The 56,066-nt window shown below is 57.7% G+C and carries 60 protein-coding genes, 4 tRNA genes and 1 pseudogene (1 of these 65 running past the window's edge); 9 read left to right on the top strand and 56 right to left on the bottom strand.

All coding sequences use genetic code 11. The annotated features are described in order from the left end of the window. Positions 1 to 354: the 3' portion of an OmpW/AlkL family protein gene (locus tag AC1Q6D_RS22950; RefSeq protein WP_103403398.1), read on the top strand. The gene continues 345 nt to the left of window position 1, outside the view; only the last 354 of its 699 coding nucleotides appear in the window; its start codon lies beyond the left edge, outside the window; its stop codon occupies positions 352 to 354. Between the two features lie 140 nt (positions 355 to 494). Here the strand turns inward: AC1Q6D_RS22950 and AC1Q6D_RS22945 are convergent, their stop codons facing one another. After that, a complete protein-coding gene (locus AC1Q6D_RS22945; RefSeq protein ID WP_103403397.1) occupies positions 495 to 1,424 on the bottom strand; it encodes an NAD-dependent epimerase/dehydratase family protein in 930 nt (309 codons plus the stop codon). Further along, complete coding sequence (locus tag AC1Q6D_RS22940) at positions 1,417 to 2,301, bottom strand: sugar nucleotide-binding protein (protein WP_103403396.1); 885 nt, start codon at positions 2,299 to 2,301, stop codon at positions 1,417 to 1,419. The genes AC1Q6D_RS22945 and AC1Q6D_RS22940 overlap by 8 nt, the downstream gene beginning before the upstream one ends. A 204-nt stretch (positions 2,302 to 2,505) precedes the next feature. Here AC1Q6D_RS22940 and AC1Q6D_RS22935 point away from each other — a divergent pair, with 204 nt between their 5' ends. The 6 genes and pseudogenes from AC1Q6D_RS22935 (at position 2,506) to AC1Q6D_RS22910 (ending at position 11,616) form a co-directional block, all read left to right on the top strand. Next, positions 2,506 to 6,810, top strand: a complete 4,305-nt coding sequence (locus AC1Q6D_RS22935; RefSeq protein WP_103403395.1) for an Lhr family helicase — start codon at positions 2,506 to 2,508, stop codon at positions 6,808 to 6,810. 183 nt (positions 6,811 to 6,993) lie between these two features. After that, complete coding sequence (locus AC1Q6D_RS22930) at positions 6,994 to 8,196, top strand: MFS transporter (protein WP_103403394.1); 1,203 nt, start codon at positions 6,994 to 6,996, stop codon at positions 8,194 to 8,196. A gap of 147 nt (positions 8,197 to 8,343) precedes the next feature. Then, a pseudogene (locus AC1Q6D_RS22925) lies at positions 8,344 to 8,535 on the top strand (DUF72 domain-containing protein); the annotation flags it as partial. Between the two features lie 20 nt (positions 8,536 to 8,555). Beyond that, on the top strand, positions 8,556 to 9,353 hold the full coding sequence (locus AC1Q6D_RS22920; RefSeq protein ID WP_103403392.1) for an endonuclease/exonuclease/phosphatase family protein: 798 nt from the start codon (positions 8,556 to 8,558) through the stop codon (positions 9,351 to 9,353). Continuing rightward, positions 9,350 to 10,633 carry a cardiolipin synthase ClsB gene (gene clsB / locus AC1Q6D_RS22915; RefSeq protein WP_103403391.1) on the top strand — a complete coding sequence of 428 codons (1,284 nt, stop codon included), beginning with the start codon at positions 9,350 to 9,352 and terminating at the stop codon, positions 10,631 to 10,633. The genes AC1Q6D_RS22920 and clsB overlap by 4 nt, the downstream gene beginning before the upstream one ends. Beyond that, positions 10,630 to 11,616 carry a lysylphosphatidylglycerol synthase domain-containing protein gene (locus AC1Q6D_RS22910; RefSeq protein WP_103403390.1) on the top strand — a complete coding sequence of 329 codons (987 nt, stop codon included), beginning with the start codon at positions 10,630 to 10,632 and terminating at the stop codon, positions 11,614 to 11,616. Before clsB ends, AC1Q6D_RS22910 begins: the two co-directional genes overlap by 4 nt. 28 nt (positions 11,617 to 11,644) lie before the next feature. Here AC1Q6D_RS22910 and AC1Q6D_RS22905 read toward each other — a convergent pair whose 3' ends face one another. The 3 genes from AC1Q6D_RS22905 to AC1Q6D_RS22895 form a co-directional block, all read right to left on the bottom strand. Next, a complete protein-coding gene (locus tag AC1Q6D_RS22905; RefSeq protein ID WP_103403389.1) occupies positions 11,645 to 12,403 on the bottom strand; it encodes an alpha/beta hydrolase family protein in 759 nt (252 codons plus the stop codon). Beyond that, the gene (locus tag AC1Q6D_RS22900) at positions 12,393 to 13,502 is read right to left on the bottom strand and encodes a DUF3182 family protein (RefSeq protein ID WP_103403388.1); all 1,110 of its coding nucleotides are present in this window, start codon (positions 13,500 to 13,502) and stop codon (positions 12,393 to 12,395) included. The genes AC1Q6D_RS22905 and AC1Q6D_RS22900 overlap by 11 nt, the downstream gene beginning before the upstream one ends. A 196-nt stretch (positions 13,503 to 13,698) precedes the next feature. Next, entirely contained in the window at positions 13,699 to 14,691 is a 993-nt protein-coding gene (locus AC1Q6D_RS22895; protein WP_103403387.1) for a GlxA family transcriptional regulator, read from the bottom strand. Positions 14,692 to 14,793: 102 nt separating this feature from the next. Between AC1Q6D_RS22895 and AC1Q6D_RS22890 the strand changes: the two genes are divergently transcribed. Then, positions 14,794 to 15,351, top strand: a complete 558-nt coding sequence (locus AC1Q6D_RS22890) for a cysteine hydrolase family protein (protein WP_103403386.1) — start codon at positions 14,794 to 14,796, stop codon at positions 15,349 to 15,351. 109 nt (positions 15,352 to 15,460) lie between these two features. Here the strand turns inward: AC1Q6D_RS22890 and AC1Q6D_RS22885 are convergent, their stop codons facing one another. Together AC1Q6D_RS22885 and AC1Q6D_RS22880 are read right to left on the bottom strand one after the other, a co-directional pair. Continuing rightward, positions 15,461 to 15,976, bottom strand: coding sequence for a single-stranded DNA-binding protein (locus AC1Q6D_RS22885; RefSeq protein ID WP_007970128.1), 516 nt, complete (start codon positions 15,974 to 15,976; stop codon positions 15,461 to 15,463). Between the two features lie 9 nt (positions 15,977 to 15,985). Next, entirely contained in the window at positions 15,986 to 17,383 is a 1,398-nt protein-coding gene (locus AC1Q6D_RS22880; protein WP_103403385.1) for an MFS transporter, read from the bottom strand. Between the two features lie 191 nt (positions 17,384 to 17,574). On the opposite strand from AC1Q6D_RS22880, the gene uvrA reads away from it, so the two are divergent. Further along, positions 17,575 to 20,409, top strand: a complete 2,835-nt coding sequence (uvrA, locus tag AC1Q6D_RS22875; protein WP_047533932.1) for an excinuclease ABC subunit UvrA — start codon at positions 17,575 to 17,577, stop codon at positions 20,407 to 20,409. Between the two features lie 65 nt (positions 20,410 to 20,474). Here uvrA and bfr read toward each other — a convergent pair whose 3' ends face one another. The 49 genes from bfr to birA all read right to left on the bottom strand — a co-directional run bounded on the left by bfr (position 20,475) and on the right by birA (position 55,902). Further along, positions 20,475 to 20,939: a bacterioferritin gene (gene bfr, locus AC1Q6D_RS22870; protein ID WP_025109504.1), complete on the bottom strand. Its 465-nt coding sequence runs from the start codon at positions 20,937 to 20,939 to the stop codon at positions 20,475 to 20,477. Between the two features lie 149 nt (positions 20,940 to 21,088). Next, entirely contained in the window at positions 21,089 to 22,543 is a 1,455-nt protein-coding gene (locus AC1Q6D_RS22865; RefSeq protein WP_103403384.1) for a catalase, read from the bottom strand. Positions 22,544 to 22,779: 236 nt separating this feature from the next. Next, positions 22,780 to 23,166 (bottom strand): 50S ribosomal protein L17, encoded by a 387-nt coding sequence (gene rplQ / locus AC1Q6D_RS22860; RefSeq protein ID WP_007924175.1) that lies wholly within the window; start codon positions 23,164 to 23,166, stop codon positions 22,780 to 22,782. Positions 23,167 to 23,208: 42 nt separating this feature from the next. Beyond that, the gene (locus tag AC1Q6D_RS22855) at positions 23,209 to 24,210 is read right to left on the bottom strand and encodes a DNA-directed RNA polymerase subunit alpha (RefSeq protein WP_007924176.1); all 1,002 of its coding nucleotides are present in this window, start codon (positions 24,208 to 24,210) and stop codon (positions 23,209 to 23,211) included. 22 nt (positions 24,211 to 24,232) lie between these two features. After that, the gene (gene rpsD / locus AC1Q6D_RS22850; protein ID WP_003176404.1) at positions 24,233 to 24,853 is read right to left on the bottom strand and encodes a 30S ribosomal protein S4; all 621 of its coding nucleotides are present in this window, start codon (positions 24,851 to 24,853) and stop codon (positions 24,233 to 24,235) included. A gap of 18 nt (positions 24,854 to 24,871) precedes the next feature. Beyond that, positions 24,872 to 25,261: a 30S ribosomal protein S11 gene (rpsK, locus tag AC1Q6D_RS22845; protein ID WP_002555466.1), complete on the bottom strand. Its 390-nt coding sequence runs from the start codon at positions 25,259 to 25,261 to the stop codon at positions 24,872 to 24,874. 30 nt (positions 25,262 to 25,291) lie between these two features. After that, a complete protein-coding gene (rpsM, locus tag AC1Q6D_RS22840; protein WP_008374135.1) occupies positions 25,292 to 25,648 on the bottom strand; it encodes a 30S ribosomal protein S13 in 357 nt (118 codons plus the stop codon). Between the two features lie 130 nt (positions 25,649 to 25,778). Further along, the gene (rpmJ, locus tag AC1Q6D_RS22835; protein WP_002555468.1) at positions 25,779 to 25,895 is read right to left on the bottom strand and encodes a 50S ribosomal protein L36; all 117 of its coding nucleotides are present in this window, start codon (positions 25,893 to 25,895) and stop codon (positions 25,779 to 25,781) included. A gap of 27 nt (positions 25,896 to 25,922) precedes the next feature. Continuing rightward, on the bottom strand, positions 25,923 to 27,251 hold the full coding sequence (gene secY / locus AC1Q6D_RS22830; RefSeq protein ID WP_003228718.1) for a preprotein translocase subunit SecY: 1,329 nt from the start codon (positions 27,249 to 27,251) through the stop codon (positions 25,923 to 25,925). Beyond that, entirely contained in the window at positions 27,252 to 27,689 is a 438-nt protein-coding gene (gene rplO / locus AC1Q6D_RS22825) for a 50S ribosomal protein L15 (protein WP_003228720.1), read from the bottom strand. A gap of 3 nt (positions 27,690 to 27,692) precedes the next feature. Then, positions 27,693 to 27,869, bottom strand: a complete 177-nt coding sequence (gene rpmD / locus AC1Q6D_RS22820; protein ID WP_003176408.1) for a 50S ribosomal protein L30 — start codon at positions 27,867 to 27,869, stop codon at positions 27,693 to 27,695. Positions 27,870 to 27,871: 2 nt separating this feature from the next. Continuing rightward, a complete protein-coding gene (rpsE, locus tag AC1Q6D_RS22815; protein ID WP_003186035.1) occupies positions 27,872 to 28,372 on the bottom strand; it encodes a 30S ribosomal protein S5 in 501 nt (166 codons plus the stop codon). 3 nt (positions 28,373 to 28,375) lie between these two features. Continuing rightward, entirely contained in the window at positions 28,376 to 28,726 is a 351-nt protein-coding gene (gene rplR, locus AC1Q6D_RS22810; protein WP_003186037.1) for a 50S ribosomal protein L18, read from the bottom strand. 10 nt (positions 28,727 to 28,736) lie between these two features. Further along, entirely contained in the window at positions 28,737 to 29,270 is a 534-nt protein-coding gene (rplF, locus tag AC1Q6D_RS22805) for a 50S ribosomal protein L6 (RefSeq protein WP_003176412.1), read from the bottom strand. 12 nt (positions 29,271 to 29,282) lie between these two features. Then, positions 29,283 to 29,675 (bottom strand): 30S ribosomal protein S8, encoded by a 393-nt coding sequence (gene rpsH / locus AC1Q6D_RS22800; RefSeq protein WP_008065722.1) that lies wholly within the window; start codon positions 29,673 to 29,675, stop codon positions 29,283 to 29,285. A gap of 209 nt (positions 29,676 to 29,884) precedes the next feature. Then, complete coding sequence (rpsN, locus tag AC1Q6D_RS22795) at positions 29,885 to 30,190, bottom strand: 30S ribosomal protein S14 (RefSeq protein ID WP_003176414.1); 306 nt, start codon at positions 30,188 to 30,190, stop codon at positions 29,885 to 29,887. A 13-nt stretch (positions 30,191 to 30,203) separates the two neighbouring features. Next, positions 30,204 to 30,743 carry a 50S ribosomal protein L5 gene (gene rplE / locus AC1Q6D_RS22790; protein ID WP_003210069.1) on the bottom strand — a complete coding sequence of 180 codons (540 nt, stop codon included), beginning with the start codon at positions 30,741 to 30,743 and terminating at the stop codon, positions 30,204 to 30,206. 20 nt (positions 30,744 to 30,763) lie between these two features. Continuing rightward, the gene (rplX, locus tag AC1Q6D_RS22785) at positions 30,764 to 31,078 is read right to left on the bottom strand and encodes a 50S ribosomal protein L24 (protein WP_003186046.1); all 315 of its coding nucleotides are present in this window, start codon (positions 31,076 to 31,078) and stop codon (positions 30,764 to 30,766) included. An 11-nt stretch (positions 31,079 to 31,089) separates the two neighbouring features. After that, on the bottom strand, positions 31,090 to 31,458 hold the full coding sequence (rplN, locus tag AC1Q6D_RS22780) for a 50S ribosomal protein L14 (RefSeq protein ID WP_002555479.1): 369 nt from the start codon (positions 31,456 to 31,458) through the stop codon (positions 31,090 to 31,092). Between the two features lie 23 nt (positions 31,459 to 31,481). Beyond that, entirely contained in the window at positions 31,482 to 31,748 is a 267-nt protein-coding gene (gene rpsQ, locus AC1Q6D_RS22775) for a 30S ribosomal protein S17 (RefSeq protein WP_003176419.1), read from the bottom strand. A 2-nt stretch (positions 31,749 to 31,750) separates the two neighbouring features. Continuing rightward, positions 31,751 to 31,942: a 50S ribosomal protein L29 gene (gene rpmC / locus AC1Q6D_RS22770; protein WP_002555481.1), complete on the bottom strand. Its 192-nt coding sequence runs from the start codon at positions 31,940 to 31,942 to the stop codon at positions 31,751 to 31,753. Further along, a complete protein-coding gene (rplP, locus tag AC1Q6D_RS22765; protein WP_025215754.1) occupies positions 31,942 to 32,355 on the bottom strand; it encodes a 50S ribosomal protein L16 in 414 nt (137 codons plus the stop codon). The genes rpmC and rplP overlap by 1 nt, the downstream gene beginning before the upstream one ends. Positions 32,356 to 32,367: 12 nt before the next feature. Next, positions 32,368 to 33,054: a 30S ribosomal protein S3 gene (gene rpsC / locus AC1Q6D_RS22760; protein ID WP_003176422.1), complete on the bottom strand. Its 687-nt coding sequence runs from the start codon at positions 33,052 to 33,054 to the stop codon at positions 32,368 to 32,370. Positions 33,055 to 33,067: 13 nt separating this feature from the next. Beyond that, the gene (gene rplV, locus AC1Q6D_RS22755; RefSeq protein WP_003103908.1) at positions 33,068 to 33,400 is read right to left on the bottom strand and encodes a 50S ribosomal protein L22; all 333 of its coding nucleotides are present in this window, start codon (positions 33,398 to 33,400) and stop codon (positions 33,068 to 33,070) included. A gap of 11 nt (positions 33,401 to 33,411) precedes the next feature. Then, on the bottom strand, positions 33,412 to 33,687 hold the full coding sequence (rpsS, locus tag AC1Q6D_RS22750; protein WP_002555486.1) for a 30S ribosomal protein S19: 276 nt from the start codon (positions 33,685 to 33,687) through the stop codon (positions 33,412 to 33,414). Between the two features lie 16 nt (positions 33,688 to 33,703). Next, positions 33,704 to 34,528: a 50S ribosomal protein L2 gene (gene rplB, locus AC1Q6D_RS22745; RefSeq protein ID WP_003186055.1), complete on the bottom strand. Its 825-nt coding sequence runs from the start codon at positions 34,526 to 34,528 to the stop codon at positions 33,704 to 33,706. Positions 34,529 to 34,542: 14 nt separating this feature from the next. Beyond that, on the bottom strand, positions 34,543 to 34,842 hold the full coding sequence (gene rplW / locus AC1Q6D_RS22740) for a 50S ribosomal protein L23 (RefSeq protein WP_002555488.1): 300 nt from the start codon (positions 34,840 to 34,842) through the stop codon (positions 34,543 to 34,545). Further along, a complete protein-coding gene (gene rplD / locus AC1Q6D_RS22735; RefSeq protein ID WP_007924200.1) occupies positions 34,839 to 35,441 on the bottom strand; it encodes a 50S ribosomal protein L4 in 603 nt (200 codons plus the stop codon). The genes rplW and rplD overlap by 4 nt, the downstream gene beginning before the upstream one ends. A gap of 12 nt (positions 35,442 to 35,453) precedes the next feature. Further along, the gene (rplC, locus tag AC1Q6D_RS22730) at positions 35,454 to 36,089 is read right to left on the bottom strand and encodes a 50S ribosomal protein L3 (RefSeq protein ID WP_003186059.1); all 636 of its coding nucleotides are present in this window, start codon (positions 36,087 to 36,089) and stop codon (positions 35,454 to 35,456) included. A gap of 80 nt (positions 36,090 to 36,169) precedes the next feature. Continuing rightward, positions 36,170 to 36,481, bottom strand: a complete 312-nt coding sequence (gene rpsJ / locus AC1Q6D_RS22725) for a 30S ribosomal protein S10 (RefSeq protein ID WP_003186070.1) — start codon at positions 36,479 to 36,481, stop codon at positions 36,170 to 36,172. Positions 36,482 to 36,638: 157 nt separating this feature from the next. After that, entirely contained in the window at positions 36,639 to 37,832 is a 1,194-nt protein-coding gene (tuf, locus tag AC1Q6D_RS22720) for an elongation factor Tu (RefSeq protein ID WP_103403382.1), read from the bottom strand. A gap of 30 nt (positions 37,833 to 37,862) precedes the next feature. Continuing rightward, positions 37,863 to 39,968, bottom strand: coding sequence for an elongation factor G (gene fusA / locus AC1Q6D_RS22715; RefSeq protein WP_046815908.1), 2,106 nt, complete (start codon positions 39,966 to 39,968; stop codon positions 37,863 to 37,865). A gap of 30 nt (positions 39,969 to 39,998) precedes the next feature. Beyond that, positions 39,999 to 40,469 (bottom strand): 30S ribosomal protein S7, encoded by a 471-nt coding sequence (rpsG, locus tag AC1Q6D_RS22710; RefSeq protein ID WP_002555493.1) that lies wholly within the window; start codon positions 40,467 to 40,469, stop codon positions 39,999 to 40,001. Between the two features lie 117 nt (positions 40,470 to 40,586). Continuing rightward, on the bottom strand, positions 40,587 to 40,958 hold the full coding sequence (gene rpsL / locus AC1Q6D_RS22705; protein ID WP_002555494.1) for a 30S ribosomal protein S12: 372 nt from the start codon (positions 40,956 to 40,958) through the stop codon (positions 40,587 to 40,589). Between the two features lie 216 nt (positions 40,959 to 41,174). After that, on the bottom strand, positions 41,175 to 45,374 hold the full coding sequence (gene rpoC / locus AC1Q6D_RS22700; protein ID WP_047534044.1) for a DNA-directed RNA polymerase subunit beta': 4,200 nt from the start codon (positions 45,372 to 45,374) through the stop codon (positions 41,175 to 41,177). A 64-nt stretch (positions 45,375 to 45,438) separates the two neighbouring features. Next, complete coding sequence (gene rpoB, locus AC1Q6D_RS22695) at positions 45,439 to 49,512, bottom strand: DNA-directed RNA polymerase subunit beta (protein WP_047534046.1); 4,074 nt, start codon at positions 49,510 to 49,512, stop codon at positions 45,439 to 45,441. 220 nt (positions 49,513 to 49,732) lie between these two features. Continuing rightward, positions 49,733 to 50,098: a 50S ribosomal protein L7/L12 gene (rplL, locus tag AC1Q6D_RS22690; RefSeq protein ID WP_007933723.1), complete on the bottom strand. Its 366-nt coding sequence runs from the start codon at positions 50,096 to 50,098 to the stop codon at positions 49,733 to 49,735. An 80-nt stretch (positions 50,099 to 50,178) separates the two neighbouring features. Next, entirely contained in the window at positions 50,179 to 50,679 is a 501-nt protein-coding gene (gene rplJ / locus AC1Q6D_RS22685; protein ID WP_007933724.1) for a 50S ribosomal protein L10, read from the bottom strand. 198 nt (positions 50,680 to 50,877) lie between these two features. Then, a complete protein-coding gene (rplA, locus tag AC1Q6D_RS22680) occupies positions 50,878 to 51,573 on the bottom strand; it encodes a 50S ribosomal protein L1 (RefSeq protein ID WP_003186095.1) in 696 nt (231 codons plus the stop codon). Next, positions 51,573 to 52,004, bottom strand: coding sequence for a 50S ribosomal protein L11 (gene rplK / locus AC1Q6D_RS22675; RefSeq protein ID WP_007933726.1), 432 nt, complete (start codon positions 52,002 to 52,004; stop codon positions 51,573 to 51,575). The genes rplA and rplK overlap by 1 nt, the downstream gene beginning before the upstream one ends. 117 nt (positions 52,005 to 52,121) lie before the next feature. Continuing rightward, positions 52,122 to 52,655 (bottom strand): transcription termination/antitermination protein NusG, encoded by a 534-nt coding sequence (nusG, locus tag AC1Q6D_RS22670; RefSeq protein ID WP_007933727.1) that lies wholly within the window; start codon positions 52,653 to 52,655, stop codon positions 52,122 to 52,124. Between the two features lie 9 nt (positions 52,656 to 52,664). Further along, on the bottom strand, positions 52,665 to 53,033 hold the full coding sequence (gene secE, locus AC1Q6D_RS22665; RefSeq protein ID WP_047534052.1) for a preprotein translocase subunit SecE: 369 nt from the start codon (positions 53,031 to 53,033) through the stop codon (positions 52,665 to 52,667). A 45-nt stretch (positions 53,034 to 53,078) separates the two neighbouring features. Beyond that, a tRNA-Trp gene (locus AC1Q6D_RS22660) sits at positions 53,079 to 53,154 on the bottom strand. 173 nt (positions 53,155 to 53,327) lie between these two features. Continuing rightward, positions 53,328 to 53,403, bottom strand: a tRNA-Thr gene (locus tag AC1Q6D_RS22655). A gap of 26 nt (positions 53,404 to 53,429) precedes the next feature. Beyond that, positions 53,430 to 53,503: transfer RNA gene (locus AC1Q6D_RS22650), tRNA-Gly, on the bottom strand. A 24-nt stretch (positions 53,504 to 53,527) separates the two neighbouring features. Continuing rightward, positions 53,528 to 53,612, bottom strand: a tRNA-Tyr gene (locus tag AC1Q6D_RS22645). 143 nt (positions 53,613 to 53,755) lie between these two features. Next, entirely contained in the window at positions 53,756 to 54,196 is a 441-nt protein-coding gene (locus AC1Q6D_RS22640; RefSeq protein WP_103403381.1) for a hypothetical protein, read from the bottom strand. Between the two features lie 7 nt (positions 54,197 to 54,203). Further along, on the bottom strand, positions 54,204 to 54,953 hold the full coding sequence (locus tag AC1Q6D_RS22635; protein ID WP_090466801.1) for a pantothenate kinase: 750 nt from the start codon (positions 54,951 to 54,953) through the stop codon (positions 54,204 to 54,206). Beyond that, on the bottom strand, positions 54,943 to 55,902 hold the full coding sequence (gene birA / locus AC1Q6D_RS22630) for a bifunctional biotin--[acetyl-CoA-carboxylase] ligase/biotin operon repressor BirA (protein ID WP_103403380.1): 960 nt from the start codon (positions 55,900 to 55,902) through the stop codon (positions 54,943 to 54,945). Before birA ends, AC1Q6D_RS22635 begins: the two co-directional genes overlap by 11 nt. Between the last annotated feature and the right edge of the window lie 164 nt (positions 55,903 to 56,066).

The following is a 56,066-nucleotide window of genomic DNA, read 5'->3' as shown; positions in this document are numbered from 1 at the left end:
CTGCCGCCGACCCTGAGCGTCGTGTACTACCCGCTGGACGCGAAGTCCGCATTCCAGCCTTACGTCGGCGCCGGTATCAACTACACCTGGATCTACGACGAACACGTCAGCAGCGATGCCCAGTCCAAAGGCTTCAGCAACTTCAAGGCGAGCAACTCCTGGGGCATGGCGTTCCAGGTCGGTGCCGATTACATGATCACCGACAACATCATGCTCAACGCCCAGATGCGCTACATCGACATCGATACCCGCGCGACCGTGGAAAACGACGCCGTGGCACCGGGCACCCGTGCCCGCGTCAACGTCGATGTGGACCCGTTCATCTACATGGTCGGTTTGGGTTACAAGTTCTAACGGATGTTCACGTGGTGGTGAACCTGGCTTTTGTGGTGAAGGGGCTTGCCCCCTCACCACAGGAATTACCTCGCCTTAGAAGCGAAATCCGGCCACAAAAAAGGCGCCTCCAGGGGCGCCTTTTTTGTGCTCGCTGAATCTCAGCGTCCCAACAATCGCGCCAGTCCGACACTCAACGGCGTCTGTTGCGGGCGGGTAAAGCGCTCCAGCAGACGCCGGTTGTTCGCCCGTGAATGACGGATGTCGCCGGAGCGTGCCGGGCCGTAGCTCACCGGTGGCAACTCACCGATCACTTCCTTGAGCGCCGTCAGCATCTGCTTGAGGCTCGTCGCCTCGTTCCAGCCAACGTTGACCGCGCCGACGTCCACCTGCGGTTTCTCGATGGCTTGCACCAGCAGACTGACCAGATCCTCGACGTAGACAAAATCGCGTGTCTGCTCGCCGTCGCCAAACACCGTGATCGGCAGGCCGTTCTGCGCACGCTCGCTGAAAATGCTGATCACCCCGGAATACGGCGAGGACGGGTCCTGACGCGGGCCGAAGATGTTGAAGAAGCGGAAAATCACCGGTTCCAGCCCATGCTGGCGCCCATAGAAATCGAAGTAATGTTCGCTGGACAATTTGTCCGATGCGTAAGGGGTCAATGGCGCCTTGGGCGTGTCTTCATCGATCGGCTCACCTTCGCCATTGTTGCCATACACCGCCGCGCTGGAGGCGAACAACACGCGTTTGGCGCCCGTCTGGCGCATGGCTTCGCAGACATTGAGCGAGCCGATGAAATTGCTCTGGTGCGTTTTCACCGGATCGTCCACCGAGGCTTGCACCGACGCCACCGCCGCCAGGTGTGCCACGGCGCTGCAACTGACCATCGCCCGCGCGACCAGTGCGGCATCGGCGACATCACCGACGATCAACTCGACCTTGGGATTGTCCAGCGGCAGGTTGCTGCGCTTGCCGGTCGACAGGTCATCGAGCACCCGCACCGAATGGCCCTTGGCGAGCAAGGCATCGGCGAGATGCGAACCAATGAAACCGGCACCGCCGGTGATTAAAACGGGGCCGTCAGCCATGGCGATAGAACCTGTCGAGTAAGCCCGGAAGGGCCGCACGCCAAGCGCGTGGCTTGATCCCGAACGTGTGCAGAATTTTTTTGCAGGCCAATACCGCGTGTTGCGGTTCTTCGGCGGCATCCGGGCGCGCGGCGTGAGCCTGGGCGGTCGGCGCTTCGATGGCCAGCGGATGCAGGGCGCGTGCCTCGGTGAGGATCGCCTGGCCCAGGGCCAGCGGCGTGGTCGCTTCATGCCCGGCGTAGTGGTATGTGCCCCACAGCGGCGCTGCGCAGTCCAGCTGCTTGAGTACGGAGATAATCACTCGGGCAGCGTCATCCACCGGGGTCGGATTGCCCCGGCGATCGTCGGCCATCAGCAACTCTTCCGGCAGTTCGGCGCGACTGAGAAAACGCCCCAGCGTGCCCTCTGGACTGTCGTCGAGCAGCCAGCCGAAACGCAACAGCACATGTTGTGGGCATGTGGCGCGCACACTTTGCTCGATGCGCCACAACGCCTGGCCGCGCAGGCCCAACGGCACCGGTTCGTCTTTTTCGCTGTAGGCAGTCGCCCGGGAGCCATCGAATACGCGATAGCTCGAAGGTTGCACCAGGACGATGTTGTGATGCTGGCACAGTTCGGCCAGGCGCTCGATCGCCCGCTCCTGCCCGGCCAGCCGCTGTTCGCTGACCGTCTCCGCCTGGAACCAGTCGAAGTAGTAGGCGAGGTTGATCAACGCGTCCGGGCGGGTGTCGTCGAGCAGTTGCGTCAGGCTCGCGGCATCCCAGCCGTCTTGCGGTGGGCGGGGGGCGAGAAAACCGATGTCTTCTTCCGCACCGAGGCGAATCAGCGCCTGCCCAAGGGCATTTCCGCCGCCCAGTAACATAAGGCGCATTCGCATAGAGTCAGCAGGCCCAGTCTGATTGGAACGAGGGTTTGTCGACAGCGCTCGCGAGCGCTGTCGTTGAAAGTAGCCAGAATCCTTGCATTTTGCGGGTTTAGTGCGCAACCGTCATCCGTAAAGTGTCGATGTGCGGGATTTGGGCTGCCTGCGCCGCCCCAGCGGTACTTGCATCTTGCGCCCCCCACCCGCATAAATTGTTGCATGAACCTGCCCATCCCCGCAGACAGTGCCCTGAACGGCTTCCACCCCGCCGTCAGCGCCTGGTTCAGCAAGACCTTCGCGACGGTGACCGCCGCCCAGGCCCGGGCGTGGCCGTTGATTCGCCAGCGTCGCTCGACCCTGATCGCCGCCCCCACGGGCTCCGGCAAGACCCTCACCGCGTTTCTCGCCGTGATCGACGACCTGGTGCACCGTGGCCTGGAGCAGCCCGAAGGCCTGCCGGACGAAACCCTGGTGGTCTACGTCTCGCCACTCAAGGCGCTGTCCAACGACATCCGCATCAACCTGCAAGACCCACTGGCCGGGATCACCGAACAATTGCGCCTGCTGGGCTTGCCCGAATGGCAGATCACGACGGCCGTGCGCACCGGGGACACGCCGCAAAAAGAGCGCTCGGCGATGCGCAAGACGGCGCCGCACATTCTGGTCACCACTCCGGAATCGCTCTACGTGCTGCTCGGCTCCGATTCGGGCCGGCAGATGCTCGGTACCACGCGCACCGTGATCGTCGATGAAATCCACGCCATCGCCGCCAGCAAACGCGGCAGCCATCTCGCCCTGAGCCTCGAGCGCCTGCAAGCGCTCTGCGCCGAGCCACTGGTGCGCATCGGTCTGTCCGCCACGCAGAAACCCATCGACGCGGTGTCGCGCTTCCTGGTGGGCCGCGACCGGCCGTGTGAAATCATCGACATCGGCCACGCCCGCCCACGGGACCTGGACATTGAAGTGCCGCCAGTTCCGCTGTCAGCGGTAATGGCCAACGATGTCTGGGAATTGGTGTACGACCGCCTCGCCGCCCTCGCCCGCGAACACCGGACCACGCTGATTTTCGTCAACACCCGGCGCCTGGCCGAACGCCTGAGCCGCCACTTGAGCGAACGTCTCGGCAAGGACGCCGTGGCCGCCCACCATGGCAGCCTGGCCAAGGAGTTTCGCCTGGATGCCGAGCAACGGCTCAAGCGCGGCGAGCTGCAAGTGCTGATCGCCACGGCGTCGCTGGAGCTGGGGATCGACATTGGCGACGTCGACCTGGTCTGCCAGATCGCCTCGCCGCGCTCGATTTCGGCTTTTTTGCAACGGGTCGGTCGCTCCGGGCACCGGGTCGGCGGCACCCCCAAGGGCCGTTTGTTCGCCACCACCCGCGACGACCTGATCGAATGCGCCGCCCTGCTCGACTGCGTGCGCCGGGGCGAACTCGACACCCTGCAAATCCCCGAGGCCCCGCTAGACGTGCTGGCCCAGCAGATCATCGCCGAAGTCAGTTGTCAGGAATGGCCGGAGGACGCGTTGCTGGCGCTGTTCCGCCAGGCCTCTCCCTACGCCACGCTCGACGAAAAACATTACCAGGCGCTGCTGCGCATGCTCGCCGAGGGCTACAACGGTCGCCAGGGCATCCGCAGCGCTTACCTGCACCGCGATGCGGTGACCCGCAGCCTGCGCGGCCGCCGGGGCGCCAAGCTGACGGCCGTGACCAGCGGCGGGACCATTCCGGACAACGCCGACTACAGCGTGTTGCTGGAGCCACAAGGGTTGAACATCGGCAGCGTCAACGAAGACTTCGCGGTGGAAAGCATCGCCGGCGACGTTTTTCAACTGGGCAACACGTCGTACCGGATCCTGCGGGTCGAGACCGGCAAGGTCCGGGTCGAGGATGCCCAGGGTCAGCCGCCGACCATACCGTTCTGGCTCGGCGAAGCACCGGGGCGCAGCGCGGAACTGTCGTTCGCCGTCGCGCGCCTGCAAGCGCAACTCGATGAACTGCTGGGTGCCACGCCGGGCAACTTGCAGCCCGGCCTCGACTGGCTGACGCAAACCCTCGGCCTGAACCTGGCCAGCGCCGAACAACTGGTGGAATACCTGGCCCGCGCGCGCCAGGCCTTCGGCGCCCTGCCCTCGCAAGACACACTGTTGATGGAACGGTTTTTCGACGAGTCCGGTGGCACGCAACTGATCATCCACACGCCGTTCGGCAGCCGCATCAACCGCGCCTGGGGCCTGGCCCTGCGCAAGCGTTTCTGCCGCACCTTCAACTTCGAATTGCAGGCTGCCGCCAGTGAAGACGCCATCGTGCTGTCGCTGTCTACCAGCCACAGTTTTGAGCTGGATGACGTGTGGCGTTACCTGCACAGCAACAGCGCCGAGCACACGCTGATTCAAGCCGTCCTCGATGCGCCGCTGTTCGGCGTGCGCTGGCGCTGGAATGCCGGGGTGGCGCTGGCGTTGCCACGCTACTCCGGCGGGCGAAAAGTCCCGCCGCAAATCCAGCGGATGAAGAGCGAAGACCTGATCGCCAGTGTGTTTCCCGATCAGATCGCCTGCGTGGAAAACCTCGTCGGGGAGCGGGACATTCCCGACCATCCGCTGGTGGAACAAACCCTCGACGATTGCCTGCACGAAGCCATGGACAGCGAAGGCTGGCTCGCGCTGTTGCGGCGCATGGAGCGCGGCGAGGTCCGGCTCATCAGTCGCGACCTGCCGGCGCCCTCGCCATTGGCGGCGGAGATTCTCAGCGCGCGGCCCTACACCTTTCTCGACGATGCGCCGCTGGAAGAACGCCGCACGCAAGCGGTGCTCAACCGCCGCTGGAGCGACCCGGAATCGACCGACGACCTCGGCGCGCTGGACGCCGAAGCGATTGCCGCCGTCCGCGAAGAAGCCTGGCCTGCCCCCAACGGCATCGATGAAATGCACGAGGCATTGATGAGCCTGGCCTGCATCACCGAAGCCGAAGCCCAGGCCAACCCGAACTGGCTCGACTGGCTCAACACCCTGGGCGACAGCGGCCGCGCCTGCCGCCTCGACTCGTCGCTGTGGCTGGCACGGGAACGGCTGACCTGCCTGCGGGCAATTTACCCACAGGCTGATGTACTGCCGGCACGGGAGGCGCTGCCGGGATTCGATGAAGCCTGGAACGCGGACGATGCGGTGCTTGAAGTCATCCGCGCCCGGCTCAGTGCTTTTGGCCCGTTACCGTTGAAGGCGATTGCCGATCCGCTCGGCTTGCCCGGGACACAGGTTGCCCAGGCACTGGCGCAACTGGAACGCGAAGGTTATGTGCTGCGCGGCCGCTTCACGCCGGGTGCGACCGAAGAACAATGGTGCGAGCGTCATTTGCTGGCACGGATTCATCGCTACACGGTCAAGCGCCTGCGCCGGGAAATCGAGCCGGTGGCGTTGCAGGATTTCATGCGGTTTCTGTTCGACTGGCAGCACGTGTCCAGCGCCACTCAGGGCCAGGGCAGCGGGATGTTGCCGACGATCATCGCGCAGTTCGAGGGCTACCCCGGCGCCGCATCGGCCTGGGACTGTGACCTGCTGCCAGCACGCCTCAAGGACTATGCGCCGAGCTGGCTGGATGACCTGTGCCGCAGCGGAAAACTGGTCTGGACCCGCCTCACCGCGCGCAACAAAAGCGCCAGCACTGCGCTGCGCAGTACGCCGATTCTGTTGTTGCCGCGCAATCGGGTCGGTCTCTGGAGCGACTTGACCGAGCAAACGCCGATCAGCGAACTGTCGCCAAAAACGCAAAAGGTCCATGCCGCACTCAGCCAGCACGGCGCGCTGTTTTTCGATGAGTTGATTCACGAGGCCCACCTGCTGCGTTCGGAGCTGGAAATCGCCTTGCAGGAACTGGTGGGCGCCGGTCTGGTGAACGCCGACAGCTTCGCCGGATTGCGGGCACTGATCACTCCGGCCAGCAAACGCCTGAATCGCAGCAGCCGTCGCGGACGCGGCGCGTTTGTCGGGGGTATGGACGATGCCGGACGTTGGGCGCTGTTGCGGCGCGGACCTGTTGCGCCGGTCGTGGATAACAGGCGGCCGTCCGCCACACCCGGCGAGACCCTGGAACACATCGCCATGACCCTGCTGCGTCGCTATGGCGTGGTGTTCTGGCGCCTGCTGGAGCGCGAGGCCGATTGGTTGCCGAGCTGGCGCGAATTGCTGCGCACCTTCCATCGACTGGAGGCGCGGGGAGAGATTCGCGGTGGTCGCTTTGTCAGTGGCCTGGCGGGCGAGCAATTCGCCCTGCCCGAGGCGATTGCGCTTATGCGTGAAGTCCGACGCCGCCCCCATGACGGCAGCTTGATCGCCGTGTGCGGCGTTGATCCCTTGAACCTCGCCGGCACCCTGCTGCCTGGCGCCAAAGTACCCGCGCTGGCAAGCAATCGGCTGGTGTACCGCGACGGTTTGCCGGCCGCTGCCGAGATCGCCGGCCAACCGCATTTCTGGCTTGAGCTGGATCAACAGGCCATGGCTGAAGTGCACGGCAAGCTGATCCGGCATTAGCGCCGCCTGGGCTGGCCTCATCGTCGGAATGCCGCCCGGTGCAAGCGCCCTCGCCGCAGGTTTTCGATTGTCGCGGCAATATTTGATCTGCACGCAAATATCAAATGCTCATTCCTGTATTTTTCCGCACACCCCAAACCTCGACACTGCGCTCCATCGAATCAACCCACCGGAGTTGCAGCCATGCCCATTGCCTTGCTCGCGCTGACCCTCAGCGCATTCGCCATCGGGACGACCGAATTCGTCATCGTTGGCCTGTTACCCACCATCGGCGCCGACCTGGGTGTCAGCCTGCCGTCCGCCGGCCTTCTGGTCAGCCTGTATGCGCTGGGCGTCGCGGTCGGCGCCCCCGTGTTGACTGCCCTCACCGGCAAAGTCCCACGCAAGATGCTGCTGTTGTCGCTGATGGTGCTGTTCACCCTCGGCAACCTGCTGGCCTGGAAGGCCCCGAGCTACGAATCGCTGATCATTGCGCGGATCGTCACCGGCCTGGCCCACGGGGTGTTCTTTTCGATTGGTTCGACCATCGCGACCAGCCTTGTGTCCAAGGACAAAGCCGCCAGCGCGATCGCCATCATGTTCACCGGACTGACTGTGGCGCTGGTCACTGGCGTGCCGTTGGGCACCTTCATCGGCCAGCATTTCGGCTGGCGTGAAACCTTTCTGGCCGTGTCCGCACTGGGTGTCATCGCGTTCATCGGCAGCCTGCTGTACGTGCCGAAAAACATCGCCCACAGCAAACCCGCGTCGCTGCTGCAGCAATTGCAGGTGCTCAAGCAGCCACGGTTGCTGCTGGTGTACGCCATGACGGCGGTTGGTTACGGCGGTTCGTTCATTGCGTTCACCTTCCTGGCACCAATCCTCCAGGACATTTCCGGCTTCAGCGCCAGTACCGTCAGCCTGGTGCTGCTGGTCTACGGCATCTCGGTGGCCGTGGGCAACATCTGGGGCGGCAAACTGGCGGACAAACGCGGCCCGATCAGCGCCCTGAAAATCATCTTCAGCCTGCTCGCCGCCGTGCTGTTCGTGCTGACCTTCACGGCCGGCAATCCATGGCTGGCGCTGGCTACCGTGCTGGTCTGGGGGGCCGTGGCGTTTGGTAATGTGCCGGGGTTGCAGGTGTACGTGGTGCGCCAGGCCGAACATCACACGCCACATGCGGTGGACGTGGCTTCGGGCCTGAACATTGCCGCGTTCAACCTTGGCATCGCCGGTGGCGCCTGGGGTGGTGGCCTGATCGTCGCGCATATGGGGCTGATTCATACAGCGTGGATTGGCGGCCTGGTGGTGTTGGTGGCACTGGCGCTGACCGCGTGGAGCGGCCGTCTCGATCGCCTCGGCCCTGCGTACGCCGAAGGTTCAACCCGTATCGTCGTCGGCCACTGATCCCCCTGTAGGAGCCAGCCTGCTGGCTCCCACAAGGGGCAGTGCCCTGGCATAGGTCACGCAATACCTGCCACCCGTAGTCCCGTCGAAACTTTCGCCACTGCCCCGCAGTCATCAAAAAACAGGGGCACACGGACCGGAGGCGACATGGCGGCGATTCATATCGGTATTTCAGGTTGGCGCTACACACCTTGGCGAGGGGATTTCTACCCGAAGGGCCTGGCCCGCAAGCGCGAATTGCAATTCGCCTCGCGGGCCGTCAATAGCATCGAACTCAATGAATCTTTTTACGCCCTGCAACGGCCAGAGCGCTACGCCGAGTGGTACGTCGACACGCCGCCTGCCGAAGGAGTGCTGCCATGAGCATTCCCAAGCCGGTTGGCGTCACCGACGAGCAAGCAACCATCGAGCCCCTGGTGCATCGCTTCACGGTACTGACGGTCAATACCCATAAAGGCTTCACCGCGTTGAACCGGCGTTTCATCTTGCCGCAATTGCGCGAAGCGGTGCGCAGTGTGTCTGCCGATGTGGTGTTTTTGCAGGAAGTCCACGGCACCCACGAACACCACCCCAAGCGCTATGACAATTGGCCGGCGATGCCGCAATACGAATTCCTCGCCGACAGCCTTTGGCCGCAGTTCGCCTATGGGCGCAACGCGGTCTACCCGGCGGGCGATCACGGTAATGCGCTGCTGTCGAAATTCCAGATCGTGCGCCATGACAATCTCGACGTATCGATCAGTGGCCACGAGAATCGCGGCGTCCTGCATTGCGTGTTGCGCTTGCCCGGCGAAGGCCCGGAGGTGCATGCCATATGCGTTCACCTGGGCCTGCGTGAAAGCCACCGCACTGAACAACTCAAGCTGTTGGCCCGTCGCCTGGAAGAACTGCCCGGTGACGCACCAGTAATCATCGCCGGTGATTTCAACGACTGGCGCCAGCGCGCCGATGCCCTGCTCAAGCCTTGCGGCTTGCGCGAAGTCTTCGCCGAACACCAGGGCCAACCGGCGCGCAGCTTTCCCGCGCGATGGCCGGCGCTGCGCCTGGACCGCATCTACGTACGCAATCTGAAGGCCAGTCGCCCGCAGGTGCTGACAAACCGCCCCTGGTCACACCTTTCCGACCACGCACCGCTATCGGTGGAGATCGAGCTATGAGCCCTTCGCCGATGGAAAAAACCGCCATGGACCACATTCCCACGCCCCCGGTCAGCGAACCGGCGCCGGTCGACGTCGATTACCGTTGGCACGGCAACAACCGGGTCGAGTTGCTGGAAAACGGCGAAGCCTATTTCCCCCGGGTGTTCGAGGCCATGCGTCAGGCCAAAAGTGAAATCCTCCTGGAAACCTTCATCGTCTTCGAGGACAAGGTCGGCGCAGAACTGCAGGCGGTACTGATCGACGCGGCCCGGCGCGGCGTGCGCGTCACCGCCAGCTTCGATGGTTTTGGTTGCGGAGAACTGAGCAGCGGTTACCTCGCCGCCCTCAGTGACGCCGGTGTGCATCTGCAAATGTTCGACCCGGCACCCAAATACCTGGGCATCCGCACCAACTGGTTTCGGCGCCTGCACCGCAAGATCGTGGTCGTCGACGGGACCTTCGCGTTCCTCGGCGGGATCAATTTTTCCGCCGACCATTTGGCCGACTTCGGCCCGGAGGCCAAGCAGGATTACTCGGTGGAAGTACAAGGTCCGGCGGTGACCGACATCCATCACTTTGCCCTGCTGCAATGCGGTCGCCCGGTGCGCGCCAGGTACTGGTGGCAGCGACGTCGACAACGCCGTTCGGAGTTGGCGTTCAGCGAGCACGATGGACAAGTGCGCCTGGTGTATCGCGACAACGGCGAGCATCGGACCGACATCGAGGAGGTTTACCGCCAGGTACTGCGTACCGCACAACGGCGCGTGGTGATCGCCAATGCTTACTTCTTTCCCGGCTATCGACTGCTGCGCGATATTCGCAATGCAGCCCGCCGGGGTGTCGAGGTGCGGCTGATTCTGCAGGGGCAACCGGACATGCTGGTGGCCAAGCTCGCGGCGCGCATGACCTACGACTACCTGCTCAAGTCCGGTGTGAGGATTTACGAATATTGCGACCGCCCGCTGCACGGCAAAGTCGCGCTGGTGGACGAAGACTGGAGCACGGTCGGCTCCAGCAACCTCGACCCGTTGAGCCTGTCGATGAACCTGGAGGCCAATGTGTTGATCCGCGACCGAGGGTTCAACCGGCAACTGTTCGAGCGCCTCGAAGATCTCAGCGACAACCATTGCCAGGTCATGTCGGTCGACAATGCCCCGCGCGGCCGCATCTGGCACATGACCGTGGGTTTTCTGGTCTTCCACTTCCTGCGGCATTTCCCGGCCTGGGCCGGTTGGTTGCCGGCGCATAAACCCCGTCTCAAGACCTTCCGCGCACCAACCGGGAGCGAGCCATCATGAGCCGCACTGAAGCACCCGCGATGCGTAACGCCGAGCACCCGGCCAAGTCGCGCTGGAGCCACTGGAAGCGACCGCTGACGCTGCTGTTTTTTCTGGCGCTGATCGTGCTGTTGACGATGTTCGCCCAGCGCATCGAATGGAACGAGGTGTTCGATACCCTGGCCGACTTCAAGGTGCGCACGCTGATCATCGCGTCCGGGCTGACCCTCACGAGTTTCCTTGTGTATGCCTGCTTCGACCTGATCGGCCGCACTTACATCCGCCAGGACCTCACGTGGAAACAGATCCTACCCGTCGGGATCATCAGTTACGCCTTCAACCTCAACCTGAGTGCCTGGGTCGGCGGTATTGCCATGCGTTATCGGCTGTACTCACGACTCGGTGTCAGCAAAGCCAACATTGCGAAAATCCTCGGCCTGAGCCTGGCCACCAATTGGTTTGGCTACATGGTGATTGCAGGCGCGGTGTTCAGCAGCGGTCTGGTACGCATGCCGACCGGCTGGACACTCAGCAGCGGCGCGGTGCAAGGGGTGGGCGTGTTGCTGCTGCTGGCAAGTGCGGGCTATCTGGCCGCGTGCCGGTACTCCACCCGCCGGGAATGGGTCATTCGCGGTGTGGAAATCAACTTGCCGTCACTGCGCATGGCCATCCTGCAACTGGCCCTCGGGGCCTTGAACTGGTCGTTGATGGCGGCGGTGATTTTCACCCTGCTGCCGAGCAAACTGGACTATCCGCTGGTGCTTGGCGTGCTACTGATCAGCGCCATCGCCGGGGTAATCACCCACATCCCGGCCGGCCTCGGTGTACTGGAGGCCGTGTTCGTGGCGCTGCTGCAACATGAGGTGTCACGGGGTAGCCTGGTGGCGGGGCTGCTGGCTTATCGGGCGATCTACTTCCTGCTGCCGTTGTTGATCACATTGGTCATGTATCTGGTGGTCGAGGCCAAGGCCAAGGCGCTGCGAATCTCGAAAAAGCCCGAGTGATCCGAGCTATTTGACCAGACGCCCACTATCACCTGGACTGAATGATGCTCAGCCGCTCGCCCACCACCATTTCCGTGATCCAGTCCACGAGGATCGAGGTGTAGGCCTGCTGTGAAACCGGATCACTCAGGGCATGGTCGGCACCGTCGATGATGCGGTGCGTCAGCGAGTGGGTCTGCTGACAGGCCGCGCGATAACTCATGATGGTTGCGTGGGGCACGTAGTCATCGGTCTCGGACTGCACCAGCAGCACATCCCCGGTAAATTGCGAACAGGCATGCAGCGCCCGGTTGCCCTCGGCGCGCACCAGGGTGCTGCGATAATCGCGCAGATCGAGTTTGTCCAGATCGCGCTTGGGCGTGTGCCATTGATCGTCGCGGTACAGCGCCGGCACCCGCAGCGCCAGCCAGCGCACGGGGCGCAACGACGTCAGGATCGCAGCCAGGTAACCGCCATAACTGGTGCCCACCACGGCAATCGCCGAGGTATCGAGCGCCGGGTGCGCGAGCAGGCGATCGTAGGCCGCCAGCAGGTCGCGCAGGTTGTCTTCACGGGTCACCCGGGACAACGGAATACCGGTGCCGCCGGTATGCCCGCGCAGGTCGAAAGTCAGGCACACACAACCCAGGCCGGCGATGCCTTTCGCCCGTTCCAGGTCGCGCTCCTGACTACCGCCCCAACCGTGCACGAATAACACGCCGGGGACTTTCGATTTGGGACTGAGAAACGTCCCGCTCATCTGTTCGTCGTCGATGTCGATTTGAATGCTTTCGCTTCTAGCCGTCATAGGATTTGACCGTTACGTACTTGAGGAGAAAATCACTGTCTTGCGCCGGTCCGCGATACACCTCGATGGCGTGCGCCGGTAATGGCTGTTCGATGTAGGTTTCCACCGAAGACACACGGATCGCACGCATCCCTGGGTCGTTGACGAAGCTCTGCAAGGCCGCCATTTCGGCACTGCTGGCACCGCCCATGCGCCAGGATTGTTCGAGCACGCCGCTGCGTGGCTTGCCGTCGCTGGCCCTGCCTTGAGCGATGTCGTAGTTGCGCCGTGATGCATAGAAACCGGGGTAGGCTTCGTCCGCGGCGCTGTCGAACACTTGAGCCTGCTGGATGGCCAGCCGCACATCATCGGGCAGGTCCAGCTTCAGCAATTCGTCGTAGCCCCCCTGCACCACCAACAGGTTGGAACCACCATAGACCTCTTCGCCGTGGGCGTCCTTGGTCAAATATTGATCACCGCAGTAACTCAGTACCTTGTCGCCGATGAAACTCTGACCCACGCTGTGGGTAATCACCTGGTCCAGGTCCTGCTCCAGCACCACGCCTTCAGTGAACAGCGTTTTGGCCTCGGGCCGGGCAAGGATTTCATCGAACTGGTCGAGGCTCTTGATGACTTCCTGGCCCCGCCCGGCGCACGCATGAATCGGCTTGAGGCGGATCGGGCCGGTGCAAAGCAGGTGCTCCGCCGCCGGCCGCGCATCGTCGAAGGAAAATACGCTGAGGCCATCCAGCACCACAGGGCGTACCCGTTGGGAAAACAACGGCGACCAGCCATGGGGAGCTCGGGCTAGTTGGTTGCACAAACCGTGACTGATGGCCTTGGTGCAGATGAAGTCATGCTCGACGTAACCGCCCCACAAATCCTCCGCCCCCTTGACGCCCAGTTGCCGGGCGGTGGCAGCACCCACCAGCGTCTGGGTCGGGAGCAGGTAATGTTCAAGGCCGTGATGCTGCGCAGGGTCGTAATTGCCGCCGTACTTGAGCCCGAGGATGTGCGCCAGCCAGCGGGCCAGCGCGCGATTGGTTTCGACTTCGTGCAATGGCGCGTCGGAACGCACCGAATGGGCGACCACTGTTTTCTTGCGGCTTGTTGGGGTCATGCGTCCCCCTTCAATCGGCACTTGATGAATGTAGCTATGGGGGTGCAGAGATCAGGCCAATCGCGACTGAAAATAAATACGTTTAAAATCAGCCGGTTACACGGAGATTAGTGGCATCTGGCCTGCTTTATTCTGCACGACGACCTTTAACATTCCGGCATTTTGCACGACTCAAACCTTCCTCTTCCCACGGCTTTTAGCGGGTAACAACACTCGGCATCACGCCAAACCGGGTCCGGTAATCACTTGGCGCCAGCCCGGTGATTTTCTTGAAGGTCGAACGAAAGGCGCCTGGGTCCTGATACCCCACGGTCCAGGCAATGTGGTCGATGGTGCTGTTGGTGAATTCGAGCATTTCCCGCGCCTTGCCGACCCGCAAGTGCTGGCAGTACTCGGTGGGCTTGAGCCCGGTGGCGGCACGGAACCGGCGCAGGAACGTGCGCTCCTCCAATCCTGCCCGCTCGGCCATGGACGTCAACGACACGTCGGTGGCCCCGGTGCTTTGCAGCCAATGTTGAACCTTGAGAATCGATGCATCGCCATGACTGAGAATCGGCGCGAAATTGCTGCCGCACTCGCTGGCGCTGTCACTGTGTTCAACCACCAGAAAGCGTGCGGTACCGGTGGCGATGCTCGGCCCCAGCAAGCGATCCACCAGGCGCAGACCCAGCTCCGACCAGGCCATCAAGCCGGCAGTGGTGATCAGGTCGCCGTCATCGACGATGGGGCTATCGGCCTTGAGCTTGATTGCCGGGTAACGTTCGGCGAATGCCTTGGCCGAGGTCCAGTGAGTGGTGGCACTCCGGCCGTCGAGCAGGCCGCTTTCGGCCAGCAGAATCGAGCCCACGCAAATACCACCGAGGGTTGCGCCGCTGGCATGTTGCTGACGCATCCAGCGAATCAACGCCTGCGATGCCTGGCCTTCGCGGAACCCGGCAATCGACGGCGGAATCAATACCGCCACCAAGGCGCCGTCCGCCCCGGGATGGCTGTCGTACACCCGTGCTGGCGCCTGCTCGCCGTCCACTTGCCAATGACTGACCCGAAGCAACGGTAGCTGCGCCGCCTGATGTTCGGCGGCGATCCGGTTGGCCACCCCGAACAGGTCCGTCAACCCATGCACCGCCGCCATTTGCGCGCCGGGATAGATCAACACGCCCAGTTCGGCGATTGCCCTTTGTGCATCCATTGTCAGTTTTCCCCCTTCTATTGTCGGTGCGGCCAATCCCCGGATGGCGTGCCTGGGCCAATACTTGATTCCACATCCAACCCGCACTTCAAGGAAACAGTCATGGCCAAGCAAGCGCTCATCCTAGTCGATATCCAAAACGACTACTTCCCCCAAGGCAAGTGGCCGCTGGCCGGCGCCGATGCCGCGGCAGACAACGCGGTCCGCCTGCTCAAAGCCTTCCGCGACGCTGGTGATTCAGTGGTGCATATCCGCCACGAATTCACGTCCGAAGAAGCACCGTTTTTCACCCCTGGCTCCGAAGGCGCGAAGTTGCACCCCAACGTTCTCAACCGTGCCGATGAGCCGGTGGTACTCAAGCACTTCGTCAACTCGTTCCGCGAAACTGAACTGCAGTCGATCCTCGACGAAAAAGGCGTCAAGGAACTGGTGGTCGTCGGCAGCATGAGCCACATGTGCATCGACGGTATCACCCGTGCCGCCAACGACCTCGGCTATAGCGTCACGGTGATTCACGACGCCTGTGCTTCCCGTGATCTGGAGTTCAACGGCCTGACCGTTCCGGCGGCCCAGGTGCATGCGGCCTTTATGTCAGCCTTGGGTTTTGCCTACGCCAAGGTGATTTCCACTGACGAGTTCCTGTCTGCCAGCCAGGGCTAGGACCGGAGCTTGCCACGCCTGGTGACGGATTGATCAATCCGACGCCCACAAAAAAGGCCCGACGCTGTAAGCGCCGGGCCTTTGTATTTAGAGCGGGGGAAGCGGCTTGTCAGAACGGAATATCGTCATCAAAGCTGTCGAAATCCGGTGCCGGTTGCGGCGCGGCTTGTTGCGGTGCCGGACGCTGTGGCTGCTGTTGCGGGGCAGGACGTGGAGCCTGCTGGCGCGGAGCGGATTGCTGGTAGTTGTTACCGCCGCCCTGGCCTTGCTGGTCGCCCTGTGGACGGCCGCCCAGCAGTTGCATGGTGCCTTGCATGTCGACGACGATTTCGGTGGTGTAACGCTTGATGCCGTCTTTTTCCCACTCGCGGGTCTGCAGCTTGCCTTCGATGTACACCTGCGAACCTTTACGCAGGTACTCGCCAGCGATCTCTGCAACTTTGCCGAACATCGACACACGGTGCCATTCGGTCTTTTCGACTTTCTGACCGGTTTGCTTGTCAGTCCACTGCTCGCTGGTCGCCAGACTCAGGTTGGTCACGGCGTTACCGTTTGGCAAGTAGCGAACTTCAGGATCCTGGCCGCAAGTGCCGACCAATATGACTTTGTTAACCCCACGGGCCATTACGTTCTCCTAGGCTACGCACGCTGCCTCGGCCGGGCTGTTCACCAGGCGCTCAAGGGTGGTGCGATCCAATAGTTCGGTGTCCAATTTGATGTAAATGGCCGCTTCATCAGCGACGATCACTGCATCTGTTACCCCTACGACCGCCTTCAGGCGCTCAACCAGACCCGCTTCGCGGATCGCCTCGGGCGACAACGGCAAGCGCAGGCTCGTGACGTAGGGAGGTTCGCGCATGGTAACAGCAAAGGCCAGCCAGAGGGCAGCCAGACCGGCGCATCCCAGGAACACAACCGACAAACCGCCATGCTGGAACAACCAGCCGCCGAGAATGCCGCCCAGTGCCGAACCGAGGAACTGGCTGGTGGAATACACCCCCATGGCCGTGCCCTTGCCGCCAGCCGGTGAAACCTTGCTGATCAGCGACGGCAACGAAGCTTCCAGCAGATTGAACGCAGTGAAGAACACCACCGTCCCGATCACCAGAGCCCGCAAGCTGTCGCCGAACTGCCAGAAGAATAGCTCAGTGAACATCAGCGTCAGTACCGCGCCCAACAAAACTCGTTTCATTTTGCGTTTTTTCTCGCCGTAGATAATGAACGGAATCATGGCGAAGAAGGAAATCAGCAGCGCGGTCAGATAGACCCACCAGTGCTGCTCTTTAGGCAGCCCGGCTTTTTCGACCAGGGCCAAGGGCAACGCAACGAAACTCGACATCAACATCGCGTGCAACACAAAGATGCCCAGGTCCAGTCGCAGCAGGTCCGGGTGCTTGAGCGTCGGAATCAGCGCCTGGCGTGCGACACCGGACTCACGATGCTGCAACGGCCCGGTGGCACGCGGCACCATGAACATCACGATCACAATGCCGAACAGTGCCATGCCACCGGTGGCGAGGAACAATCCGCTCAGGCCGAAAGCGCGCGTCAGCAAAGGTCCGACCACCATGGCGACGGCAAACGACAGGCCAATCGTCATGCCGATCATGGCCATGGCCTTGGTCCGATGCTGCTCGCGGGTCAGATCTGACAACAATGCCATGACTGCGGCGGAAATCGCTCCGGCCCCCTGGAGGATACGTCCGGCGATCACGCCCCAGATCGAATCGGCGTTGGCGGCCAGCAGACTGCCCAGCGCAAAGATAATCAAACCGAGATAAATGACCGGGCGGCGGCCGATGCGGTCGGAAATGAAACCGAAAGGAATCTGGAAAATCGCCTGGGTCAGGCCGTAAGCGCCAATCGCCAGCCCGATAAGGGCCGGGGTCGCTCCCGCCAGGTCCATCCCATAGGTCGCCAATACCGGCAACACCATGAACATGCCAAGCATACGGAAGGCGAACACCAGGGCCAGACCACTCGCCGCGCGGGTCTCGCTGCCACTCATGCGTTCGCTGTGGGGATCGTGCATGGAAAAACCTCATGTGAACCGGCGGCGATTCTACCAGTCCCATCGATTGGCGGGGTATATCGCGACGCTTTGACGCGCTCATCTGACAGACTCTTCATGTAAGCCAATACTCCCGTCATTTGATAGTGTGCATCCATCCAGTATTTGGCCGTATACTCTTACGTTTTCGACGCCCGCCAAGCGAGGCCACTTTGGACAAGATCCTGATTCGTGGGGCTCGAACCCACAACCTGAAGAACATCGACCTGACCCTGCCAAGGGACAAGCTGATCGTCATCACCGGCCTGTCCGGCTCCGGCAAGTCATCCCTGGCTTTCGATACGCTCTACGCCGAAGGCCAGCGCCGCTACGTCGAATCTTTGTCGGCCTACGCCCGCCAGTTCCTGTCGATGATGGAAAAGCCCGATGTCGACACCATCGAAGGCCTTTCGCCGGCCATCTCCATCGAACAGAAGTCGACCTCGCACAACCCGCGCTCGACGGTCGGCACCATCACCGAAATCTACGACTACCTGCGCCTGCTTTATGCGCGCGTGGGCATTCCGCGCTGTCCGGATCACGACATCCCGCTTGAGGCACAGACCGTCAGCCAGATGGTCGACCTGGTTCTGGCGCAACCGGAGGGTAGCAAGCTCATGCTGCTGGCCCCGGTCATTCGCGAGCGCAAAGGCGAGCACCTTTCGGTGTTCGAAGAGCTGCGCGCCCAGGGCTTCGTGCGTGCCCGGATCAACGGCAAGCTGTATGAGCTGGACGAAGCGCCCAAGCTCGACAAACAAAAGAAACATTCCATCGATGTGGTGGTCGACCGCTTCAAGGTCCGCGCCGACCTGCAGCAACGCCTGGCCGAATCCTTCGAGACTGCGCTGAAGCTGGCGGACGGCATCGCTCTGGTCGCACCGATGGACGATGAGCCGGGTGAAGAGATGATCTTCTCCGCGCGCTTCGCCTGCCCGATTTGCGGCCACGCCATCAGCGAGCTCGAACCCAAGCTGTTCTCCTTCAACAACCCGGCCGGCGCCTGCCCGACGTGTGATGGCCTGGGTGTGAAGCAATTTTTCGACATCAAGCGACTGGTCAATGGCGAGTTGACCCTGGCCGAAGGCGCGATTCGCGGCTGGGATCGACGCAACGTCTATTACTTCCAGATGCTCGGCTCTCTGGCCTCGCACTACAAGTTCAGCCTCGAAGTGCCGTTCAACGAACTGCCTGGCGACCAGCAGAAGTTCATCCTGCACGGTAGCGGCTCGCAAAACGTCGACTTCAAATACCTGAACGACCGTGGCGACATCGTCAAGCGTTCGCACCCGTTCGAAGGCATCGTGCCGAACCTGGAACGCCGGTACCGCGAAACCGAATCGGCTTCAGTGCGCGAAGAGCTGGCCAAGTTCTTAAGCACCCAGGCTTGCCCGGACTGCCGCGGCACCCGCCTGCGGCGTGAGGCGCGGCATGTATGGGTCGGCGAGAAAACCCTGCCGGCGGTGACCAACCTGCCCATCGGCGATGCCTGCGACTACTTCGGCGAGCTCAAGCTCACCGGACGTCGTGGGGAAATCGCCGACAAGATCCTCAAGGAAATCCGCGAGCGTCTGCAGTTCCTCGTCAACGTCGGTCTTGATTACCTGTCGCTGGATCGCAGCGCCGACACCTTGTCCGGTGGTGAGGCCCAGCGTATTCGCCTGGCCAGCCAGATCGGTGCCGGCCTGGTGGGTGTCCTGTACATCCTCGACGAGCCGTCGATTGGCTTGCACCAACGCGACAACGACCGGTTACTCGGCACCCTCAAGCACCTGCGGGACATCGGTAATACGGTGATCGTGGTCGAGCACGACGAAGATGCGATTCGCCTGGCTGACTATGTGGTGGATATCGGCCCGGGCGCCGGGGTTCATGGTGGGCATATCGTTGCCGAAGGCACGCCGGCCGAAGTCATGGCTCACCCAGACTCGCTGACGGGCAAGTACCTGTCGGGTCGGGTGAAGATCGAGGTGCCGGCCAAACGCACGCCGCGCAACAAGAAGCTGTCGCTATCGCTCAAGGGCGCTCGCGGCAACAATTTGCGCAACGTCGACCTCGAGATTCCGATCGGGCTGCTGACCTGTGTGACCGGTGTATCCGGCTCAGGCAAATCGACCCTGATCAACAACACGCTGTTTCCCCTGAGCGCCACGGCACTCAATGGCGCGACCACACTGGAAGCCGCCGCACACGACAGCATCAAGGGTCTGGAGCACCTGGACAAGGTCGTCGATATCGACCAGAGCCCGATTGGTCGTACGCCGCGTTCCAACCCGGCGACCTACACCGGGTTGTTCACGCCGATTCGCGAGCTGTTCGCCGGCGTGCCGGAGTCCCGCTCCCGTGGTTACGGGCCAGGGCGCTTCTCCTTCAACGTGAAGGGCGGACGCTGCGAGGCCTGCCAGGGCGATGGCCTGATCAAGGTGGAAATGCACTTCCTGCCGGACATCTACGTTCCTTGTGACGTGTGCAAGAGCAAGCGCTACAACCGCGAAACCCTGGAGATCAAGTACAAGGGCAAGAGCATCCACGAAACCCTCGAGATGACCATCGAGGAAGCGCGGGAGTTCTTCGACGCTGTGCCGGCACTGGCGCGCAAGCTGCAGACGCTTATGGATGTCGGCCTGTCTTACATCAAGCTGGGGCAATCGGCTACCACGCTGTCCGGTGGCGAAGCACAGCGGGTGAAACTGTCCCGCGAACTGTCCAAGCGCGACACGGGCAAGACCCTGTACATCCTCGACGAGCCGACCACGGGCCTGCACTTCGCAGATATCCAGCAACTGCTCGACGTGTTGCATAGACTGCGCGACCACGGCAACACGGTCGTAGTGATCGAGCACAACCTGGACGTGATCAAGACCGCTGACTGGTTGGTGGACCTGGGGCCTGAAGGCGGGTCCAAGGGCGGCCAAATCATTGCCGTCGGTACACCGGAGGAAGTTGCAGAGATGAAACAGTCTCACACCGGCTTCTACCTGAAACCGCTGCTGGAACGCGATCGGGCCTGAGCCCGCAAAAAGAAAAAGCCCCTGTCACTTCATCAGTGACAGGGGCTTTTTTAAATCCGCAGCAATCAGGTGTGCGATTGCAGGTAGTTCTCGAGACCGATCAACTTGATCAGACCCAACTGCTTTTCCAGCCAGTACGTGTGATCTTCTTCGGTGTCATTGAGCTGAATACGCAAGATTTCGCGACTGACGTAATCCTTGTGCTGCTCGCAAAGCTCGATACCTTTGCACAGTGCTGCGCGGACCTTGTACTCAAGACGCAGATCAGCCTCGAGCATCTCAGGCACTGTAGTGCCCACATCGAGATCGTCCGGACGCATGCGTGGCGTGCCTTCCAGCATCAGGATCCGCCGCATCAACGCATCGGCGTGACCGGCTTCTTCTTCCATCTCGTGATTGATTCGTTCGTAGAGCTTGGTGAATCCCCAGTCCTCATACATCCGCGAATGGACGAAATATTGATCACGCGCGGCCAATTCGCCGGTCAGCAACGTGTTGAGGTAATCGATAACGTCTGGGTGGCCTTGCATCGCCCTACATCTCCCTGCTTGAAAGTCTGTAGTTTGAACCAAGCTGCTTGGCAGGTCACTCGATTCAAGCAATAAAAGCGAAGATATTCTGAGAAAATCAGCTTAATTAACGCAAAAACCGCCCAATCAAGGGCGGTTCTGCTTCTCATTTAGACTTCGTTAAGCTGTACGTCGAGCAGCTTCGCGATTGCTTCTCCATACGCCGGATCAGCCTTGTAGAAATGCTGCAATTGGCGGTCAACCACATCACTGGATACACCTCCCATCGCACCGGCGATGTTACCGACCAACAATGCTTTCTGCTGATCGCTCATCAAGCGAAACAGCGCACCGGCATGACTGTAGTAATCGGTATCTTTGCGGTGATCGTAGCGATCGGCCGAACCGCTTAACGCGAGCGCTGGCTCCGCGTAACGAGGTGCTTGTTTAGGCGATTCGACATAACTGTTCGGTTCGTAGTTGGGTGCTGCACCGCCATTGGTGCCAAACGCCATCGATCCATCGCGCTGATAGCTGTTAACCGGGCTACGCGGAGCGTTAACCGGCAATTGTTGGTGATTGGTGCCGACACGGTAGCGGTGAGCATCGGCATAAGCGAAAACGCGCCCCTGTAGCATCCGGTCTGGCGACAGCCCGACCCCAGGCACCATATTGCTTGGGCCGAATGCCGCTTGCTCGACTTCTGCGAAATAGTTGAGCGGGTTGCGATTGAGCTCCAACTCGCCGACTTCAATCAGCGGAAACTCTTTCTGCGACCAGGTCTTGGTCACGTCGAACGGATTCTCATAATGCGCGGCAGCTTGTGCTTCGGTCATGATCTGGATGCACACACGCCATTTCGGGAAGTCGCCACGCTCGATGGCGCTGAACAGATCACGCTGAGCGTAATCCGGATCAGTACCCGCGAGGCGCGCAGCTTCTGCCGGCGCCAGGTTCTTGATCCCTTGTCGGGTCTTGTAGTGCCACTTGACCCAGTGGCGCTCGCCATTGGCATTGATCAAGCTATACGTGTGACTGCCGAAGCCGTGCATGTGACGATAGCCGTCAGGAATGCCTCGATCGGAAAACAGGATCGTGACCTGGTGCAGCGCTTCAGGAGAGTGGGACCAGAAGTCCCACATCGCCTGCGCGCTTTTGAGATTGCTTTGCGGCAGCCGCTTTTGCGTATGGATAAAGTCCGGAAATTTGAGCGGATCGCGGATGAAGAACACTGGTGTGTTGTTGCCAACAATGTCCCAGTTTCCTTCCTCGGTGTAGAACTTCAACGCGAAACCGCGTGGATCGCGCTCGGTATCCGCCGAACCGCGCTCACCGCCAACGGTGGAAAACCGCAAAAAGGTCGGCGTTTGTTTGCCCACTGCTTCAAACAGCTTGGCGCTGGTGAACTGAGTAATGTCGCGAGTCACGGTAAACGTACCGTACGCACCCGAACCTTTGGCGTGAACACGTCGTTCGGGGATGTTTTCTCGGTTGAAGTGGGCGAGTTTCTCGATCAGGTGGAAATCGTCGAGCAGCAGCGGACCCCGAGGGCCGGCGGAACGGGAATTCTGATTATCGGCGACAGGAGCGCCACTGGCGGTGGTCAGTGTTTTATTTTGGCTCATGCGAACTCTTCCTTTGTCAGTCTTGAACTGCCGGGGAATCGGCTTGGCGGGAAGTATTGATCATCATCATGACAGCCACAAATTCATTAACTTGCGGACATCGATAGAAAATTACTAATAATCAACCCACGCTTATAGTGCCGACCGGAAAGGATTGAAGCTTGTACGCAGAGCGCATTTCTTACAGGCACAAAAAACCGGGCACTGGGCCCGGTTCCTTGTTTCAGACTGACGTCTTACTCAGCGGATACAGCTTCACCGCCGACAGCACGATCAACCAACTCGACGTACGCCATAGGCGCGTTGTCGCCAGCGCGGAAACCGCACTTGAGGATGCGCAGGTAGCCACCCTCACGGGTAGCGTAACGCTTGCCCAGGTCGTTGAAGAGCTTACCAACGATAGCTTTCGAACGAGTACGGTCGAAAGCCAGACGGCGGTTAGCCAGGCTGTCTGTCTTGGCCAGAGTGATCAGCGGCTCAGCAACGCGACGCAGTTCTTTGGCTTTTGGCAGAGTAGTTTTGATCAGCTCGTGCTCGAACAGCGACACCGCCATGTTCTGGAACATGGCCTTGCGGTGCGAGCTGGTGCGGCTGAGGTGACGACCACTTTTACGATGACGCATGGTTCATTCCTTACCAAACACTACGTTCGGTGATTACGACGATCAGGCAGTCGCCTTGTCGTCCTTCTTAAGACTTGCAGGCGGCCAGTTGTCGAGGCGCATGCCGAGGGACAGACCGCGGGAGGCCAGAACGTCCTTGATTTCAGTCAAGGATTTCTTGCCCAGGTTCGGAGTCTTCAACAGCTCTACTTCGGTACGCTGAATCAGGTCACCGATGTAGTAGATGTTTTCCGCCTTAAGGCAGTTAGCCGAACGTACAGTCAGTTCCAGATCGTCAACCGGGCGAAGCAGGATCGGATCGATCTCGTCTTCTTGCTCGATTACCACTGGTTCGCTGTCACCTTTGAGGTCGACGAACGCAGCCAACTGCTGTTGCAGGATGGTTGCAGCGCGGCGGATAGCCTCTTCAGGATCCAGAGTACCGTTGGTTTCCAGATCAATAACCAGCTTGTCCAGGTTAGTACGCTGTTCGACACGGGCGTTTTCCACCACGTATGCGATACGGCGAACCGGGCTGAACGAAGAGTCAAGCTGCAAGCGACCAATGCTGCGGCTTTCGTCTTCATCGCTCTGACGCGAGTCTGCCGGTTCATAACCACGACCACGAGCTACGACGAGCTTCATGTTCAGGGCGCCGTTAGACGCCAGGTTAGCGATTACGTGATCGGGGTTAACGATCTCGACATCATGATCCAGCTGAATATCGGCAGCGGTAACCACCCCCGAACCCTTCTTCGACAAGGTCAGCGTAACTTCGTCACGGCCGTGCAGCTTGATAGCCAGACCTTTAAGGTTCAACAGGATTTCAATTACGTCTTCCTGTACACCTTCGATGGCGCTGTACTCGTGGAGCACACCGTCAATCTCGGCCTCGACTACTGCACAGCCGGGCATTGAGGACAACAGGATGCGGCGCAGCGCGTTGCCCAGGGTGTGGCCAAAGCCACGCTCGAGAGGCTCGAGAGTGATCTTGGCGCGGGTTGGACTGACAACCTGCACATCAATGTGGCGGGGTGTCAGGAACTCATTTACCGAAATCTGCATGGATGCACCTATTTTCTAGCCCTTACTTGGAGTAGAGCTCGACAATCAGGCTTTCGTTGATGTCGGCGGACAGATCACTGCGAGCTGGAACGTTCTTGAAAACGCCCGACTTCTTCTCAGTGTCTACTTCTACCCATTCTACGCGGCCACGTTGGGCACACAGATCGAGAGCTTGGACAATGCGAAGTTGATTTTTTGCTTTCTCGCGAACAGCGACCACGTCACCAGCACGAACCTGGTAGGACGGTACGTTAACGGTCTGACCGTTTACGCTGATCGACTTGTGCGATACCAGTTGGCGGGATTCGGCACGAGTCGAACCAAAGCCCATACGGTATACAACGTTGTCCAGACGGCATTCGAGCAGTTGCAACAGGTTTTCGCCAGTTGCGCCTTTCTTGCCAGCAGCTTCTTTGTAGTAGCCGCTGAATTGACGCTCGAGAACGCCGTAGATACGACGGACCTTCTGCTTTTCACGCAGTTGGGTGCCGTAATCGGACTGGCGACCGCGGCGCTGACCGTGGATACCAGGTGCTGCTTCAATGTTGCACTTCGATTCGATCGCGCGCACGCCGCTCTTCAGGAAGAGATCGGTGCCTTCGCGACGAGCGAGTTTGCATTTTGGACCAATGTAACGAGCCATTCTTTACAATCTCCTGGATTACACGCGGCGCTTCTTCGGCGGACGGCACCCGTTGTGCGGGATTGGCGTCACGTCGGTGATGCTGGCGATCTTGTAGCCACAGCCGTTCAAAGCGCGGACTGCGGATTCACGACCTGGGCCTGGACCTTTGACGTTTACGTCGAGGTTTTTCAGGCCGTATTCCAGCGCAGCTTGACCAGCACGTTCAGCAGCTACTTGAGCAGCAAACGGGGTGGACTTGCGGGAACCGCGGAAACCCGAACCACCGGAGGTAGCCCAGGAAAGAGCGTTACCTTGACGGTCGGTAATGGTCACGATGGTGTTGTTAAAAGATGCATGGATGTGGGCGATGCCATCAACCACTGTCTTTTTAACTTTTTTACGAGGACGAGCAGCAGGTTTTGCCATGATTAATTTCCTGTCGATTCGCTGGGGCGATTACTTGCGGATCGGCTTACGCGGACCTTTACGGGTACGCGCGTTGGTCTTGGTACGCTGACCGCGTACTGGAAGACCACGACGATGACGCAGACCGCGATAGCAACCGAGGTCCATCAAGCGCTTGATTTTCATGTTGATTTCGCGACGCAGGTCACCTTCAGTGGTGAACTTCGCCACTTCGCCACGCAGCTGTTCAATTTGCTCGTCGCTCAGATCCTTGATCTTTGCTGCTGGGTTTACCCCAGTATCTGCACAAATTTTCTGTGCAGTAGTGCGACCAACACCATAGATGTAGGTCAGCGAGATAACAGTATGCTTGTTATCTGGAATGTTAACGCCTGCAATACGGGCCATTCAGTGGGACTCCAATTGACAGCTACCTACGCCCCGGAAGCCAAGAAATAGGGCGCGAGATAATATCGCTGTAATAACAAATAATCAACCCGGCAGCGCACTAGCTGCCGGGCTTGAAGCACAATCACACTCAGCCTTGGCGCTGTTTGTGACGCGGTTCCGCGCTGCAAATTACTCGAACAACACCTTCGCGGCGAATAATCTTGCAGTTACGGCACAGCTTTTTCACCGATGCACGAACTTTCATCACCAACTCCTCGAACCTTATGGGTACTCAGCGCAACATGCCGCTGCCGTAACCCTTCAGGTTGGCTTTCTTCATCAGGGATTCGTACTGGTGCGAAACGAGGTGCGATTGTACTTGGGACATGAAGTCCATCACAACCACGACCACGATCAGCAACGAGGTCCCGCCAAGGTAGAACGGAACGTTGGCTGCAACCACCAGGAACTGGGGCAACAGGCAGACGGCCGTCATGTAAAGAGCACCGAACATGGTCAAGCGAGTCAGAACGCCATCAATGTAGCGCGCAGACTGCTCACCTGGACGGATGCCCGGAATAAAGGCACCGGACTTCTTCAGGTTTTCCGCTACGTCTTTCGGATTGAACATCAACGCCGTATAGAAGAAGCAGAAGAAAATAATCCCTGCACTAAACAGCAGAATATTCAACGGCTGACCAGGAGCGATCGACTGCGAGATGTCCTGCAACCAGCCCATACCTTCAGACTGACCGAACCAGGCACCCAACGAAGCCGGGAACAGCAATATGCTGCTCGCGAAAATAGCCGGAATAACACCGGCCATGTTCACCTTCAGCGGCAAGTGGCTGGTCTGCGCAGCAAAGACCTTGCGACCCTGCTGACGCTTGGCGTAGTGAACAGCAATACGACGCTGGCCACGCTCAATGAACACCACGAAACCGATAATCGCTACTGCCAGCAAACCGATGGCAACCAGGGCGAAGATGTTGATATCACCCTGACGTGCAGACTCGAAAGACTGCCCGATCGCTCTCGGAAGACCGGCGACGATACCCGAAAAAATCAACATCGAGATACCGTTGCCAACACCACGCTCAGTAATCTGCTCACCCAGCCACATCATGAACATCGCACCAGCCACAAAAGTGGATACTGCGACGAAATGGAAGCCAAAGTCACCAGTGAACGCTACGCCCTGCCCCGCCAGACCAATGGACATGCCAATGGCTTGAACGAGAGCGAGGACGACAGTGCCGTAGCGGGTGTACTGGCTGATCTTGCGACGGCCAGCTTCACCTTCCTTCTTCAACTGCTCCAGCTGCGGGCTGACGGCGGTCATCAGCTGCATGATGATCGATGCCGAAATGTACGGCATGATCCCCAGTGCAAAGATGCTCATCCGCTCCAGCGCGCCGCCGGAAAACATGTTGAACAAGCTAAGAATGGTCCCCTCATTCTGTCGAAACAGGTCCGCGAGTCGGTCCGGGTTGATACCTGGAACCGGGATGTGTGCGCCTATTCGGTAGACGATAATCGCCAAGAACAGAAAACGCAGACGAGCCCAGAGTTCAGACATACCGCCTTTGCCGAGCGCAGAGAGAGCACCTTGCTTAGCCATTTATTCCTCGAACTTGCCGCCAGCTGCTTCGATAGCCGCACGCGCACCTTTGGTGGCGCCGATTCCCTTGCCGATAGTGACAGCGCGAGTAACTTCACCGGACAGCATGATTTTCACACGCTGTACGTTGACGTTGATCACGTTGGCATCTTTCAGGGACTGCACGGTGACGATGTCGCCTTCCACTTTAGCCAGCTCGGACAGACGCACTTCTGCGCGATCCATGGCTTTCAGGGAAACGAAACCGAACTTCGGCAGGCGACGATGCAGCGGCTGTTGACCGCCTTCAAAGCCTGGAGCAATGGTGCCACCGGAGCGGGAAGTCTGACCTTTGTGGCCACGGCCACCAGTCTTACCCAAACCACTACCGATACCACGGCCCGGACGATGCTTTTCGCGACGGGAACCCGGCGCTGGACTCAGATCATTGAGTTTCATCGATTAACCCTCGACACGCAGCATGTAGTAAGCCTTGTTGATCATCCCGCGATTCTCGGGAGTATCCTGGACTTCTACAGTATGACCGATGCGACGCAGACCCAGACCCTTAACGCACAGTTTGTGGTTAGGGATGCGGCCGGTCATGCTTTTGATCAGCGTAACTTTAACGGTAGCCATGATCAGAAGATCTCCTTGACGCTTTTGCCACGCTTGGCGGCAATGGATTCAGGAGACTGCATAGCCTTCAAACCTTTGAAAGTGGCGTGAACCACGTTTACCGGGTTAGTCGAGCCGTAGCACTTGGCCAGAACGTTCTGAACGCCAGCAACTTCGAGAACGGCACGCATAGCGCCGCCAGCGATGATACCGGTACCTTCAGAAGCAGGCTGCATGTACACCTTCGAAGCGCCGTGAGCGGACTTCATTGCGTACTGCAGAGTGGTGCCGTTCAGATCAACCTGGATCATGTTGCGGCGAGCAGCTTCCATTGCCTTCTGGATCGCAGCAGGCACTTCACGCGACTTGCCACGGCCGAAGCCAACGCGCCCTTTACCATCACCAACCACGGTCAACGCGGTGAAAGTGAAGATACGGCCGCCTTTAACGGTTTTGGCTACGCGGTTAACTTGAACCAGCTTCTCAATGTAGCCTTCGTCGCGCTTTTGGTCGTTATTTGACATAACTTAGAACTCCAGCCCAGCTTCACGAGCAGCATCAGCCAACGCTTTAACGCGGCCATGGTACTTGAAGCCAGAGCGGTCGAAAGCCACCTGCGAGACGCCAGCGGCCTTAGCACGCGTAGCGACCAGCTGGCCAACCTTAGTGGCCGCGTCGATGTTGCCAGTGGCGCCATCACGCAGTTCTTTATCCAAAGTCGAGGCGCTTGCCAGGACTTTGTTGCCGTCGGCCGAAATGACCTGGGCGTAAATGTGCTGCGAAGAGCGGAACACGCAGAGACGCACGACTTCGAGTTCGTGCATTTTCAGGCGTGCTTTGCGAGCGCGACGCAGTCGAGTAACTTTTTTGTCGGTCATTTGCTATGCCCTACTTCTTCTTGGCTTCTTTACGACGGACGACTTCGTCCGCGTAGCGCACACCTTTGCCTTTGTACGGCTCTGGTGGACGGAAGTCGCGGATCTCGGCGGCCACTTGACCTACCAGCTGCTTGTCGATGCCCTTGATCAGGATATCGGTCTGGCTAGGAGTCTCAGCGGTGATGCCTTCCGGCAGTTCGTAATCCACTGGATGCGAGAAGCCAAGAGCCAGGTTCAGCACTGTGCCTTTTGCTTGCGCTTTGTAACCAACACCGACCAGCTGGAGCTTGCGCTCGAAGCCTTGGCTTACGCCTTGGACCATGTTGTTTACCAACGCACGAGTGGTACCAGCCATTGCGCGAGTTTGTTGATCGCCATTGCGAGCAGCGAAACGCAGCTCACCAGCTTCTTCAACAATCTCAACGGACGAATGGATGTTCAGTTCGAGAGTGCCCTTGGCACCCTTCACCGAAAGCTGTTGGCCTGCGAATTTTACTTCGACACCGGCTGGCAGCTTAACGGGGTTCTTAGCGACGCGAGACATGCTTATCCCCCCTTAGAACACAGTGCAAAGAACTTCGCCGCCGACACCGGCAGCGCGCGCAGCACGATCAGTCATCACACCCTTGTTGGTGGAGACGATAGACACACCGAGACCGCCACGAACTTTTGGCAGATCATCGACGGACTTGTACTGACGCAGGCCTGGACGGCTAACGCGCTTCACTTCTTCGATAACCGGACGGCCTTCGAAGTATTTCAGCTCGATGGACAGCAGTGGCTTTGTTTCGCTGCTGATCTGATAACCCGCAATGTAACCTTCGTCCTTCAGGACTTTGGCAACAGCTACCTTCAACGTGGAAGATGGCATGCTTACGACGGACTTTTCAGCCATCTGGGCATTACGGATACGAGTTAGCATGTCCGCTAACGGGTCCTGCATACTCATGGGCTAGACGCTCCTAATACAAAAAAATTAGCCTTGCGGCTATTACGTGTCGCCGAGAATCTCCGAGCATAGAAAACACGGGCTCAGGCGAGCCGGGTATTCTAGACACACCCCAGAAATGAATCAAGCCCCAAAAGGGGCTTGATTCAGATTCAAGGCCACCGGTGGTCAGGATCTTGCGATTCCGACCACCGAGACTTTGACAGTACTTACCAGCTAGCTTTAACCAGACCTGGTACGTCACCACGCATTGCCGCTTCACGCAGTTTGTTACGGCCGAGGCCGAACTTGCGGTAAACGCCGTGTGGACGACCGGTCAGGCGGCAGCGGTTACGCATGCGCGAAGCGCTTGCGTCACGTGGCTGCTTCTGCAGGGCTACTGTAGCTTCCCAACGCGCTTCTGGACTTGCGTTCAGATCAACGATGATAGCTTTCAGTGCTGCACGCTTCTTGGCGTACTTGGCAACCGTGAGCTGACGCTTCAGCTCGCGGTTTTTCATGCTCATCTTGGCCATGGTCCTACTCCAATCAGTTGCGGAACGGGAATTTGAACGCACGCAGCAGAGCGCGGCCTTCATCATCGTTCTTGGCAGTGGTGGTCAGGGTGATGTCCAGACCGCGGAGAGCATCGATCTTATCGTAGTCGATTTCCGGGAAGATGATCTGCTCTTTCACGCCCATGCTGTAGTTGCCACGACCATCGAAGGACTTGGCATTCAGGCCGCGGAAGTCGCGAACCCGAGGCAGGGAGATCGACAGCAGACGATCCAGGAACTCGTACATACGCTCACGGCGCAGGGTCACTTTGACGCCGATCGGCCAACCTTCACGGACTTTAAAGCCAGCGATGGATTTGCGAGCGTAGGTCACAACGACTTTCTGGCCGGTGATCTTTTCCAGGTCAGCAACAGCGTGCTCGATGACTTTTTTGTCGCCGATCGCTTCGCCCAGACCCATGTTCAGGGTGATTTTGGTAACGCGCGGAACTTCCATCACGTTCGAAAGCTTAAGTTCTTCCTTAAGTTTCGGAGCGATTTCCTTCCGGTAAATCTCTTTTAGTCGTGCCATGGTCTTCTACCTAGCAGTGTTCAAGCATCAACCGCTTTTTGGGTCGACTTGAAGACACGAATTTTCTTACCGTCTTCTACTTTGAAACCAACGCGGTCAGCCTTGTTGGTTTCGCCGTTGAAGATGGCGACGTTGGAAGCGTGCAGTGGCGCTTCTTTCTCGACGATACCGCCCTGTACGCCCGACATCGGGTTTGGCTTGGTATGACGCTTGACCAGGTTCAGACCACCAACAACCAGACGGTTGTCAGCAAGAACCTTCAGCACCTTACCGCGCTTACCTTTGTCTTTGCCGGCGATCACGATGATCTCGTCGTCACGACGAATCTTTTGCATGTCGGATCTCCTTACAGCACTTCTGGGGCGAGCGAGACGATCTTCATGAACTTCTCAGTACGAAGTTCACGGGTCACTGGCCCAAAGATACGGGTGCCGATCGGCTCTTGCTTGTTGTTCAGAAGAACAGCAGCGTTGCCATCAAAGCGGATAATGGAGCCATCAGCACGACGTACGCCGTGACGAGTGCGGACTACAACAGCAGTCATCACTTGGCCTTTTTTCACCTTACCGCGAGGAATTGCTTCCTTCACGGTAACTTTGATGATGTCACCGATACCAGCGTAACGACGATGGGAGCCACCCAGCACCTTGATGCACATAACGCGGCGAGCGCCGCTGTTATCGGCCACATCGAGCATGGATTGAGTCTGAATCATATAATTTCTCCGACCCCTAGTCCTTAGACTTCCACAGCGCGTTCGAGAACATCAACCAGCGCCCAAGACTTGGTCTTGGCCAAAGGACGAGTTTCACGAATAGTGACTTTGTCGCCGATGTGGCACTGATTGGTTTCGTCGTGCGCGTGCAGCTTAGTCGAACGCTTAACGTATTTACCGTAGATCGGGTGCTTTACGCGACGCTCGATCAGAACGGTGATGGTTTTGTCCATCTTGTCGCTGACAACACGGCCAGTCAGCGTACGGACAGTTTTTTCGGCTTCAGCCATGATTACTTACCTGCCTGCTGGTTGAGCACAGTCTTCACGCGAGCGATGTCACGCTTAACTTGCGAGAGCAGATGAGACTGCCCCAACTGGCCAGTTGCTTTCTGCATACGCAGATTGAACTGGTCGCGCAGCAAGCCGAGCAGTTGCTCGTTCAGCTGCTGTGCGGATTTTTCACGAAGTTCATTCGCTTTCATCACATCACCGTCCGTTTAACAAAGGCGGTGGCGAGCGGCAGCTTTGCAGCAGCCAGGGCAAAAGCCTCACGCGCCAGCTCTTCAGTTACACCCTCGATTTCATACAGGACTTTGCCTGGCTGAATCTGGGCTACCCAGTATTCCACGTTACCCTTACCTTTACCCATCCGAACCTCGAGAGGTTTTTTGGAGATCGGCTTGTCCGGGAATACACGGATCCAGATCTTGCCACCACGCTTTACGTGACGGGTCAGAGCACGACGCGCTGACTCGATCTGACGAGCGGTGAGACGACCACGAGCAACAGACTTCAGCGCGAACTCGCCGAAGCTGACTTTGCTACCGCGCAATGCCAGGCCACGGTTGTGACCAGTCATTTGCTTGCGGAACTTCGTACGCTTTGGTTGCAACATTTGGCGTACCCCTTACTTAGCAGCTTTTTTACGAGGCGCTGGTGCTTGTGGTTTCAGTTCTTCTTGGCGACCACCAATTACTTCGCCTTTGAAGATCCAAACCTTTACACCGATCACACCGTAGGTGGTGTGAGCTTCGTAGTTGGCATAGTCGATGTCGGCACGCAGGGTGTGCAGTGGCACACGACCTTCGCGATACCATTCAGTACGTGCGATTTCAGCACCGCCGAGACGACCGCTCACTTGGATTTTGATGCCTTTGGCACCAATGCGCATTGCGTTCTGTACAGCGCGCTTCATAGCGCGACGGAACATAACGCGACGCTCCAGCTGCTGAGCTACGCTCTGCGCAACCAGCATACCGTCGAGCTCCGGCTTGCGGATCTCTTCGATATTGATGTGCACAGGCACACCCATTTGCTTGGTCAGGTCCTGACGCAGTTTCTCAACATCTTCACCTTTCTTCCCGATAACGATACCTGGACGAGCGGTGTGGATGGTGATACGTGCAGTTTGGGCCGGACGATGGATATCGATACGGCTTACGGACGCGCTTTTTAGTTTGTCTTGGAGATACTCACGCACCTTCAGATCAGCGAACAAGTAGTCCGCATAAGTCCGACCGTCTGCGTACCAGACGGAGGTGTGCTCCTTGACGATTCCCAGGCGAATGCCAATGGGATGTACTTTCTGACCCATCTCTTCGACTCCGTTACTTGTCAGCAACCTTGACAGTGATATGGCAAGACCGCTTGACGATGCGATCAGCACGGCCTTTGGCACGCGGCATGATGCGCTTCAGCGAACGCCCTTCGTTAACGAAAACGGTGCTGACTTTCAGGTCATCAACGTCTGCGCCTTCGTTATGCTCGGCGTTGGCTACGGCCGACTCCAGCACTTTCTTCATGATCTCGGCGGCTTTCTTACTGCTGAAAGCCAACAGGTTGAGCGCTTCGCCCACCTTCTTCCCGCGGATCTGGTCGGCGACCAAGCGGGCTTTCTGGGCGGAGATTCGAGCGCCCGACAACTTAGCGGCTACTTCCATTTCCTAACCCCTTAACGCTTGGCTTTCTTGTCTGCCACGTGCCCACGATAAGTGCGGGTACCGGCGAACTCGCCCAGTTTGTGGCCGACCATGTCTTCGTTAACGAGAACTGGGACGTGTTGACGACCGTTGTGTACTGCGATGGTCAGACCGACCATTTGTGGCAGGATCATCGAGCGACGCGACCAGGTTTTAACTGGTTTGCGATCGTTCTTTTCCGCCGCCACTTCGATCTTCTTCAGTAGGTGAAGATCGATAAAAGGACCTTTTTTCAGAGAACGTGGCACTGTCGTATCCCTCTATTTACTTGCGACGACGGACGATCATTTTGTCGGTACGCTTATTACCACGAGTCTTCGCGCCCTTAGTCGGGAAGCCCCATGGCGATACCGGATGACGACCACCAGAGGTACGACCTTCACCACCACCATGTGGGTGGTCAACCGGGTTCATGGCAACACCACGAACGGTTGGGCGAACGCCACGCCAGCGTTTGGCACCAGCTTTACCCAGCGAACGCAGGCTGTGCTCGGAGTTCGAGACTTCGCCCAGGGTCGCGCGGCACTCAGCCAGCACTTTACGCATCTCACCAGAACGCAGACGCAGGGTCACGTAGACACCTTCACGAGCGATCAGCTGAGCCGAAGCACCAGCGGAACGAGCGATCTGTGCGCCTTTACCTGGCTTCAATTCGATGCCGTGTACGGTGCTACCAACTGGAATGTTACGCAGTTGCAGAGCGTTGCCCGGCTTGATCGGCGCCAAAGCACCTGCGATCAGCTGGTCGCCAGCGCTCACGCCTTTAGGGGCGATGATGTAGCGACGCTCGCCATCTGCGTACAGCAGCAGAGCGATGTGAGCAGTACGGTTTGGATCGTATTCGATACGCTCGACAGTGGCAGCGATGCCATCTTTGTCGTTACGACGGAAGTCGACCAGACGATAATGCTGCTTATGACCACCACCGATGTGACGAGTGGTAATACGGCCATTGTTGTTACGACCACCAGACTTCGACTTCTTCTCGAGCAGCGGTGCGTGAGGAGCGCCTTTATGCAGCTCCTGGTTGACCACCTTGACCACAAAACGGCGGCCAGGGGAAGTCGGTTTGCATTTAACGATTGCCATGATGCACCCCTTCCTTACTCAGCACTGCTGCTGAAATCGAGATCTTGGCCTGGCTGAAGGGAGATAACTGCCTTCTTCCAGTCATTACGCTTGCCCAGACCGCGAGCAGTGCGCTTGCTCTTACCCAGAACATTCAGGGTAGTAACACGCTCTACTTTCACGCTGAACAGGCTTTCGACGGCCTTCTTGATTTCCAGCTTGGTTGCATCAGTAGCAACCTTGAAAACGAACTGGCCTTTCTTGTCTGCCAGAACCGTAGCCTTCTCGGAAACGTGCGGGCCAAGCAGAACTTTAAATACGCGTTCCTGGTTCATCCCAGCAGCTCCTCGAATTTCTTCACGGCCGACACGGTGATCAACACCTTGTCGTATGCGATCAGACTAACTGGATCGGAACCTTGCACGTCACGTACATCTACGTGCGGCAGGTTACGAGCAGCCAGGTACAGGTTCTGATCAACAGCGTCCGACACGATCAAAACATCGGTCAGGCTCATGTTGTTCAGCTTGCCCAGCAGGTCTTTGGTTTTCGGCGTTTCAACAGCGAAATCCTGAACCACGACCAGACGATCAGTACGCACCAGCTCAGCAAGGATGGAACGCATTGCTGCGCGATACATCTTCTTGTTCAGCTTCTGGGAGTGATCCTGAGGACGAGCTGCGAAAGTGGTACCGCCGCCACGCCAGATTGGGCTACGGATAGTACCGGCACGAGCACGGCCAGTACCTTTCTGACGCCATGGGCGCTTACCGCCACCAGAAACGTCGGAACGGGTCTTTTGCTGCTTGCTACCTTGACGGCCGCCAGCCATGTAGGCCACGACTGCTTGGTGAACCAGCGTCTCGTTGAATTCGCCGCCAAATGTCAGTTCGGAAACTTCGATCGCTTGAGCGTCATTTACATTTAATTGCATGTCAGCTTCCCCTTAACCGCGAGCCTTGGCTGCTGGACGTACAACCAAGTTGCCGCCAGTAGCGCCAGGAACAGCGCCCTTGACCAACAACAGATTGCGTTCAGCGTCCACGCGCACTACTTCGAGGGACTGCACGGTCACGCGCTCAGCGCCCATATGACCGGACATTTTTTTGCCCTTGAATACACGACCAGGAGTCTGGCACTGGCCGATAGAGCCTGGAACGCGGTGGGATACGGAGTTACCGTGGGTGTTATCTTGCCCGCGGAAGTTCCAACGCTTGATCGTACCCTGGAAGCCTTTACCCTTGGACTGACCGGTTACATCAACCAGCTGACCAGCGGCGAAGATTTCAGCGTTGATCAGATCGCCGGCCTGGTACTCGCCTTCTTCAAGACGGAATTCCATTACGGTACGACCAGCGGCAACGTTCGCTTTAGCGAAGTGGCCAGCCTGAGCTGCTGTTACACGCGAAGCACGACGCTCGCCGACAGTGACTTGCACTGCACGATAGCCATCGGTCTCTTCAGTTTTGAACTGGGTGACGCGATTCGGTTCGATCTCAATGACCGTGACCGGAATGGAGACACCTTCTTCGGTGAAAATACGGGTCATACCGCATTTACGACCGACTACACCAATAGTCATGTTGTAAACCTCATGAGTGTACGGGGCTTTCACCCGCTATGGCCGCCCATTTCAGAGCGTTACACGACTAAGACCGAGTCTTAGCCGAGGCTGATCTGCACTTCCACACCGGCCGCAAGATCAAGCTTCATAAGTGCATCAACGGTTTTATCCGTTGGCTGGACGATGTCCAGAACGCGCTTATGAGTACGGATCTCGTACTGGTCACGCGCGTCTTTGTTGACGTGCGGGGAGACCAGAACAGTGAACCGCTCTTTACGGGTAGGCAGTGGAATTGGACCACGCACTTGAGCACCAGTACGTTTCGCGGTTTCCACGATTTCCTGGGTGGATTGGTCGATCAGGCGATGGTCGAAAGCCTTCAACCTGATACGGATTTGCTGATTTTGCATTGGATTTCAGACTCCGGCTGCTATTCCCACCGGGCGCAATACGCCCGTTAAAAGGAGGCGCAATTCTATAGACGCCCCCGATAGGTGTCAACCCAATAAAAAAAGCCCCCGCTGAGCGGGGGCCTTTTCAAAGCATCAAAGCTAACTCAAAAAGAGCTTACTCGATGATTTTAGCTACAACACCAGCACCAACGGTACGGCCGCCTTCACGGATAGCGAAGCGCAGACCGTCTTCCATTGCGATGGTTTTGATCAGGGTAACAGTCATTTGAATGTTATCGCCTGGCATTACCATTTCAACGCCTTCTGGCAGTTCGCAGTTACCGGTCACGTCAGTAGTACGGAAGTAGAACTGTGGACGGTAGCCTTTGAAGAACGGAGTGTGACGACCGCCTTCTTCCTTGCTCAGAACGTAAACTTCTGCGGTGAACTTGGTGTGCGGCTTAACCGAACCTGGCTTAACCAGAACCTGGCCACGCTCAACGTCGTCACGCTTGGTACCACGCAGCAGAACGCCGCAGTTCTCGCCAGCACGACCTTCGTCGAGCAGTTTGCGGAACATTTCAACACCGGTGCAGGTGGTGGTGGTGGTGTCACGCAGACCAACGATTTCCAGTGCATCTTGAACGCGAACGATACCGCGCTCGATACGACCAGTCACAACAGTACCACGACCCGAGATCGAGAATACGTCTTCGATTGGCATCAGGAATGGCTTGTCGATAGCACGCTCTGGCTCTGGGATGTAGCTGTCCAGAGTCTCTACCAGGCGCTTAACGGCAGTGGTGCCCATCTCGTTTTCATCGTTACCTTCCAGCGCCATACGCGCGGAACCGATGATGATTGGAGTGTCGTCACCTGGGAAGTCGTAAGTGCTCAGCAGATCGCGCACTTCCATCTCAACCAGTTCCAGCAGCTCTGCGTCGTCTACCAGGTCTGCCTTGTTCAGGAAAACCACGATGTACGGAACGCCTACCTGACGGGACAGCAGGATGTGCTCACGGGTTTGCGGCATCGGACCATCAGCGGCCGAGCAAACCAGGATAGCGCCGTCCATCTGGGCAGCACCGGTGATCATGTTCTTCACGTAGTCAGCGTGACCTGGGCAGTCAACGTGAGCGTAGTGACGAATGCTCGAGTTGTACTCAACGTGCGCGGTGTTGATGGTGATACCGCGAGCTTTCTCTTCTGGTGCGCTGTCGATCTTGTCGAAGTCAACACGAGCCGAACCGAAAACTTCGGAGCAGACGCGAGTCAGAGCAGCGGTCAGAGTGGTTTTACCGTGGTCAACGTGACCGATAGTGCCAACGTTGACGTGCGGTAGGGAACGATCAAATTTTTCTTTAGCCACGACAATTAACTCCTTGCCTAAAGGACTGAATCAGCCTTGTTTTTTGGTAACGGTTTCGACGATGTGCGACGGAGCCGTATTGTATTTTTTGAATTCCATAGAGTAGCTTGCGCGACCCTGGGACATCGAACGAACGTCGGTCGCATAACCGAACATCTCGCCCAACGGAACTTCAGCACGGATAACCTTACCGGAAACCGTATCTTCCATACCCAGAATCATGCCGCGACGACGGTTAAGGTCGCCCATCACGTCACCCATATAGTCTTCAGGCGTAACAACCTCTACCGCCATGATCGGCTCGAGCAACTCACCACCACCCTTCTGGGCCAGTTGCTTGGTCGCCATGGAAGCAGCCACCTTAAACGCCATCTCGTTCGAGTCGACGTCGTGGTAAGAACCATCAAACACGGTAGCCTTCAGGCCGATCAGCGGATAGCCGGCAACAACACCGTTCTTCATCTGCTCTTCGATACCCTTCTGGATAGCCGGGATGTATTCCTTAGGAACCACACCACCCACTACTTCGTTCAGGAATTGCAGACCTTCCTGACCTTCGTCAGCAGGTGCAAAACGGATCCAGCAATGACCGAACTGGCCACGACCGCCGGACTGACGAACGAACTTGCCTTCGATTTCACAGCTCTTCGTGATGCGCTCACGATAGGAAACCTGAGGCTTACCGATGTTGGCTTCGACGTTGAACTCACGGCGCATCCGGTCAACCAGGATGTCCAGGTGCAGCTCGCCCATGCCAGAGATGATCGTCTGACCAGTCTCTTCATCAGTTTTGACGCGGAAAGACGGGTCTTCCTGAGCAAGTTTGCCCAGAGCGATACCCATTTTTTCCTGGTCATCCTTGGTCTTAGGCTCAACGGCAACCGAAATAACCGGCTCCGGGAAGTCCATACGAACCAGGATGATTGGCTTGTCAGCGTTGCAGAGGGTTTCACCGGTGGTGACGTCCTTCATGCCGATCAGGGCCGCGATGTCGCCAGCGCGTACTTCCTTGATCTCTTCGCGGGCGTTTGCGTGCATTTGCACCATACGACCCACGCGCTCTTTCTTGCCTTTAACCGAGTTGATCACGCCGTCGCCGGAGGCCAACACGCCCGAGTAAACGCGGACGAAGGTCAAGGTACCCACGAATGGGTCGGTAGCGATCTTGAACGCCAGAGCCGAGAACGGCTCATTGTCGTCTGCATGACGCTCCATTTGCTTTTCCTCGTCATCCGGGTCAGTACCCTTGATGGCAGGAATGTCGGTTGGAGCCGGCAGGTAGTCGATAACGGCGTCGAGAACCAGGGGAACACCCTTGTTCTTGAAGGAAGAACCGCAAACAGCCAGGACGATTTCGCCAGCGATAGTACGCTGACGCAGAGCGGCCTTGATTTCCTCGATGGAGAGCTCTTCGCCTTCGAGGTACTTGTTCATCAGCTCTTCGCTGGCTTCGGCCGCAGCCTCAACCATGTTGCTGCGCCACTCTTCAGCCAGTTCCTGCAGTTCAGCAGGGATAGCTTCGCGACGTGGAGTCATGCCCTTGTCAGCATCGTTCCAGTAAACCGCTTCCATGGTCATCAGATCGATCTGACCCTGGAAGTTGTCTTCGGAACCGATAGCCAACTGGATCGGCACCGGAGTGTGACCCAGACGCTGCTTGATCTGAGCGATCACGCGCAGGAAGTTCGCACCAGCACGGTCCATCTTGTTCACGTAAACGATACGTGGAACACCGTACTTGTTGGCTTGACGCCATACGGTTTCGGACTGAGGCTCAACGCCGGAAGTACCGCAGAACACAACGACCGCGCCGTCGAGTACACGCAGGGAACGTTCAACTTCAATGGTGAAGTCTACGTGACCCGGGGTGTCAATGACGTTGAAGCGGTATTGGTCTTTGTGCTGCTTAGCAGAACCCTGCCAGAAGGCGGTAATAGCAGCAGAAGTAATGGTAATACCACGCTCCTGCTCCTGAACCATCCAGTCTGTGGTCGCGGCGCCGTCATGCACCTCGCCCATCTTGTGACTTTTGCCAGTGTAAAAAAGGACGCGCTCGGTGGTGGTGGTTTTACCAGCATCCACGTGAGCAACGATACCAATGTTACGGTAGCGATTAATCGGTGTAGTACGAGCCATAAAGCCCTCGCAAAATTAGTGACGCTAAAATTAGAAGCGGTAGTGCGAGAAAGCTTTGTTAGCCTCAGCCATACGGTGCACGTCTTCACGCTTCTTAACTGCAGCACCTTTACCTTCGGCGGCGTCCAACAGTTCGCCAGCCAAACGCAGAGCCATAGACTTCTCGCCGCGCTTACGGGCGAAGTCTACCAACCAGCGCATTGCCAGAGCGTTACGACGGGACGGACGAACTTCAACCGGAACCTGGTAAGTAGCACCGCCTACACGGCGCGACTTTACTTCGACCAGCGGAGCGATGGCGTCGAGAGCTTTCTCGAAGATTTCCAGGGGGTCGCTGTTCTTGCGTTCTTTAACCTTTTCCAGCGCGCCATAAACGATACGCTCGGCAACGGCTTTCTTGCCGCTTTCCATCACGTGGTTCATGAACTTGGCCAGGATCTGGCTTCCGTATTTTGGATCGTCAAGCACTTCGCGCTTGGCTGCTACGCGTCTTCTTGGCATGGATAAGCCCTCAAACGGTCTTCAGGTTCGCTCGGAATCGGTGCCCTTGCGGGACGCCTCCGACCTTACTCTTATCGACTCAGAAAAATAGATGATTCAGTTTACAAAAAGCCGCTACTACTTAGGCTTCTTGGTACCGTACTTCGAACGACCCTGGTTACGACCTTTAACGCCGGAAGTATCCAAAGAACCGCGTACGGTGTGGTAACGAACACCTGGCAAGTCTTTTACACGACCGCCGCGGATCAGTACCACGCTGTGCTCTTGCAGGTTGTGGCCTTCACCGCCGATGTACGAGGAAACCTCGAAACCGTTGGTCAGACGCACACGGCATACTTTACGCAGTGCCGAGTTAGGTTTTTTCGGCGTAGTGGTGTACACACGGGTGCACACGCCACGACGTTGCGGGCAGTTCTGCAGCGCAGGCACGTCGGATTTCTCGACGATACGCTTACGCGGCTGACGTACCAGCTGGTTGATAGTTGCCATCTACTAGCTCCACTGTTGTCTTGCGACGCTATTGTCTTGCAAGAAAAGCAAAATGGCAGGAACGAGTTCCCGCCAAATTTAGGGGTACAAGAGTCTAAAGAGGATCTTGCCCCCAGTCAAGGCAAGGCCCCGACCTCCCCACTCATCCAACCTCGACAAATTGTCTTGATTCGATGAACGGAGTGACCAGGGCCTTACTCTCATTTACCGCAGAACTCAGTTACCGCTCGAGTTCAGCGCTTCGGTCAGTGCAGCTTCCACTTCACTGGCGCTCACGCGCAACGGTTTGTCTGCATCACGGCGACGCTTGCGCTCGCTGTGATAAGCCAGACCGGTACCAGCCGGGATCAGACGACCCACGACCACGTTTTCTTTCAGGCCGCGCAGGTAATCGCGCTTGCCGGTTACCGCCGCTTCGGTCAGTACGCGAGTGGTTTCCTGGAAGGAAGCCGCCGAGATGAACGACTCGGTGGACAACGACGCCTTGGTGATACCCAGCAGAACGCGAGTGAACTTGGAGACAAACTTGTCTTCCGCGCTCAGGCGCTCGTTCTCTACCAGTACGTGAGTCAGTTCCATCTGGTCGCCCTTGATGAAACTCGAATCGCCGGATTCAGCGATCTCAACTTTACGCAGCATCTGACGCAGGATGGTCTCGATGTGCTTGTCGTTGATCTTCACGCCTTGCAGACGGTAAACGTCCTGGATCTCGTTAACGATGTACTTGGCGAGCGCACTTACACCCAACAGACGCAGGATGTCGTGTGGATCGCTCGGGCCGTCGGAGATAACTTCGCCGCGGTTCACTTGTTCGCCTTCGAAGACGTTCAGGTGACGCCACTTCGGAATCAGCTCTTCATACGGATCGCTACCGTCGTTCGGGGTGATAACCAGACGGCGCTTGCCTTTGGTCTCTTTACCGAACGCGATGGTGCCGCTGACTTCAGCCAGAATCGACGCTTCTTTCGGACGACGAGCTTCGAACAAGTCGGCAACACGCGGCAGACCACCGGTGATGTCACGGGTTTTCGAAGTTTCTTGCGGAATACGAGCGATAACATCACCGATCGCAATCTTCGCACCATCCGCCACACCGACCAGGGCGTTGGCTGGCAGGAAGTACTGAGCAATAACGTCAGTACCTGGCAGCAACAGATCCTTGCCGTTGTCGTCGACCATCTTCACGGCGGGACGGATGTCCTTGCCGGCAGCTGGACGGTCTTTGGCGTCGAGCACTTCAATGTTGGTCATACCGGTCAATTCGTCAGTCTGACGCTTGATCGTGATGCCTTCTTCCATGCCCACGTAGGTCACGGTACCTTTCATCTCGGTGACGATTGGGTGAGTGTGCGGATCCCACTTGGCCACGATTGCGCCAGCGTCGACCTTGTCACCTTCTTTAACCGAAATCACGGCACCGTACGGCAGCTTGTAACGCTCGCGCTCACGACCGAAGTCATCAGCGATAGCCAGCTCGCCAGAACGGGACACGGCAACCAGGTGGCCATCCACTCGCTCAACGTGTTTCAGGTTGTGCAGACGGACGGTACCGCCATTCTTCACCTGAACGCTGTCGGCTGCGGAGGTCCGGCTTGCCGCACCACCGATGTGGAACGTACGCATCGTCAGCTGGGTACCCGGCTCACCGATGGACTGGGCAGCGATAACGCCGACCGCTTCACCGATGTTCACCTGGTGACCACGAGCCAGGTCACGGCCGTAGCACTTGGCGCAAATGCCATAGCGGGTTTCGCAGCTGATCGGCGAACGCACGATCACTTCGTCGATGCTGTTCAGCTCGATGAACTCGACCCACTTCTCGTCTACCAGAGTGCCGGCAGGAACGATCACGTCCTCGGTACCCGGCTTGAATACGTCACGGGCGATAACACGACCCAATACGCGCTCACCCAACGGCTCTACAACGTCACCGCCTTCAATGTGCGGAGTCATTACCAGGCCGTGTTCGGTGCCGCAATCGATCTCGGTTACAACCAGATCTTGTGCTACGTCTACCAGACGACGAGTCAGGTAACCGGAGTTAGCTGTTTTCAACGCGGTATCCGCAAGACCCTTACGAGCACCGTGAGTGGAGATGAAGTACTGGAGTACGCTCAAACCTTCACGGAAGTTCGCAGTAATCGGCGTTTCGATGATGGAGCCATCCGGCTTGGCCATCAGGCCACGCATACCGGCGAGCTGACGGATCTGCGCAGCAGAACCCCGTGCGCCCGAGTCGGCCATCATGTACATCGAGTTGAAGGATTCCTGGTCGACTTCGACACCATGACGGTCGATGACTTTCTCTTTCGAGAGGTTGGCCATCATCGCCTTGGAAACTTCGTCGTTCGCCTTGGACCAGAGGTCGATCACTTTGTTGTACTTCTCGCCCTGGGTTACCAGACCGGAGGCGTACTGACTTTCGATCTCTTTCACTTCGTCGGTGGCTGCACCGATGATGCGGGCTTTTTCATCCGGGATAACGAAGTCGTTAACACCGATGGAAACGCCGGAAATGGTCGAATAGGCAAAACCGGTGTACATCAACTGGTCAGCGAAGATCACGGTCTCTTTCAGACCAACCACGCGGTAGCACTGGTTGATCAGCTTGGAGATCGCCTTTTTCTTCATCGGCAGGTTGACGACATCGTACGACAGACCTTTTGGCACAACCTGGAACAACAGCGCACGGCCGACAGTGGTGTCGACGATACGGGTGTTGGTCACGCTGCCGCCATCACGGTCGTTGACGGTTTCGTTGATCCGCACTTTGACCTTGGCGTGCAGAGCGGCTTCGCCGGCACGGAACACACGGTCAACTTCCTGCAGATCCGCGAACACACGACCTTCGCCCTTGGCGTTGATCGCTTCACGAGTCATGTAGTACAGACCCAATACAACGTCCTGCGATGGAACGATGATTGGCTCACCGTTGGCTGGCGACAGAATGTTGTTGGTCGACATCATCAACGCACGCGCTTCCAACTGGGCTTCCAGTGTCAGCGGTACGTGCACGGCCATCTGGTCGCCGTCGAAGTCGGCGTTGTACGCGGCGCAGACCAGAGGGTGCAGCTGGATAGCCTTACCTTCGATCAGTACCGGTTCAAACGCCTGGATACCCAGACGGTGAAGGGTCGGTGCACGGTTGAGAAGCACTGGGTGTTCGCGAATCACTTCAGCGAGAACGTCCCAAACCTCTGGCAGCTCGCGCTCGACCATCTTCTTGGCAGCTTTGATGGTGGTCGCGAGACCACGCATTTCCAGCTTGCCGAAAATGAACGGCTTGAACAGCTCGAGAGCCATCTTCTTCGGCAGACCGCACTGGTGCAGACGCAGGGTCGGACCTACGGTAATTACCGAACGACCCGAGTAGTCAACACGCTTACCGAGCAAGTTCTGACGGAAACGACCCTGCTTACCCTTGATCATGTCAGCCAGGGATTTCAGAGGACGCTTGTTGGAACCAGTAATGGCGCGGCCACGACGACCGTTGTCGAGCAATGCGTCGACGGCTTCCTGCAACATACGCTTTTCGTTGCGCACGATGATGTCCGGAGCGGACAGATCCAGCAGGCGCTTCAAACGGTTGTTACGGTTGATCACCCGACGATACAGATCGTTGAGGTCGGAAGTCGCGAAACGACCGCCATCCAGCGGGACCAGTGGACGCAGATCTGGCGGCAGAACCGGCAGAACGGTCAGCACCATCCACTCTGGCAGGTTGCCGGAACCCTGGAAGGCTTCCATCAACTTCAGACGCTTGGACAGCTTCTTGATCTTGGTTTCGGAGTTGGTTTGCGGAATCTCTTCACGCAGGCGACCAATCTCGTGCTCCAGGTCGATAGCGTGCAGCAGTTCACGGACAGCTTCGGCACCCATGCGGGCATCGAAATCGTCGCCGAACTCTTCCAGCGCTTCGAAGTACTGCTCGTCGTTGAGCAGTTGACCTTTTTCAAGGGTGGTCATGCCTGGATCGATAACGACGTAGCTCTCGAAGTAGAGAACGCGCTCGATATCACGCAGGGTCATGTCCATCAGCAAGCCGATACGGGACGGCAGCGACTTCAGGAACCAGATGTGGGCGACCGGCGAAGCCAGTTCGATGTGCGCCATGCGCTCACGACGAACTTTTGCCAGCGCGACTTCAACGCCGCACTTCTCGCAGATCACACCGCGGTGCTTCAAGCGCTTGTACTTACCGCACAGGCACTCGTAATCCTTTACCGGGCCAAAGATCTTGGCGCAGAACAGGCCGTCACGCTCAGGTTTGAACGTACGGTAGTTGATGGTTTCCGGTTTTTTAACTTCACCGAACGACCACGAACGGATCATCTCAGGTGATGCCAATCCGATACGGATGGCGTCGAACTCTTCGACTTGACCCTGGTTTTTCAGCAAATTCAGTAGGTCTTTCAAGGCCTTTCCTCCTGGCGGAGCAGAGAGCGGGCAATCCAGCCCCGCTCTCGATTCGCGTCACGTGTTATTCGGTTTCCAGATCGATATCGATGCCGAGGGAACGAATTTCCTTGATCAACACGTTGAAGGACTCGGGCATGCCCGGCTCCATACGGTGATCGCCGTCCACGATGTTTTTGTACATCTTGGTCCGGCCGTTCACATCGTCCGACTTCACTGTGAGCATTTCTTGCAGAGTGTATGCAGCACCGTATGCTTCCAGTGCCCAGACCTCCATCTCCCCGAAACGCTGACCACCGAACTGCGCCTTACCACCCAGCGGTTGCTGGGTAACCAGGCTGTACGAACCGGTAGAACGAGCGTGCATCTTGTCGTCTACCAAGTGGTTCAGCTTCAGCATGTACATGTAGCCAACGGTAACCGGGCGCTCGAACTTGTTGCCGGTACGGCCATCGGTCAGCTGCATCTGGCCGCTTTCTGGCAGGTCTGCCAGTTTCAGCATGGCCTTGATTTCGCTTTCCTTGGCACCGTCGAACACCGGAGTGGCCATCGGTACGCCGCCGCGCAGGTTTTGAGCCAGATCCAGAATTTCCTGGTCCGAGAAGTCATCGAGGCTTTCCTGACGACCGCCGATCTCGTTGTAGATCTCGTGCAGGAATTTACGCAGCTCGGCAACTTTACGCTGCTCTTCAATCATGCGGTTGATCTTCTCGCCCAGACCTTTGGCCGCGAGGCCCAGGTGGGTTTCAAGGATCTGACCAACGTTCATACGCGAAGGTACGCCCAACGGGTTGAGGACGACGTCGACCGGGGTGCCATTGGCATCGTGTGGCATGTCTTCAACCGGCATGATCACGGAGACCACACCCTTGTTACCGTGACGACCGGCCATCTTGTCGCCCGGTTGGATGCGACGACGGATTGCCAGGTAAACCTTGACGATCTTCAGCACGCCTGGAGCCAGGTCATCGCCTTGCTGCAGTTTGCGCTTCTTGTCTTCGAACTTGTCATCTAGCAGACGACGACGATCAACGATGTAGGCCTGAGCCTTCTCGAGCTGCTCGTTCAGAGCATCTTCAGCCATGCGCAGTTTGAACCACTGGCCGTGCTCAAGACCGTCGAGTACTTCGTCGGTGATGTCCTGGCCTTTCTTCAGACCGGCGCCGCCTTCGGCTTTGTGGCCGACCAGAGCGGAACGCAGACGTTCGAAAGTAGCGCCTTCGACGATACGGAACTCTTCGTTGAGGTCCTTGCGGATCTCGTCCAGCTGGGACTTCTCGATCGACAGGGCACGAGCATCACGCTCAACGCCGTCGCGGGTGAAGACCTGTACGTCGATGACCGTACCCTTGGTACCGGTAGGTACACGCAGGGAGGTGTCTTTAACGTCGCTGGCTTTTTCACCGAAGATCGCACGCAAGAGCTTCTCTTCCGGAGTCAGCTGAGTCTCGCCTTTCGGAGTGACCTTACCAACCAGGATGTCGCCTGCGCCTACTTCAGCACCTACGTAAACGATACCGGCTTCGTCCAGCTTGTTCAGTGCAGCTTCACCCACGTTCGGGATGTCCGCAGTGATTTCCTCTGGGCCAAGCTTGGTGTCACGGGCCACACAGGTCAGTTCCTGGATGTGGATCGTGGTGAAACGGTCTTCCTGAACAACACGCTCGGACAGGCAGATGGAGTCTTCGAAGTTGAAGCCGTTCCATGCCATGAACGCGATGCGCATGTTCTGACCCAGTGCCAATTCACCCATATCGGTGGACGGACCATCGGCCATGATGTCGCTACGCTGAACCCGATCACCTTTACGCACCAGCGGACGCTGGTTGATGCAGGTGTTCTGGTTGGAGCGGGTGTATTTGGTCAGGTTGTAGATGTCGACACCGGCTTCACCGGTTTCAACTTCGTCATCGGCAACACGAACCACGATACGGCTGGCATCGACGGAATCGATCACGCCACCACGACGAGCCACGACGCAAACGCCGGAGTCACGGGCTACGTTACGCTCCATACCGGTACCGACCAGCGGCTTGTCGGCACGCAGGGTTGGTACAGCTTGACGCTGCATGTTCGAACCCATCAACGCACGGTTGGCGTCGTCGTGCTCGAGGAACGGGATCAGCGACGCTGCAACCGAAACTACCTGCTTCGGCGATACGTCCATCAAGGTGACGTCTTCAGGCGCCTTGACGGTGAACTCGTTCAGGTGACGAACAGCTACCAGCTCGTCGATCAGGACTTTCTTGTCGTTCATCGTGGCCGAAGCCTGAGCGATCACGTGATCAGCTTCTTCGATGGCGGACAGGAACACGATCTCGTCGGTGACCAGAGCGTCTTTCACCACGCGGTACGGGCTCTCGAGGAAGCCGTACTGGTTGGTGCGCGCATAGGCAGCCAGGGAGTTGATCAGACCAATGTTCGGACCTTCCGGCGTTTCGATCGGGCAAACACGACCGTAGTGCGTCGGGTGTACGTCACGCACTTCAAAGCCGGCACGCTCACGAGTCAGACCGCCAGGGCCGAGTGCAGAAACACGGCGCTTGTGGGTGATCTCAGACAGCGGGTTGTTCTGGTCCATGAACTGGGACAGCTGGCTCGAACCGAAGAACTCTTTCACCGCTGCCGCTACCGGCTTGGCGTTGATCAGGTCTTGCGGCATCAGGCCTTCGCTTTCAGCCATCGACAGACGCTCTTTGACCGCACGCTCAACACGCACCAGGCCAACGCGGAACTGGTTCTCGGCCATTTCGCCTACGCAGCGAACACGACGGTTACCCAGGTGGTCGATGTCATCGACGATGCCTTTACCGTTACGGATGTCGACCAGAGTCTTCAGAACCGCAACGATGTCTTCCTTGCACAACACGCCCGAACCTTCGATTTCGGTACGACCGATACGACGGTTGAACTTCATCCGGCCGACCGCAGACAGGTCATAGCGCTCAGGGCTGAAGAACAGGTTGTTGAACAGGGTTTCGGCAGCGTCCTTGGTTGGCGGCTCGCCAGGGCGCATCATGCGATAGATCTCGACCAGCGCTTCCAGTTGGTTGCTGGTGGAGTCGATCTTCAGCGTGTCGGAGACGAACGGACCGCAGTCGATATCGTTGGTGTACAGAGTTTCGATGCGAACAACACCGGCCTTGGCGATTTTCGCCAGGATCTCGGTGTTCAGCTCGGTGTTGCACTCTGCCAGGATTTCGCCAGTTGCCGGATGCACGATGACCTTGGCGGTGGTGCGACCCAGGACATAGTCCAGAGGCACTTCCAGCTCTTTGATCGCTGCTTTTTCCAGCTGGTTGATGTGACGAGCGGTGATACGACGACCTTGCTCGACAATAACCTTGCCTTTGTCATCCAGGATATCCAGGACCGCAATTTCACCACGCAGGCGCTGAGGCACCAGCTCCAGGCTCAGGCTCTCGCCTTTCACGTGGAATACGTTGGTGGTGTAGAACGCGTCCAGCACTTCTTCGGTGGTATAGCCGAGCGCGCGCAGCAGTACCGATGCAGGCAGCTTGCGACGACGGTCGATACGCACGAATACGCAGTCTTTCGGGTCGAACTCGAAGTCCAGCCACGAACCGCGGTAAGGAATGATGCGCGCGGAGTACAGCAGTTTACCGGAGCTGTGCGTCTTGCCACGGTCGTGGTCGAAGAACACGCCCGGGGAACGGTGCAGCTGGGAAACGATTACACGCTCAGTACCGTTGATTACGAAGGTACCGTTCTCAGTCATCAGGGGGATTTCACCCATGTAGACTTCTTGCTCTTTGATGTCCTTGATCGCTTTGTTCGACGACTCTTTGTCGAAAATGATCAGGCGCACTTTTACCCGCAAAGGTACGGCGTAAGTTACACCGCGCAATACGCATTCTTTGACATCAAATGCCGGTTCGCCCAGGCGATAACCGACGTACTCCAGCGCAGCATTGCCGGAGTAGCTGATGATCGGGAAAACGGATTTGAAGGCCGCATGCAGGCCCACGTCGCGGAACTGATCTTTAGTCGCTCCCGCTTGCAAGAATTCACGATACGAATCCAGCTGGATGGCCAGGAGGTACGGCACATCCATGACGTCCGGCAACTTGCTAAAGTCCTTGCGGATACGTTTTTTCTCAGTATATGAGTAAGCCATCAGCGTTCCCCAGCTTGGTCACCTGCTTGTTTGGCCCCTCCCGACGGGAGCAGCCAGAAAATCGTGCAAACCCCATGGTTTGCGCCACCACATCGGGTGGTTACAGCTCGCTATCAGCGCCGACCGAGCCGGCTGCCAATAACGGAAAAAGGCCGGTGGCAAGAGCCACCAGCCATCAGCCTGTCGCTTAACGCTCGGGCTGGAAACGCAAAGTCGATGCTTACTTCAGCTCGACTTTAGCGCCTGCTTCTTCCAGAGCTGCTTTGGCTTTGTCAGCTGCGTCTTTGGCAACAGCTTCCAGAACCATGGCAGGAGCGCCGTCAACTACAGCCTTGGCTTCTTTCAGGCCCAGACCGGTCAGTTCACGTACAGCCTTGATCACGTTAACTTTCTTCTCGCCAGCTTCGGTCAGCATGACGTTGAATTCAGTTTGTTCTTCAACAACGGCAGCAGCAACAGCTGGGCCAGCGGAAGCAGCAGCAGCGGAAACGCCGAACTTCTCTTCCATTGCCTTGATCAGCTCAACGATTTCCATTACGGATTTTTCGCCGATTGCTTCGATGATTTGCTCGTTAGTCAGAGACATGACTATTAATTCCTGTATTGGGGTGACAGCCTACGCGGCCATCGAAATAAACAATAAACGCTGAAAGGAGTCGCTCAGCCTTAGGCTGCAGCAGCTTCTTTCTGGTCGCGAAGTGCCGCCAGAGTACGAGCCAATTTGCTGGTTGCGCCTTGAATCACGCTCATCAGCTGAGAAATTGCTTCGTCACGGGTCGGCAGAGTTGCCAGCACGTCGATTTGGTTAGCTGCGAGGAACTTGCCCTCGAACGCAGCTGCCTTGATCTCGAACTTATCCTGACCTTTTGCGAACTCTTTGAAGATACGGGCGGCAGCGCCCGGATGCTCTTTCGAGAATGCAATCAAGGTAGGGCCGGTGAACACGTCGTTGAGAACACTGTATTCAGTGTCAGCAACAGCGCGCTTGAGCAGGGTGTTACGTACAACACGTACGTAAACGCCAGCTTCACGAGCCTCTTTACGGAGTCCGGTCATCGCGCCTACTGTTACGCCACGGGCATCAGCCACGACAGCGGACAGAGCGACTTTGGCAGCCTCGTTGACTTCAGCGACGATGGCCTTCTTGTCTTCGAGTTTAATTGCCACGGGTTTAACTCCTGCTTGTTACCGTTTCATCCAGTCGAAACCAGATGTCGTTTTGGTGTCTGATTCGGTAAGGAACCGGGAGCACCATCTGCGTAGGCTTGAGGTTTAAGACTTGCGCCGCCTACGGTCTTGGACAGCCCCCGCCAGGCAGGGACCCCAATTTTTCAATTGACGCAATCGCTTGCGTCAATCCGCGTCTTACGCGTCCAGCGAGCTCTGGTCGATGACCAGACCTGGCCCCATAGTGGTGCTCAGGGTAACGCGCTTGACGTAAATACCTTTCGAGGAAGCCGGCTTGATACGCTTCAGATCAGCGATCAGGGCTTCAACGTTTTCCTTCAGCTTGACGGCGTCGAAGCCAATCTTGCCAACGGAAGTGTGGATGATGCCGTTTTTGTCGGTGCGATAACGAACCTGACCAGCCTTGGCGTTTTTAACCGCGGTAGCTACGTCTGGAGTTACGGTGCCGACTTTAGGGTTAGGCATCAGACCACGTGGACCGAGGATCTGACCCAGCTGACCCACTACGCGCATGGCGTCCGGGGATGCGATCACTACGTCGTAGTTCAGGTCGCCGCCTTTCATTTCGGCAGCCAGATCATCCATACCTACGCGGTCAGCGCCGGCAGCCAGAGCGGCTTCAGCAGCTGGACCCTGGGTGAACACGGCAACGCGAACGGTCTTGCCAGTGCCGTGTGGCAGCACAGTAGCGCTACGAACGACCTGGTCGGATTTACGTGGGTCAACGCCCAGGTTTACAGCAACGTCGAACGACTCGCTGAACTTGACAGTCGACAGCTCGGCCAGCAGTGCAGCGGCGTCTACAAAGTTGTAGGCCTTGCCTGCTTCGATTTTGCCGGCGATAGCCTTTTGACGCTTGGTCAGCTTAGCCATTACACACCCTCCACGTTAAGGCCCATGCTACGAGCAGAACCGGCGATAGTACGCACGGCTGCTTCCATATCAGCTGCAGTCAGATCCGCGTTTTTGGTTTTCGCGATTTCTTCCAGCTGAGCACGGGTAACGGTGCCAACCTTAACGGTGTTCGGACGAGCGGAACCGCTGGTCAGACCGGCCGCCTTCTTCAGCAGAACCGAAGCAGGGGTGGATTTGGTTTCGAACGTGAAGCTACGGTCGCTGTAGACAGTGATGATCACTGGAGTCGGCAGACCTGGCTCAAGACCCTGAGTACGGGCGTTGAAAGCCTTGCAGAATTCCATGATGTTCACGCCGTGCTGACCCAGAGCAGGACCAACAGGTGGGCTTGGGTTAGCCTGAGCGGCCTTCACTTGCAGCTTGATGTAAGCGGTAATCTTCTTGGCCATGAGGCACTCCAATTACGGGTTCAAACGCCTCGAAAGGCTCCCCGGTTACTTGCGCGTTTATCCCAGTGACGACAAAACCCCACAGCCTAAGGCTGCGGGGTTGGGATGCTTGCTCAGTTAGACCTTTTCGACCTGACTGAACTCCAACTCTACCGGAGTAGAGCGACCGAAAATGAGTACAGCCACCTGGATGCGACTCTTTTCGTAGTTAACTTCTTCAACAGTGCCGGTAAAATCGGCAAAAGGACCATCATTGACGCGCACCGACTCACCAGGCTCGAACAGCGTCTTCGGCTTCGGCTTGTCGCTACCATCAGCGACGCGGCGCAGAATTGCTTCTGCTTCCTTATCGGTGATTGGAGCCGGCTTATCAGCGGTACCGCCAATGAAACCCATAACTCGAGGAGTATCCTTGACCAAGTGCCAAGTACCCTCATTCATGTCCATCTGGACCAGCACGTAACCAGGGAAGAATTTACGCTCGCTTTTACGCTTCTGGCCATTACGCATTTCAACCACTTCTTCAGTGGGAACCAGAATCTCGCCGAAGCCATCTTCCATGCCAGCCAGCTTTACACGCTCAATCAACGAGCGCATGACATGCTTCTCGTAACCGGAGTAAGCATGCACAACATACCAACGCTTAGCCACGGGACACCCTTAGCCGACAATCAAGGAAACAAGCCAGCCGAGCAGGGAATCAAGCCCCCACAACAGCAACGCCATAACCAGAACAACAGCCACAACAATCAACGTGGTCTGCGTAGTTTCTTGGCGAGTTGGCCAAACGACTTTACGAATCTCGGTGCGCGCTTCCTTGACAAGAACAAAGAAAGACTTGCCCTTGACCGTCTGCAAGCCTACAAAGGCAGCTACAGCAGCAATCACAAGCAAAGCGAGCACACGGTACAGGATCGGCGAAGCAGAGAAATACTGATTGCCAACAACGCCAATAACCACCAAAGCGACTACCACTAGCCACTTGAGCAGATCGAAGCGAGAACCTTGAGCTTCAGCTTTAGGAGTCATCTATGAAGATCCTGTGAAAAGAAAGCCAGACACACCTGGTGAATCTGGCAGGTCAGGAGGGAATCGAACCCCCAACCTACGGTTTTGGAGACCGTCGCTCTGCCAATTGAGCTACTGACCTAAAACAAAATCAGGCCGACCATTATGCCGGCCTGAAAAAGACTTTACAACAACTTACTCAATGACCCAGGTCGCTCGCCCGCACCAGGAGGTCAAAACCACCCTTGCAAACAATGACAAACAACCTCTAACCATTAAAACAAAGGCAGATATTTTCATATCTGCCTTGTTATATGGAGCTCTTGAGCGGATTTGAACCGCTGACCTCACCCTTACCAAGGGTGTGCTCTACCAACTGAGCTACAAGAGCGTAACACCGTGCAAAACCTGCAAACTTGGAGCGGGTAGCGGGAATCGAACCCGCATCATCAGCTTGGAAGGCTGAGGTTCTACCACTAAACTATACCCGCGAGGCTTGCAGCTCTCGCTAAAAATGGTGGAGGGGGAAGGATTCGAACCTTCGAAGTCGTAGACGTCAGATTTACAGTCTGATCCCTTTGGCCGCTCGGGAACCCCTCCTAAGCGAGCCGGCATTCTACATCATGCCAGCCTTCCGTCAAGCATTTTTCTCATTAAAAACCTGAGGTTAGCTGCGTTGACCTTGCTTCACATCGCTGACCGTTTCAGGTCTTCGCTGTGGAGCGGGCGCCATTCTATGCAAACTATTCGATGGGCGCAACCCCCTCGCAAGGCATTATTTTATGTTTTAACTCATTGAATTCTCTAGAAAGGTTTAGCAACTGCAAATCGTCGAGCCAACGCCTGCTCTCAGGGGCCACACGCACCCAGTAACCGGCTGATTCGGCGCTCCCCTTCGGCAACGACTGATATTTCACCTCCATGCCGCTCAATCGGCGCTCAAGCCCCTGAGCGACATCCTGCCGCGTAAACCCGCCTATATAGAGGCAGCCAACATCTACTTGAGCAGCCTTTCCTTTTTCCTTGGTCGAATCAGGCGTTTCACTCAGCAGGCGAATATCCTGCTGCCCCCCCCGATACAAACTTAAAGGCGTCACATCTTTCGCACGCAGAGGAGCCTCTTGCTGATGCCAGATGTAATAGAAGACGTTGAGAACCAGCAGAAGCAGAAACAACCAACGCATAAGGACCTCAGGACAAAGGACACGCCATAGCCAAGCCAACGAATACCAGATCCGGAACCACCCTCGCCTCCGGCACGATGCCTGAAACCAAAGCCGCATCCCCCCCCGTCAGGAACACTACGAATTCTTTACCCCAGTAACTACGCGCCAGCTCCAGCTGAGTAAGCACAAACCCTTGAAGCATCAACAGGCACCCCCGCTCTACAGCTTCGACCGTCGTACGACCCGGAATGAGACTCTCCAACGCGCGCTCGGCCGCGCGATCACCGTAACGAATTTTGCGGGTATGTGTGCGAAGCTGATTACGCATCAATGGCATACCTGGACAGATGAATCCACCCAAGTGCCCTCCATCCCTGGCAACGAAGTCAGCTGTCACTGCAGTTCCGAAATCAAGGACAAGGCACGCGCCGGCAGCCAGATGAAAACCGCCCAGCATTGCAAGCCAGCGATCCAGCCCGAGCCGCTCGAAATCCTCATAACCATTGCGCACCCCGGACATTTCTCGCGCGGGAACCGCGCAGACCGCCGAGACATTGAAGGATGCCTTCAACAAAGCGGTCAACTCACTGGTTTCATCCGCGGTCCTGACACTCACCAGCCGACAAAACTTCAGAGCAAGGCCTTTCAGTGTTTTCAAGTCGTCAAGCAGCGCCAGATCCGAATCGACAACGCCCTCACCCACCACTGACCGCGCATTCGCCTCAAGCACGCGCCACTTGATGAAACTATTTCCGCAATCGAGCTCAAGAATCATCGCGCAACCTCAGACTCAGCTCGCCACCACTGAAAACTTTTTCCACGCCATCCACCTTCAAGCGCAAGGCGCCTTGGCTATCGATCCCCAGCACTTCACCGTCTATATGGGTTACACCAGCTATCAACGACACCGCTCGCCCCTGCCACAGATGATTTTGCTCCCACTCAGCCTGAATAGCTGAAAATCCGCCCGCCTGGTGACGCGACAGATACTTCTGAAGCATCAATCCAAGCTCGGCGACAAGAAGATTGCGATCGAACACCTTGCCGGACTGAAGCCGCATGGAGGTCCACTGCTGATCGACCTCCTCAGTTATCTGCATGTTTACATTGATCCCAACACCCAGCACCACATGGCAGACATCAGCGGGATCCCCCACCAACTCAAGCAGAATTCCGGCAATCTTCTTCTGACCCACAAGAACATCATTGGGCCACTTCAATCCAGCCGCCGAAATGCCAAGCTCTCGCAGCGTATGCATGACAGCGAGCCCCACAACAAGGCTCAAACCTTCCAGCTGACGCATCCCACCTTCAATACGTAGCACCAGGCTGTAATAGATGTTCTCTGCAAATGGACTCGCCCACCGCCTTCCGCGCCTTCCACGACCCGCCGTCTGACGCTCCGCGAGTACGATAAAGGGAGACGCCTGGCCTTGAGCTATGGCGCGTAGCGCCTCGGCATTGGTGGAGTCAATCGAGTCAAAAGCCAAAACCGGCCAATTACAGGAAGACGCAAGCCGGGCAATTTCCTGCGGATCAAGCAGCGTCAATGGCGCGGCCAGCTGATAACCTCGCCCTCGGACCTTGTGAATGGACAAACCCAGCTCAGCCTCCAGGTGCTGGATCTGCTTCCAGACAGCGCTGCGACTGATGCCCAAGGCAGCACCTAGCGCTTCACCCGAATGGAATCGGCCATCTTTAAGAAGCTTTAACAACGTCAGCATGCAAGTCTCGCCTCACAATGAGGCCCGCATGATAGCCACGCCCCGAGCAGTTGCATAGAAACCCGGAGAGTCAGATTTTCCTGCGGACAAAAACAAAACCCCTACCTGCATGCGCAGATAGGGGTTTTGGAATTTAATCTTGACGATGACCTACTCTCACATGG

The organism is Pseudomonas sp. MT92, from assembly GCF_058792515.1.
The sequence above is the reverse complement of the archived record's forward strand: the minus strand, read 5'-3'. Positions and strand labels throughout refer to the sequence as shown.

Coding starts and splice junctions, on each gene's coding strand:
- AC1Q6D_RS22945 (WP_103403397.1), bottom strand. CDS start 1,424: ATGGCTGACGGCCCCGTTTTAATCACCGGCGGTGCCGGTTTCATTGGT.
- rplE (WP_003210069.1), bottom strand. CDS start 30,743: ATGGCACGACTAAAAGAGATTTACCGGAAGGAAATCGCTCCGAAACTT.
- AC1Q6D_RS22935 (WP_103403395.1), top strand. CDS start 2,506: ATGAACCTGCCCATCCCCGCAGACAGTGCCCTGAACGGCTTCCACCCC.
- AC1Q6D_RS22855 (WP_007924176.1), bottom strand. CDS start 24,210: ATGCAGATTTCGGTAAATGAGTTCCTGACACCCCGCCACATTGATGTG.
- AC1Q6D_RS22900 (WP_103403388.1), bottom strand. CDS start 13,502: ATGACCCCAACAAGCCGCAAGAAAACAGTGGTCGCCCATTCGGTGCGT.
- AC1Q6D_RS22885 (WP_007970128.1), bottom strand. CDS start 15,976: ATGGCCCGTGGGGTTAACAAAGTCATATTGGTCGGCACTTGCGGCCAG.
- rplQ (WP_007924175.1), bottom strand. CDS start 23,166: ATGCGTCATCGTAAAAGTGGTCGTCACCTCAGCCGCACCAGCTCGCAC.
- rpsH (WP_008065722.1), bottom strand. CDS start 29,675: ATGAGTATGCAGGACCCGTTAGCGGACATGCTAACTCGTATCCGTAAT.
- rplP (WP_025215754.1), bottom strand. CDS start 32,355: ATGTTGCAACCAAAGCGTACGAAGTTCCGCAAGCAAATGACTGGTCAC.
- rpsM (WP_008374135.1), bottom strand. CDS start 25,648: ATGGCCCGTATTGCAGGCGTTAACATTCCAGATAACAAGCATACTGTT.
- rplX (WP_003186046.1), bottom strand. CDS start 31,078: ATGCAAAAGATTCGTCGTGACGACGAGATCATCGTGATCGCCGGCAAA.
- rplK (WP_007933726.1), bottom strand. CDS start 52,004: ATGGCCAAGAAGATTACCGCTTACATCAAGCTGCAAGTGAAGGCCGCT.
- AC1Q6D_RS22905 (WP_103403389.1), bottom strand. CDS start 12,403: ATGACGGCTAGAAGCGAAAGCATTCAAATCGACATCGACGACGAACAG.
- AC1Q6D_RS22880 (WP_103403385.1), bottom strand. CDS start 17,383: ATGCACGATCCCCACAGCGAACGCATGAGTGGCAGCGAGACCCGCGCG.
- rpsC (WP_003176422.1), bottom strand. CDS start 33,054: ATGGGTCAGAAAGTACATCCCATTGGCATTCGCCTGGGAATCGTCAAG.
- rpsL (WP_002555494.1), bottom strand. CDS start 40,958: ATGGCAACTATCAACCAGCTGGTACGTCAGCCGCGTAAGCGTATCGTC.
- rpsD (WP_003176404.1), bottom strand. CDS start 24,853: ATGGCTCGTTACATTGGTCCAAAATGCAAACTCGCTCGTCGCGAAGGC.
- rpmD (WP_003176408.1), bottom strand. CDS start 27,869: ATGGCTACCGTTAAAGTTACGCTGATCAAAAGCATGACCGGCCGCATC.
- rplR (WP_003186037.1), bottom strand. CDS start 28,726: ATGACCGACAAAAAAGTTACTCGACTGCGTCGCGCTCGCAAAGCACGC.
- rpoB (WP_047534046.1), bottom strand. CDS start 49,512: ATGGCTTACTCATATACTGAGAAAAAACGTATCCGCAAGGACTTTAGC.
- secE (WP_047534052.1), bottom strand. CDS start 53,033: ATGACTCCTAAAGCTGAAGCTCAAGGTTCTCGCTTCGATCTGCTCAAG.
- rplD (WP_007924200.1), bottom strand. CDS start 35,441: ATGCAATTAAATGTAAATGACGCTCAAGCGATCGAAGTTTCCGAACTG.
- rplB (WP_003186055.1), bottom strand. CDS start 34,528: ATGGCAATCGTTAAATGCAAACCGACTTCCCCTGGCCGCCGTTTTGTG.
- AC1Q6D_RS22940 (WP_103403396.1), bottom strand. CDS start 2,301: ATGCGAATGCGCCTTATGTTACTGGGCGGCGGAAATGCCCTTGGGCAG.
- rpsE (WP_003186035.1), bottom strand. CDS start 28,372: ATGTCAAATAACGACCAAAAGCGCGACGAAGGCTACATTGAGAAGCTG.
- rplO (WP_003228720.1), bottom strand. CDS start 27,689: ATGAAACTCAATGATCTGAGTCCAGCGCCGGGTTCCCGTCGCGAAAAG.
- AC1Q6D_RS22920 (WP_103403392.1), top strand. CDS start 8,556: ATGAGCATTCCCAAGCCGGTTGGCGTCACCGACGAGCAAGCAACCATC.
- rpsJ (WP_003186070.1), bottom strand. CDS start 36,481: ATGCAAAATCAGCAAATCCGTATCAGGTTGAAGGCTTTCGACCATCGC.
- birA (WP_103403380.1), bottom strand. CDS start 55,902: ATGCTGACGTTGTTAAAGCTTCTTAAAGATGGCCGATTCCATTCGGGT.
- AC1Q6D_RS22910 (WP_103403390.1), top strand. CDS start 10,630: ATGAGCCGCACTGAAGCACCCGCGATGCGTAACGCCGAGCACCCGGCC.
- AC1Q6D_RS22890 (WP_103403386.1), top strand. CDS start 14,794: ATGGCCAAGCAAGCGCTCATCCTAGTCGATATCCAAAACGACTACTTC.
- rplW (WP_002555488.1), bottom strand. CDS start 34,842: ATGAACCAGGAACGCGTATTTAAAGTTCTGCTTGGCCCGCACGTTTCC.
- rpsG (WP_002555493.1), bottom strand. CDS start 40,469: ATGCCAAGAAGACGCGTAGCAGCCAAGCGCGAAGTGCTTGACGATCCA.
- rpmJ (WP_002555468.1), bottom strand. CDS start 25,895: ATGAAAGTTCGTGCATCGGTGAAAAAGCTGTGCCGTAACTGCAAGATT.
- rpsN (WP_003176414.1), bottom strand. CDS start 30,190: ATGGCCAAGATGAGCATGAAAAACCGCGAGCTGAAGCGTCAGCTCACG.
- rpsK (WP_002555466.1), bottom strand. CDS start 25,261: ATGGCAAAACCTGCTGCTCGTCCTCGTAAAAAAGTTAAAAAGACAGTG.
- AC1Q6D_RS22635 (WP_090466801.1), bottom strand. CDS start 54,953: ATGATTCTTGAGCTCGATTGCGGAAATAGTTTCATCAAGTGGCGCGTG.
- AC1Q6D_RS22895 (WP_103403387.1), bottom strand. CDS start 14,691: ATGGATGCACAAAGGGCAATCGCCGAACTGGGCGTGTTGATCTATCCC.
- fusA (WP_046815908.1), bottom strand. CDS start 39,968: ATGGCTCGTACTACACCGATTAATCGCTACCGTAACATTGGTATCGTT.
- AC1Q6D_RS22640 (WP_103403381.1), bottom strand. CDS start 54,196: ATGCGTTGGTTGTTTCTGCTTCTGCTGGTTCTCAACGTCTTCTATTAC.
- clsB (WP_103403391.1), top strand. CDS start 9,350: ATGAGCCCTTCGCCGATGGAAAAAACCGCCATGGACCACATTCCCACG.
- rplC (WP_003186059.1), bottom strand. CDS start 36,089: ATGACTATTGGTGTAGTCGGTCGTAAATGCGGTATGACCCGTATTTTC.
- rplL (WP_007933723.1), bottom strand. CDS start 50,098: ATGTCTCTGACTAACGAGCAAATCATCGAAGCAATCGGCGAAAAATCC.
- rpmC (WP_002555481.1), bottom strand. CDS start 31,942: ATGAAAGCGAATGAACTTCGTGAAAAATCCGCACAGCAGCTGAACGAG.
- rplN (WP_002555479.1), bottom strand. CDS start 31,458: ATGATTCAGACTCAATCCATGCTCGATGTGGCCGATAACAGCGGCGCT.
- rpsQ (WP_003176419.1), bottom strand. CDS start 31,748: ATGGCTGAAGCCGAAAAAACTGTCCGTACGCTGACTGGCCGTGTTGTC.
- rplA (WP_003186095.1), bottom strand. CDS start 51,573: ATGGCTAAGCTGACCAAGCGTCAAAAGGCTATCGCCGGCAAAATCGAA.
- AC1Q6D_RS22865 (WP_103403384.1), bottom strand. CDS start 22,543: ATGAGCCAAAATAAAACACTGACCACCGCCAGTGGCGCTCCTGTCGCC.
- bfr (WP_025109504.1), bottom strand. CDS start 20,939: ATGCAAGGCCACCCAGACGTTATCGATTACCTCAACACGTTGCTGACC.
- secY (WP_003228718.1), bottom strand. CDS start 27,251: ATGGCTAAGCAAGGTGCTCTCTCTGCGCTCGGCAAAGGCGGTATGTCT.
- AC1Q6D_RS22930 (WP_103403394.1), top strand. CDS start 6,994: ATGCCCATTGCCTTGCTCGCGCTGACCCTCAGCGCATTCGCCATCGGG.
- rplV (WP_003103908.1), bottom strand. CDS start 33,400: ATGGAAGTAGCCGCTAAGTTGTCGGGCGCTCGAATCTCCGCCCAGAAA.
- rplF (WP_003176412.1), bottom strand. CDS start 29,270: ATGTCTCGCGTCGCTAAGAACCCCGTTAAGCTGCCAGCCGGTGTCGAA.